The following is a 57671-nucleotide window of genomic DNA, read 5'->3' on the forward strand; positions in this document are numbered from 1 at the left end:
GGCCGCGGGCCCGGGCCCCGGCGGGACCCCGGCCGGGGGGGCCCGCCCCGGCCGGAGCACCGGTCCGCCGTTCAGGCACCTGCCGGTCCTCAGCGCCGGGCATATTCGCGGAAGCCGCGCCCCGTCTTGCGGCCGAGGCAGCCGGCCGCCACCAAGTGCTCCAGCAGCGGCGCCGGGGCCAGGCCCGGGTCGCGGAACTCGCTGTGCAGCACCTTTTCGATGGCGAGCGAGACATCGAGCCCGACGACGTCCAGGAGCTCGAACGGGCCCATCGGGTAGCCGCCGCCCAGCTTCATCGCGGCGTCGATGTCGTCGAGGGTCGCGTAGTGCTGCTCGACCATCTTGATCGCGTTGTTGAGGTACGGGAACAGCAGCGCGTTCACGATGAATCCGGCCCGGTCCCCGCAGTCCACCGGGTGCTTGCGGATCTTTCCGCACACCGCGCGGACGGTTGCGTGAACATCGTCCGAGGTCAGCACCGTACGGACCACCTCGACCAGCTTCATCGCGGGCGCCGGGTTGAAGAAATGCATCCCGATGACGTCCTGCGGACGCGAGGTCGCCCGCGCGCACGCCACCACCGGCAGCGACGAGGTGGTCGTGGCGAGCACCGCGCCCGGCTTGCAGATCTTGTCCAGCGTGCCGAACAGCTGCTGTTTGACCGCCAGATCCTCGGCGACCGCCTCGACCGCGAGGTCGACATCGGCGAACGAGTCCAGCGATCCGGCGGCGGTGATCCGGCCCAGGGTCTCGTCCCGCGCCTCCGCCGTCAGCCGCCCCTTGGTGACCGAACGCTCCAGCGACTTGGCGATCCTCCCCTTCGCGGTGTCCGCCTTCTCCTGGCTGCGCGCGGCGAGCACCACGTCGTAACCGGCCTTCGCGAAGACCTCCGCTATACCCGAGGCCATCGTCCCGGAGCCCGCGACGCCCACCGACCGGACCGTGCGCCCGGCCTCCGCTCCGGCGCTCTCCAGCGGCGTCTGCGCGTCCGGTACCACCGTTTGGCTGCCCGGCGCCACGTACGTGTAGAAGCCGCGGCCCGCCTTGCGGCCGGTCAGACCTGCCTCGCTGAGCTGCTTGAGGATCGGGGCGGGGGCGTGCAGCCGGTCGTGCGACGCGGAGTACATCGCCTCCAGGACGGTACGGGCGGTGTCGACGCCGATCAGGTCGAGCAGGGCGAGGGGGCCCATCGGCAGCCCGCAGCCCAGCTTCATGGCCGCGTCGATGTCCTCACGGGAGGCGTAGTTCGCCTCGTACATCGCGGCGGCCTGGTTGAGGTAGCCGAAAAGGAGCCCGTCGGCGACGAAACCCGGCCGGTCGCCCACCGCAACCGGTTCCTTGCCGAGCTCGCGGGCGAGCTCCGTGACCGCCTCGACGGCCGGCGGCGCGGTCAGCACCGAGGAGACCACCTCGACCAGCTTCATCGCGGGCGCCGGGTTGAAGAAGTGCAGGCCCAGCACGCGCTCGGGGTGCTGCGACTCGGCCGCGAGCCGGGTCACCGACAGGGCGTTCGTGCCGGTCGCCAGGATCGTGGTGGGGGAGACGATCGCGTCGAGTTCGCGGAAGAGCTGCTGCTTGAGCTCGTACGACTCGGGCACGACCTCGATGACGAGCTGGGCGTCTGCCACGGCTTGCAGGTCGGAGAAGGTACGGAACCGGGCGAGCGCGTCCAGGCGCTCCTCCTCGGTGATCCGCTCCTTCTGCACGGCGCGGGCGGTGGAGGCCTCCAGGGCAGCGACGGCCTGACGGGCGGCCGCGTCGCTGACGTCGATACCGATGACCTCGCGGCCGGCCCGGGTCAGGACCTCGGCGATGCCGATGCCCATGGTGCCGAGACCGACGACGGCGATGGTGGAGAGAGGGGTGTCCATCACGGGACTCCAGAGGATGAGTGACGACTGAGTGGGCGCACAGATCGGCTGGGGCCGCAAGGGTCCGAACCAGCGCATGGTGTGCGGGAATCGCGTGTCGAGGTACTCCTGGCCGGGGGTGCGGGAGGCACGCCCGGACGGGAGAGGGAGCGACGGACTCTGTCCCGGAGTCGCGTCTCACAAAGCTGCCGAACCGACAAGCACTCCGGGTGGCTGCGTCACCAGGCCACTGGAGTCGGCGGGGATGGTGTCCCGCTCACATGAGATTAACCGGCGAGTAACGAGCGCGCCAGCCCCGATTCGCTGTGCGACGGGTCACACTCACCGTGGCCGCCGATACCCTCGGAGTCATGGACGAGGAGTTCCGGTCGCTGACCGACCGGCTGGCGGACGAGGCGGGGGAGTCGGCTGCGTACCGCAGACTGCTCGCCACCGACGACGACGAGGAACTGGCCCGGGTCCTCGTCGAACGGGAGCGACCGCTCTGGGCGCGTGAGATCGCCGCGTTCCGGCTCGGCTGCGGCGGTGACCGGCGGGCCTTCGAGGCGCTGGTCCTGCTGCTCAACCACCGCGATCCGGAGCGGTGTGTCTCCGCGGCCCACGCCCTGGTGCGCCTGGGCGACCCCCGCACCCCGCGTGCCGCCGCCGCGCTCGCCACGAACACCCTGCGCACCGCGTACGCCCTGCACCCGGTCCGTCTGCTCACCGCCCTGCGGGCCCCCGAGTCCGTCCCGGCGCTGATCAGCACCCTGGAGCGGCTGCTGGGGCCGGACGAGCCGCACTGGCGCGTCGCGCTGGCCTGTGTGGAGGGTCTGGGGCAGCTCGGCGACGCGCGGGCCCGCCCGGTCCTGGAGGCGGCACTGCCGCACCCCAGGCTGGCCGGAGCGGCGGAGCGGGCGATCAGCCGGCTGCCGTCGCCGGGCGCGTCCGGCGATTGAGGACGGAACGGCGGACGGGCGGGGCCGGCTCCCTTCGCCGGACCCGCCCCCCTCAGCCGTGGAAGCCGAGCAGACCGTGCAACGTGCCGCCCTTGTTATTCGCGCGCGTCGCCGACCTCGCTGCCTCGGCGGTCAGCGGCTTCGGGTCGGGCGACGTCCCGCACACCGCGTCCACGTCGCCGAGGCGGCCGTTGCCGCGAGGGACGGTGCCCTTGGCGAGATAGTCCGTCAGGTATGTGTCCAGGCATGCGTTGCCGCTCAGCGTGACACCGTGGTTGCCGCCGCCCTGTTCGACGACCAGGCTGGAGCCGTGGAGCCGCCGGTGCAGGGTGACGCCGCCCGCGTACGGTGTGGCCGCGTCCTCCGTGGCCTGGAAGAGGAGCGCCGGCGGGATCGCGTGGTTCGAGACCCGCACCGGATTCAGCGGCGCCACCGGCCAGGAGGCGCACGGCGCGTTGTACCAGGTGTTGCTCCAGGTGTAGAAGGGCGCTTTGGCGTGCACCTTCCAGCTGTCGTTGCGCCAGGTCTTCCAGCTCAGCGGCCACCGGGAGTCGCGGCACTGCACGGCCAGGTACACCGAGTAGCCGTTGTCGCCCTTCGCGTCGACGGCACCGAGCTGGTCGTACGCGGTGACGAGCGCGGTCTGGTCCTTGTGGTTCACGTACGCGGCGAACGCGTCGGCCAGATAGGGCCAGTACCCGTTGTAGTAGCCGCCCGGCAGGAAGGTCTCCTCCAGCTCGCTCGGGCCGACCTTCTTGCCCGCGGGCTGTTTCCGCACCGCGTCGCGCATCCGGTACCAGGCTGCCTCGACCTTCGCCGGGTCGTTGCCGAGCCGGTACGTCGCGTGGTGCTTCGCCACCCATGCGGCGAACGCCTTCTGGCGGGCGTCGAACGCGTAGTTCTGGCCGATGTTGTCCTCGTACCAGACACCTTCCGGGTCGACGTTCGAGTCGAGCACCAGCCGCCGCACCCGCTGCGGGAACAGCTTCGCGTACACCGCGCCCAGGTACGTACCGTACGAGTACCCGAAGTAGTTGATTTTCGGGGCGCCGGTGGCCCGCCGGATCACATCGAGGTCCTTGGCGGCGCTGACCGTGTCCATGTACGGCAGCAGGTCGGGGTACTTCCTGCCGCACTCCGCGGCGAAGTTGCGCGCCCGGTCGCGGCGGGTCCGCTCCGCGGCGAGGGTCCGCGGCACCGAGTCGGGCCGCGGCGGCTTGAAGTACTTGGGTACGCAGTCCAGCGCCGGGGAGCTCTTCCCGACCCCGCGCGGGTCGAACCCGATCACGTCGTACTGCGCGGCGACATCCTTCGGGAGCGAGGAGGCCACGAACCCGGCCATGGTCAGCCCGCTGCCGCCAGGACCCCCGGGGTTGACGAAAAGCGGACCCTGCGAGGTCTTCGCGGTGTGCGGGATGCGGGACAGGGCGAGCGTGATCCGCCGACCCGACGGATTGTCATGATTGAGCGGTGTACTGACCTTTGAGCACTGCAGTTTCGGATACGCCTTGGTGCCACAGCGGGTCCAGCGGAGTTGCGCGGCATGAGGTGCGACATCGGTGGCGGCCGCCGGGGACGGCACGGCGGTCACCAGACCGGCGAACGTCGCACCGACGGCGATCAGAATTACTGAACGATTCGTCATATGGCCTCCCGTGGTGGGGGAATGCGGCTGCGTGTGGCACAGCCCCCGCCGCATGCTCCCCGCATTCGGACACGGAAGGACATGATCGGGTGAGAGTTGACCCGTTTGCCGAGCTGGTGACGGGGGTTCAGAACAGGCTCGACGCGCGGTGGACTCGGGGCCGTCCGGCGGCGGCCGCCGGGCGGGCCGTTGTCCAAGGTGCGCGTGGTCGCCGCGTCCGCGGCGAAGAACGTGCCCGTCCCGGAGAATGGAGCACCTGTTCCCGTGATCGTTTTTTTCCCTTCGTCCCGGCCCGGATTTTGACCGGCGTGCCGGAGGTGATTGGCTCAGCACACCCCCGAACAATCGAAGTGCTGGAGGAACAGGCATGGCGCAGGTCGAGGCCACGACAGAGCGGATCATCGCGGCGGACGCGGAGACGGTGTTCGACGCGCTTGCCGACTACCAGGAGGTCCGGGGCAAGGTCCTGCCCGGCCAGTTCAGCGAGTACGAGGTCCGCGAGGGCGGTGACGGCGAAGGTACCCTCGTCCACTGGAAGCTTCAGGCCACCAGCAAGCGGGTCCGCGACTGCCTGCTCGACGTGACCGAGCCGACCGACGGGCAGCTCGTCGAGAAGGACCGCAACTCGTCGATGGTCACCACGTGGACCGTCACCCCGGCCGGTGAGGGCCGGTCAAAGACCGTCGTCTCGACCGTCTGGAACGGCGCGGGCGGCATCGGTGGATTCTTCGAGAGGGCCTTCGCGCCCAAGGGTCTTGGGCGCATCTACGACGAGCTGTTGCAGAACCTCGCGTCGAAGGTCGAGAAGTAGCCTCACGTATCGCTGACCGGCCTCACCGGTTCGGGTGGTTTTCCCGGCCGGTCGGTAGTGCGCCGTAGTGGCTCCCACCGGGGGATAAGCCCCCCGAGTGCGCCGTCAGCGCCCCCCGTCGCGTTTGCCCTCTCTTGTCGCGCAATGCGAGAAATGGGCGGCGCAGATGCGACGAGGGGAGCGGCACGTGGCGGGTGGGATCACTCTGGTGAAGGACGAACCGGACGGTGCGGAGGGCGACGTCGAGACGGCGACCGCGGATCCGCACAGTGCTCGGACCGCCGCCCTGCCCGGTGCGGGGACTTTGCCCTCGCCGCCACCGGGTCCCGACGCCGCGGAGATCAGCCCCCGCCGGATCCGGCTGGTTTTCCTCGGGCTGATGCTCACCCTGCTGCTCGCGGCGCTCGACCAGATGATCGTCGCCACCGCACTGCCGAAGATCGTCGGTGAGCTGCACGGCCTGGAGAAGATGTCCTGGGCCGTCACCGCCTATCTCCTCGCCTCCACCATCGGGCTGCCGATCTACGGCAAGCTCGGCGATCTCTTCGGCCGCAAGAGCGTCTTCCAGTTCGCCATCGTCGTCTTCGTCGTCGGCTCCGCGCTGGCCGGCTGGTCCCGGACCATGGACGAGCTGATCGCCTTCCGTGCTGTCCAGGGCATCGGCGGCGGCGGGCTCATGATCGGGGTCCAGGCGATCATCGCGGACGTCGTACCACCCCGCGAGCGCGGCCGTTTCATGGGGCTGATCGGCGCCGCCTTCGGTCTCGCGTCCGTCGCCGGACCGCTGCTCGGCGGGTTCTTCACCGACCACGCTTCCTGGCGCTGGTGCTTCTACATCAACGTCCCGTTCGGACTGGTCACACTGGCCGTCATCACCGTCGTGCTGAAACTCCCCAAACCCGACGTCCGGCCCCGGCTCGATGTGCTCGGCGCACTGCTGCTGGCCGCCGCCTCCACCTGTTTGGTGCTGCTGACCAGTTGGGGCGGTACGGAGTACGCCTGGGGCTCGCGCACCATCCTCGGGCTGGGCGCCGGGGCCGTCGGAACGGCTCTGCTCTTCCTGGTCGTTGAGCGCCACGCGCCCGAACCGGTCATCCCGCTGAGGCTGTTCCGCGACTCGATCTTCAATGTGACCGCGCTCGTCGGCGCGGTCGTCGGCGTCGCACTGTTCGGCGCCGCCAGCTATCTGCCGACGTTCTTGCAGATGGTCGACGGCGCCACCGCCACCGAATCCGGGCTGCTGATGCTCCCGATGATGGGCGGTATCGTCGGCGCGTCCGTCGTCTCCGGCCAGCTGATCTCCCGTACCGGCCGCTACCGCGTCTACCCGATCGTCGGGAGTGCGATCTCGGTGGTCGGCATGTGGCTGCTCTCCCGCCTCGAAACCGACACCCCACGCCTCGAGTACAGCATCGCGCAGGCCGTCCTCGGCATCGGGATCGGCCTGATCATGCCGGTGCTCGTCCTTGCCGTGCAGAACTCCGTACCACCCGCCGACCTCGGCACCGCCACCAGCGCGAACAACTACTTCCGGCAGATCGGCGGCAGCGTCGGCGCCGCCGTCTTCGGAACGCTCTTCGCGGGCCGTCTCGCCGACGCCCTCGCCGTCCGCCTCCCCTCCGGCGCCGACCTCCCCGACCCCGAGTCGATCACCCCGCAGCTGGTCCACGCCATGGAGCCGGCCCTCCGCGACAGCTACATCCAGGCGTACGCCGACGCGATGCCGCGGATCTTCCTTTACCTCGTGCCGGTGCTCGCACTCGGCCTCGTCATCGCCTTCTTCCTCAAGGAGAAACCGCTGGTGTCCCACCACAGCCCCGAATCCGCAGCCGCCGAGCCCGCCACCCCCATCCCGGCCGCCCGCACCACCCAGGCCCCGCCACCGCCCGTCTACCTGTCGGGCGTCCCGGTGTGCGGCTGCGTCCAGCACCCCGACGGTACGAAGGTCCCACGCGCCGCCCTCACCCTGATCGACATTCAGGGGAAGCAGGTCGGCCGCGGCGCGAGCGGCGACGACGGGCGGTACGCGCTGAGCGTGCCCGGCTCCGGTTCGTACGTCCTCATCGCGGCGGCCGGAGGGCACCAGCCGCAGGCCGTCAGCGTCACCGTCGGCGAGCGGCCCGTCGAGCTCGACGTGGTGCTCGGCGGTGCGGGCCGGCTGGCCGGGACCGTCCTCACGGCCGACGGGATCCCGGTGCGGGACGCCGCCGTCACGCTCACCGATGTGCGCGGCGAAGTCGTCGCGTCCACCCGCAGCGGCCGTGAAGGCGGCTATGTGATCTCGGAGTTGGTGGCCGGCGAATACACCCTCGCCGCCAGCGCCCCCGCCTTCCGGCCCGCTGCGCTGCCGGTCAGTGTGCAAGCGGCCAGGGAGACCCGGCAGGACATCGAACTGGCCGGCGGAGCGGTGCTGCGCGGCGTCGTACGGGCGAGCGGAGGACGGCTCGTCGAGGACGCCCGGGTCACGCTCCTGGACGCGGCGGGCAATGTCGTCGACACCCTGACGACCGGGCCCGACGGGGCGTTCCGCTTCGTGGACCTGTCGACCGGCGAGTACACCGTCATCGCGGCGGGGTACCCGCCGGTGGCCACCGTGCTTCAGGTCGCGGGCGGCGGACGCACCGAGCGTGACCTGCAGCTCGGTCATGAGGACTGACGCCACGTCCGGCCCGGCGTTGTGCGCGGCGGCGCGCGCGGGGGCGCACCGGCCCAGTCACGGGATCCTGGCCCCCAGGGGCCGTTGAGGGGCCGGTCACCGGGATCCGTCGGGCCTGCCGCCGTCCGACTGATTCGGCAGAGGACTGGACCTCTGGAGCTGACAACACCTCTGGCCTGGGGCTCCGCCGCCGCGTACGGTGTTGCCGCATGAAGATCTCCCTTCGCGAACAGCCGCTTCGGGAGTCTGTCGGGCGTTCCTCCGGGGCCGAGGCCGGCAACCGCTGTCACGGCCGGGACGCATGCCTGCTCACTTGCGAGAGGACCGATACACCGTGAAGATCCTCATCAGCGCGGACATGGAAGGTGCCACGGGCGTGACCTGGCCGGCCGATGTGCTGCCCGGGACACCGCAGTGGGAGCGCTGCCGATCGATGTTCACCTCCGATGTGAACGCGGCGGCCCTCGGCTTCTACGACGGGGGCGCCGACGAGGTACTGATCAACGAGGCCCACTGGTCCATGCGGAACCTGCTGCTGGAGCGGCTCGACGAGCGGGTCCAGATGCTCACCGGGAGGCACAAGTCCCTCAGCATGATGGAGGGCATCCAGCACGGTGACGTCGAAGCGATCGCCTTCGTCGGCTACCACACGGGAGCCGGTTCGGAGGGCGTGCTCGCCCACACGTTCCTGGCCAACTCCATCACCGGCGTGTGGCTGAACGGGGTCCGCGCCAGCGAGGGACTGCTCAACGCACATGTCGCCGCGGAGTACGGCGTGCCCGTCGTCCTCGTCACCGGCGACGACCTGACCTGCGTGGACGCCGGCGGATACGCCCCCGCCGCCCGCAAGGTCGCGGTGAAGGACTATGTGTCGCGGTACGCCGCGGTGTGCCGGACCCCCGCTCGTACCGCGGCCGACATCCGCGCGGCCGCCAAGGAGGCCACCTCGCTCGCCGGGCGCGTCGAACCGGTGCGGGGCGGCCCGTTCACGGTGGAGCTGGAGTTCGATGCCGAGCATCTGGCCATGGCGGCCACCGTTGTTCCCGGCGTGGTCCCCAGTGGCGAGCGGCGCGTCGCCTACACCAGCGCGACGATGTACGAAGGTATTCGCACGTTCAAGGCGGTGACGACGATCGTGTCGTCCGCCGTGGAGGAGCAGTATGGCTGAGGCGACCACCCCCCAGGACTCCGTCGACGGCCTGGCACTCGACGAATCCGTGACGTTCACGTCCGAACTGATCCGGATCGACACGACCAACCGCGGCGGCGGCGATTGCCGGGAGCGCCCGGCCGCCGAGTACGTCGCCGAACGGCTGGCCGCCGCCGGACTTGCACCCCAGCTGCTCGAACGCACCCCGGGCCGCACCAACGTGGTCGCCAGGATCGAGGGCACCGACCCGTCCGCCGACGCGCTCCTCGTCCACGGGCACCTCGACGTCGTGCCCGCCGAGGCCGACGACTGGACCGTGCATCCCTTCTCCGGGGAGGTCCGCGACGGTGTCGTCTGGGGCCGCGGCGCCATCGACATGAAGAACATGGACGCGATGGTCCTCGCCGTCGTCCGGGCCTGGGCCCGGGCCGGTGTCCGGCCCCGCCGGGACATCGTGATCGCGTACACCGCCGACGAGGAGGCCAGCGCGGAGGACGGCTCCGGCTTCCTCGCCGACCGGCACCCCGAACTCTTCGAAGGGTGCACGGAGGGCATCAGTGAATCCGGCGCCTTCACCTTCCACGCCGGACCGGGGATGTCGCTCTACCCCATTGCCGCGGGCGAGCGCGGGACCGGATGGCTGAAGCTCACCGCCCACGGCAAGGCCGGGCACGGCTCAAAGGTCAACAGGGCCAACGCAGTCACCGCACTCGCCGCGGCCGTCGCCCGGATCGGCACGCACGAATGGCCGGTACGGCTCACCCCGACCGTACGCGCCGCCCTCACCGAGATCGCCGCCCTGCACGGCATCCGCGCCGATGTCGACGCCCCCGGGTTCGACGTGGACGAACTGCTCGGAAAGCTCGGATTGGCCGCGGCCCTCGTCGAGCCGACCGTCAGGAACAGCTCCAACCCGACGATGCTCGAGGCCGGGTACAAGGTCAACGTGATCCCCGGCCGTGCCCTCGCCTACATCGACGGCCGGACGGTGCCCGGTGGCGAGGACGAGTTCCACGCCACCCTGGACCGGCTGACCGGACCGGACGTCGACTGGGAGTTCCACCACCGCGAGGTCGCTCTGCAGGCGCCGGTCGACTCACCGACGTACGCGAAGCTGCGCGCCGCCGTCGAACGCTTCGACCCGGACGGCCATGTTGTGCCGTACTGCATGTCGGGCGGCACGGACGCCAAGCAGTTCTCCCGTCTCGGCATCACCGGCTACGGCTTCTCACCGCTGAAGCTCCCGGTCGGCTTCGACTACCAGGCGCTCTTCCACGGCGTCGACGAACGCGTGCCCGTCGAGGCACTGCACTTCGGCGTCCGCGTACTCGACCACTATCTGCGCACGGCCTGACCCGCACGGGGGGATTGAACATGGTGTCCACAGGGGCCTACGGAACATGGCCGTCGCCGATCGACGCACGGCTGGCCGCCTCGCACGACGGCCGCCCGGAGTACGTCGGCGCGGTCGGCGACGAGATGTGGTGGACGGAGCCGCGCCCGGCCGAGGCGGGCCGCCGCGCACTGGTCCGCCGCCGGGCGGACGGGACCACCGAATCCGTGCTGCCCGTTCCGTGGAACGTACGCAGCCGCGTCATCGAGTACGGCGGACTGCCCTGGGCCGGTGCCGGGCGCGCCGACGCCGGACCGCTGATCGTCTTCGTGAACTTCACCGACCAGCGGCTGTACGCGTACGCGCCCGACGGGCCCGACGAACCATGGCCGCTCACCCCGGTCTCGGCCGTCGGCGGCGGACTGCGCTGGGTCGATCCGCAGCTGCACCTCGACCGGGGCGAGCGGGGCGAAGTGTGGTGCGTCCTGGAGGAGTTCACCGGCGAGGCACCCACCGACCTGCGCCGGGTGATCGCCGCCGTACCGCTGGACGGATCCGCGGCCGACGACCGCGGCGCGGTACGCGAACTCTCCGACGACCGGCACCGCTTCGTGACCGGGCCGAAGCTGTCGCCCGACGGGCGGCGCGTCGCGTGGATCGCCTGGGACCATCCGCGGATGCCGTGGGACGGCACCGAGGTGATGCTCGCCGACGTCACCGACGACGGTACGTTCCGCAGCGCCGGGAGCTTCGGCGGCGGATCCGGGGAATCGGTGCCGCAGATCGAATGGACCACCGACGGACAGCTCCTCTTCGCGAGCGACCGCAGCGGCTGGTGGAACCTGTACCGCGCCGATCCGCACCGGGGCACGGTGGCGCTCTGCACACGGGAGCAGGAGTTCGCCGGGCCGCTCTGGAAGATCGGGCTCAGCTGGTTCCGCCCGCTGGAGAACGGGCTGATCGCCACCATCCACGGCAAGGGCACCACCACGCTCGGCATCCTCGACCCGGAGACCGGCGAACTCGCCGACACCGCCGGACCCTGGACCGAGTGGGCCGAGACGCTCGCCGTTCACGGCAGCCAGGTCATCGGCGTCGCGGCGAGTCCGCAGAGCGCGTACGAGGTGGTGGAGCTGGACACCGCGACGGGCCGCACCCGGATCATCGGCGCGCAGCACCGCGACGCGGTCGACCCCGCGTACTATCCCGCACCGCAGAACCGCACCTTCACCGGGCCCGAAGGCCGTGACATCCACGCCCACATCCATCCGCCCCGTAACCCCGAACGGGAGGGGCACGAAGACGAGTTGCCGCCCTACGTCGTGTGGGCGCACGGTGGTCCCACCGGGCGTGCCGCGCTCGTCCTCGACCTGGAGATCGCCTACTTCACCTCGCGCGGCATCGGTGTCGCCGAGGTCAACTACGGCGGCTCCACCGGTTACGGCAGGGCCTACCGCAACCGGCTGCGCGAACAGTGGGGCATCGTCGACGTGGAGGACTGCGCCGCCGTCGCCCGGGCGCTGGCAGCCGAGGGCATGGCCGACCCGGGCCGGCTCGCCATTCGCGGTGGCAGCGCCGGCGGCTGGACCACCGCCGCGTCGCTGACCAGCACCGACGTCTACGCCTGCGGCACCGTCAGCTATCCGATCCTCGACCTGACCGGCTGGGGCACCGACGAGACCCATGACTTCGAGTCGCAGTACCTGGAGTCCCTGATCGGCCCGCTCGCCGAGGTCCCGGATCGCTACCGCGCGCGGTCGCCGATCAACCGCTCCGACCGGCTGACCACACCGTTCCTGCTGCTCCAGGGGATGGACGACGTGATCTGCCCACCGGTCCAGTGCGAGCGGTTCCTGACCGCCATCGAAGGGCGCGGCATCCCGCACGCGTATCTGACGTTCGAGGGGGAGAGCCATGGATTCCGGCGTGCAGACACCCTGATCGCCGCACTGGAGGCCGAACTCTCCCTCTACGCCCAGACCTTCGGCATCGACCGTCCCGACATATCACAACTGGAGCTGAAGAAGTGACACTGACTCCCCTGACCCGCGCCGCCCGCCTGCGACCGGGCGCCAGGGTCGCTGTCGTGTCGCCCAGCGGACCAGTGCCGGGCGACCGCCTCGAGGCGGGTCTGGACGTGCTGCGCGGCTGGGGCCTGGAGCCCGTCGAGATGCCCCATGTCCGCGATGTACACCCGGAGTTGGGCTATCTCGCCGGTACGGACGAGGCGCGGGCCCGCGACGTTGAGCAGGCCTGGTGCGACCCGTCTTTCGACGCGGTGCTGTGCGCCCGCGGCGGATACGGGGCGCACCGCATGGTCGACCTGGTCGACTGGGCGGCGATGCGCGCGGCCGGGCCCAAGGTGTTCGTCGGCTACAGCGACATCACCGTGCTGCACGAGGCGTTCGCCCAGCGCATGGGGCTCTCGACGCTGCACGGACCGATGGTCGCCACGGAGACCTTCCTCAAGGACCCGGACACCCAGGAGTCGCTGCGGGCCACCCTGTTCGAGCCGGAGTCGGTACGGACCCTGGGCCTTCGCACGTCCGGGGTGCTGGTGCCCGGCCGGGGCAGCGGCATCACGTACGGCGGCTGCGTGAGCCTGCTCGCCGCCGACATCGGCACCCCGCAGGCCCGGACGTCCGCCCACGGCGGGCTGCTGATGATCGAGGACACGACGGAGGATCCGTACCGCCTCGACCGCATCTTCACCCAGCTGCTGCGGGCCGGGGCGCTGTCCGGGGTTTCCGGGGTCGCCTGCGGCTCCTGGCAGGGCTGCGAACCGTACGAGGAGGTGCGTGCGGTCCTGGCCGACCGGCTCGGCGGGCTGGGCGTGCCCGTCGTCGAGGAGCTGGGCTTCGGCCACGGTCCGACGGCGCTGACGATTCCGCTCGGTGTGCCCGCGGTGCTGGACGCGCCGGAGGACGGCGGTCCGGGCACGCTCACGGTCGAGGTGCCCGCGCTGATCTGAACACCGGGTCCGGCCGCTGCGGGTGCCCGACGTCACCCGGCCGTTCACCCTGCACTGCCGGGCATCGTGTACCGGTACGAGGAGGGGCGCCGGCTCGAATTCGTGAGCGGCCGGTGACGGCGCTTACTTCGGCAATGGTGGCAGCCAACCGGCCACCGTCGTCAGCAGCCCGCAGGACCCCGGCGTGCTGGAGCTGCCTGTGGTCGCAGGACGGATGAACTGCCCCGGAACGGACCGTCACCTGTACGGCCGCACGCCACCGCACCCCGGGCGCGGGCTGGGGGCATCCTGGAGTCGGGGGCGGTGGCGTATCAGGACCAGGGAAGGGGCGCAGCCATGAGCCCGAAGGACGTATCGAGCGGTGGCAGGGGCAGCGTCGGACCGTTCTCACCGTCCCGCATCGTTGTCCTCGTCATCGCGGTCCTGTCGGTCGTCTTCATCGCCGAGAACACCGGCGAGGTCACCATCCGTCTGCTGATCCCGCTGGTGACACTGCCCCTGTACGTGGTGCTGGTCGCGATGTTCGCGGCCGGAATGGTGTGCGGCGGCTATCTGTTCCGCCGCCGGCCCAGGTGAGCGGCCCTTACGCTGTCCGGATGTCTGACAACGTCTACCTGGCCGAGGGCTCGCGCGTGGGGATCCGCCCCTTCACCCCCGCGGACGCCGAGGAGTTCACCAGCCGGGTCAAGGAGAGCGGCGACCTGCACCGCCCCTGGCTGTTCCCGCCCGACGACGCGCGCGCGTACGCCGCTTACGCGGGCAGGCTGATCGAGGACCCCACAAAGGCGGGCTTCCTCGTCTGCGAGCGCACGGCCGTCGACGGGGCCGGGAGCGGTCCCCTCGCCGGCTTCATCAACATCAACAACATCTTCCGCGGTGCGTTCCGCTGCGGTGCCCTGGGATATGGGGCGTTCGCCCACGCCTCGGGGCGTGGCCTGATGAGCGAAGGGCTCGGTCTGGTGCTGCGGTACGCCTTCGGACCGCTCGGCCTGCACCGTCTGGAAGCGAACATCCAGCCCGGCAACAAGGGCTCGATCGCCCTCGTGCGCCGGGCCGGATTCCGGCTCGAAGGCTTGTCGCCGGATTTCCTCTTCATCGACGGGGCGTGGCGGGACCACGAACGCTGGGCGATCACGGCGGAGATGCTCGCCCCAGGCCTTTGATCCGAAAGAAAGGCCTGGGCCCTGTCGTCCCTGATCCGCCGGACACACCTCAGGCAGGCACGGTTCCTCCGATCGCAGCGGACACCAGGACGCCGGCCTCCGGCCCGGCCTGCACGACCACCGCTCCGTCCGGACCCATACCCCGGAACCCCCGGACGTCTCCGGATACGTACCGCTGGCCCTCGCCGAGGTGGCCGGCACCACCCACACCCCGTGAGCGAGCGCCCGCTCCCTCATGTGCCCGTCGCGCCGGGCCGCGGACTCGGGACCCGCACCGTAGAGCGTGCCGGCCACATACGCGTCGATGTCGAGCGCGGCGGTCTCGGCGGCGTGTTCCGGGACGGCCGCGTCGTAACACACCGCAAGGCCCAGCCGCACGCCGTCGATCACCAGGACCTCCGGCTTCTCGCCCGGGGTGAAACGTTCGCGCAGCACATTGAGCTTGAGCCAGGCCGGTTAGCGGATCTTCCCTTCCAGCCAGCCCGGTGTGAGGTGTGTGCGGCCGACGTCGACCATCGGGCCGCGCTGTGTGTACGTTGGCCAGTCGGTGATGCGGCCGCTCAGCTCGCCCTTTTGGCAAGCCGCCCGGCGGAGCCCGGCACCAGGACGATGCGGGTGGCGGGGCCCGGCCGCCAGCGCCCCGGCGCCGCCGCGACATCGCGTACGGCCGGGATCGTGAGTGGCGCGCATGTGTCCGCGGCGCCGGATGCGCACCCTGCGGCACGCTTCACCTCGGCTGCCGTCCGAGCGGCCCCCGACGCAGCTGAGCAGGGCCGACGCGGTGAGCGCGCCGCATGCCACGGCCGACCTGCGGTTGATCACAGAGCTCTCCCCTTCATCATGTTTGCCTTGGACTCCGTGGTTGGCTCCAGCGAAACGTAGCGACTCTAGTGGTCTAATCCAATAGGTCGGACCTGTTGACAGTGAACTGAGTTTCAGCAGTAACCTTTTGTGGTCGTCGCGGTCTAGACCAGCTTGGAGATCTTCATGGCAAGACGCAGGATCGCCGCAGGAATGTTCGCAATAGCAAGCGCCATGGTGCTCGGGGTGCTGCCGCACGCCGCCAGCGCCCAGCCGCTTCCGGACGCGGCCTCGGCCGACGCCGGCCCCCTGCCGCCGGTTTCCCCCACCCCGCAGTCCATCACCCGCGCCGGACGCGACGCGACCGTAACGGGACGGGTGCTCGTGGTCGCGGACGACCACACGGACGCGGCCGCCCGTGACCGGCTGATCCGCGAAGTGAAGAAGCACGGCGCCGCGCGCGTCGATGTCGTCGCCCCTGGCGAAGTCCCCTCGGGAGCAGCAGGTTTGCTCACCATCAGGCTTGGATCCGCCGAACGCCCGGACATCGCAAGCGCGCTGGGTGACACCGCCGTCGCCCACCACGCCGAGGGTTACGCCCTGCGTGTGTCGGGACAGGCCCCGCACCGGCAGGTCGCCCTCGGAGGCACGGACGCGACGGGCCAGTTCTACGCGGTGCAGACGCTGCGCCAGCTCTTCCAACGCCAGGGCGACGACTGGCAGGTGGCGGGCGCACAGATCAGTGACTTCCCGTCGATGCCGCTGCGCGGCACGATCGAGGGCTTCTACGGTCAGCCCTGGACGCACGCCGAGCGGCTGGACCAGATGGACTTCTACGGCGACGTCAAGGCCAACACCTACATCTATGCGCCCAAGGACGACCCCTACCACCGCGACAAGTGGCGCGAACCCTATCCCACCGACAAACTCGCCGAACTGGGCGAGCTGGTGAACCGGGCCACCGCGAACCACGTCCGCTTCACGTTCGCGGTCTCACCCGGCGGATCGATCTGCTACTCCAACTCCGACGACCGCAAGGCACTCAAGGCCAAGCTCCAGGCCCTCTACGATCTGGGCACCCGGTCCTTCTCCATCCCGCTGGACGACATCAGCTACACCAGATGGAACTGCGCGGCCGACCAGGCGGCGTACGGCCAGCCGGGACGCACCGCGGCCGCGAAGGCCCAGGTCGACCTGCTCAACGACCTCCAGCAGAATTTCATCGCCACTCACGAGGGCGCCCGCCCGCTGCAGATGGTGCCGACCGAGTACGGCGACCTGACCGACACCAGCTACAAGCAGACGATGCGGGCCACCCTGGACCCGGCCGTCGTCGTCATGTGGACCGGTACCGACGTCGTACCGCCCGCGATCACCAACGAGCAGGCCGACGGTGCCTCGAAGCTCTTCGGCCGCAAGGTCTTCGTCTGGGACAACTACCCGGTCAACGACTACGGCAACACCAGCGGCCGGCTGCTGCTCGCCCCGTACGACAAGCGCGAGGCGGGCCTGTCCAGCCACCTCTCCGGCATCGTTGCCAACCCGATGAACCAGCCGTACGCCAGCAAGGTCGCGGTCTTCGGCGCCGCGGACTTCACCTGGAACGACAAGGCGTACGACGCGAAGGCGAGCTGGGCGCGAGCCATGGCCTACCTCGCGGGCGGTGACCGCCGGGCCACCGACGCGCTGCTCGTCTTCGCCGACCTGGAACACCTGGCCCCGACCTTCGGCACCACCCCCTGGCAGTCCCAGGCACCCGAACTCGCCGGCCGGGTAGCCGAGTTCTGGAAGACATGGGACGCGGGCGACCGCACCAGTTCTGTCAAGGCGCTGCGGACCTACGCGAACGAAATCGAGGACGCCCCCGCCGCCATCCGCGCCGGATCGGTGGAGCAGGGCTTCGCCGCCGATGCCGAGCCCTGGCTTGACGCCACCCAGCTGTGGGGCATGTCGATGGTGAAGACACTGGACGCGCTCGCAGCCCGGCAGGCCGGTGACAAGGAGAAGGCCGAGGCGCTGCTCGCCGACTCCGAGGCCCTGCAGAAGCAGGCCCGGGCCGTACGGGTCGATCCGGCGCGCAACACCTGGGGCAAGGCCCAGCCCAAGGTCGGCGACGGGGTACTCGACTCCTTCCTCATCCAGGCGGACATCCGGCTTCAGCTGTGGGATGCCGCGGGCGGCTCGGAGAACCTCGCACTGAAGGGCACGGCGAGTGCATCCAGCGTCGAGCAGAACCTCGACCGGCTCTCGGCCCGGTACGTCAACGACGGTCAGCTCGGCACCCGTTGGGCATCCGGCTACAGCGACAACGAGTGGGTCCAGGTGAAGCTCGCCGCCCCCGCCAAGGTCGCAGCGGTAACCCTCGCCTGGGAGGGCGCCTGCGCGACGGAGTACCAGATCCAGACCTCTCTGGACGGGACGAACTGGAGCGAGGCAGCCACCCAGAACCCCGACAGCTGCGGCAATGACGTAATCAAGATCAACTCCAGCAGTGCGGTGCAGTATGTCCGAATGCAGGGCGTCAAGCGGAAGACGACCTGGGGCTACTCGGTCTACGAGATGGGCATCTACGGATCGCCCGCGGCGTGATCCGGCGGTAGCCGCCAAGGCGTAGTCAAGAGGCAGGAGGGCGGTCCGCCTGATACGGACCGCCCTCCTGTGCACCTCGTGATCCGCCGCCGGCGCCGCGGTGTGCGCGGCAGGGGCGGCGGCCGGTCCGGCCTTCACCCGGCTGTGCGGCGCGGAACTCCCGCGCTGACCCGGGCCCGTACGCCCCTGATGGCGACTCTCGCAAAACGGTTCTGTCATTCCCAAGCCGGGAGGCTCGGGGAAGGTCCGCAAGCCAGGGATTCCGACGATCGCGGACCGGGTCGTTCAGGCAGCACTGAAACGGGTGCTGGAACCGATCTTCGAGGCCGACTTCAAGCCGGTGCCCTATGGGTTCCGGCCCCGACGGCGGGCCCAGGATGTGATCGCCGAGATCCACTATTTCGGCACCCGGGGATACCGCTGGGGTCCGGAAAAGCGGACCGGGAGCAATCCCGGCACCGCGCTCCGGGCCTACTCAGCGAACCCGGGTCTGTCGGGGACTGCAGGATCGTTCCACCCGGAAGCACATGGGACCGCCCCGGCCGCATGTGCGGCCGGGGCGGAACGGTCACTGCGGGTTTCGCGGGGACCCGGGGCTGCCGTGGGCTAGCCCAGCGAAGCGATGGCCTCGTTGAACGTCGCCGACGGGCGCATGGCGGCCGAAGCCTTGGCGGCGTCCGGACGGTAGTAGCCGCCGATGTCGACGGGCGAGCCCTGCACCGCGATGAGCTCATCGACGATCGTCTGCTCCTGCTCGGTCAGCGTCTTGGCGAGACCGGCGAACGCCTCCGCGAGCTGCGGGTCGTCGGTCTGCTTCGCCAGCTCCTGGGCCCAGTACATCGCCAGGTAGAAGTGGCTGCCGCGGTTGTCGATGCCACCCAGCTTGCGGCTCGGCGACTTGTCCTCGTTGAGGAAGGTGCCGGTGGCGCGGTCGAGGGTGTCGGCGAGCACCTGGGCGCGCGCGTTGCCCGTCGTCTGCGCCAGGTGCTCGAAGCTGACCGCGAGCGCGAGGAACTCGCCCAGGCTGTCCCAGCGCAGGTAGTTCTCCTTGACCAGCTGCTGGACGTGCTTGGGAGCGGAGCCACCGGCGCCGGTCTCGAACAGGCCGCCGCCGTTCATCAGCGGGACGACCGAGAGCATCTTGGCGCTCGTGCCGAGTTCCAGGATCGGGAACAGGTCGGTCAGGTAGTCACGCAGCACGTTGCCGGTGACCGAGATGGTGTCCTCGCCCCGGCGGATGCGCTCCAGCGAGAACGCGGTCGCCTCGACCGGCGACAGGATCTTGATCTGCAGACCCTCGGTGTCGTGGTCGGCGAGGTACGTCCTGACCTTGGCGATGAGCGTCGCGTCGTGCGCGCGGCCCTCGTCCAGCCAGAACACGGCCGGGGTGCCGGTGGCGCGGGCGCGGGTGACGGCGAGCTTGACCCAGTCCTGGATCGGCAGGTCCTTGGTCTGGCACATGCGGAAGATGTCACCGGCGGCGACCGTCTGCTCCAGCACCACGTTGCCGGAACCGTCGACGACGCGGACCGTGCCCGGGGCGGCGATCTCGAAGGTCTTGTCGTGGCTGCCGTACTCTTCGGCCTTCTGCGCCATCAGACCGACGTTCGGCACCGAGCCCATCGTCGACGGGTCGAACGCACCGTGCGCCCGGCAGTCGTCGATGACGGCCTGGTAGACGCCCGAGTAGCTGCTGTCCGGCAGGACGGCCAGGGTGTCGGCCTCCTTGCCGTCCGGGCCCCACATGTGGCCGGAGGTGCGGATCATGGCCGGCATGGACGCGTCGACGATGACATCGCTCGGCACGTGCAGGTTGGTGATGCCGCGGTCGGAGTCGACCATCGCCAGGGCGGGGCCCTCGGCGAGCTCGGCCTCGAAGGCGGCCTTAATCTCGGCGCCCAGGTGGGGCACGCCGTCCAGGCCGTTCAGGATCGTGCCGAGGCCGTCGTTCGGCGACAGACCGGCGGCGATCAGTGCCTGGCCGTACTTCGCGAACGTCTTCGGGAAGAAGGCGCGCACCACGTGGCCGAAGACGATCGGGTCGGAGACCTTCATCATCGTGGCCTTCAGGTGCACGGAGAAGAGCACACCCTCGGCCTTGGCGCGGGCGATCTGCGCCTTGAGGAACTCGTGCAGGGCCGCCGCCCGCATCACGGACGCGTCGACGACCTCGCCCGCGAGCACGGGTACCGACTCGCGCAGGACAGTGGTGGTGCCGTCGTCACCGGCGAGCTCGATCCGCAGGGAGCCCGGCTCGGCGATGACGGCGGACTTCTCGGTGGAGCGGAAGTCGTCGGCGCTCATCGTCGCGACGTTCGTCTTCGAGTCGGCCGTCCAGGCGCCCATGCGGTGCGGGTGCGTCTTGGCGTAGTTCTTCACCGACGCGGGGGCACGGCGGTCGGAGTTGCCCTCGCGCAGGACCGGGTTGACCGCGCTGCCCTTGACCTTGTCGTAGCGTGCGCGGACGTCCTTCTCCTCGTCCGTCTGCGGGTCGTCCGGGTAGTCCGGCAGCGCGTAGCCCTGCTGCTGCAGCTCGGCGATGGCCGCCTTCATCTGCGGGATCGACGCCGAGACGTTCGGCAGCTTGATGATGTTGGCGCTGGGCGTCTTGGCCAGCTCGCCGAGCTCGGCGAGAGCGTCATCGATGCGCTGGTTCTCGTCGAGGTGCTCCGGGAAGCTGGCAATGATCCGCCCCGCCAGGGAGATGTCGCGGTTCTCGACGGTGACCCCGGCCGTCGAGGCGTACGCCTCGATCACAGGCAAGAACGAATACGTCGCCAGGGCCGGGGCCTCGTCGGTGTGCGTATAGATGATGGTCGAGTCAGTCACCGGGTGCTCCGCTCCACGTCTGCAACATTGCTTGATATCAAGATATCCCGTGGCCGTCGTCTGTTCGACAGGGCCCTGCCGACCCGGCAGCGGTCCATGAAGATCATCCGTGGGTCGATCCGGGCAGTGGCCCCGACCGTCAGAGCGCCCACACTCCCTTGGCGAGCGTGGTGATCCCACCGCCGAGTGCGAGCAGCAGGACGAGCAGCCGGGCCCGCTTTTCCGGCACCCGATCGGTGAGCGCCTTCCCGATCAGGGCGCCCGCCGCCAGGCCGACAGTGATCAGGAGCCAGAGACGAGTGCTGAGCTGCGGAACGCCATTGGCGGCGACGGAGAATGCGTTCACCACGACCCCGTAGAACTGGGCGTTCGGCACGAATTCCCGCACGGTCCAACCCGCATTCACGGCATACAGGGAGACCGCCGGGCCGCCGACGCCCGCCGACGAGTTCATGAACCCGCCACGGCACCCGCGGCCACCGCACCTCCCGCCCCGCGCAGAGCGGGCACCCGGACCCCCCGCATCACCAGCAGCACGGCCCCGCTCACCAGCGCCCCCATGCACGCCAGCAGCACCGGCTCGGCAACCGGGCCGCCACCCAGCTCCCGGCCGGCACGGTGCACGCGGCCGCCACGACCAGGGGCACCATCGCTGCCGGGCGCACCTGCCGTCGACCGCCCGCGAGCCCGACCAGGCTGATCGCACCGGCCGCGCAGTTCGCGAGCACCACACCCTCGGCCGGGCCGAGAGCCAGCACCAGAGCGGGCACGGCTATGAGCGCGAACCCCATCCCCGTGAGCCACTGGACCGAGGCGCCGATCAGCACGATGCCGCTCAGCAGCAGCTCGGCCGTCCCACCGCTCGTCACGGACCGGATCCTGCCAGGTGTGCCGCGCCGGCTCATAGAGTTCCGACGCGATGACGATCAGCGGCCAGGATCCGGGCGACCGACCCGGCGGTCGAGACCCCGCAGCCTTCGGCGCGGGCGCGCCGGGCCCGACCGGCGGTTCCGAGTGGCGGGCCGACGTCCTTCATCGGAGTTCCGCCGCCAGTGATCGCCGGGCGACAGGATCGGCGCCCTGCGGTCGGCCTGTGCCCGGATCTCGTGGTGCGCCTCGTGAGCAGTGACCCGGAACGCCTCGTCGTAGGAGGCCGGCGCTGCGGTGATCGCTGCGCCGGCGGTACCGCGCCGACGGACATGCCATGCCGGCCAGGTGATGAGGCCCATGGCCGCGGCGAGGCCGCCGACGACCGCGAGGAGCGGCAGGAATTCATCCATCGGTCCGAGCGATCCAGCCTTCCGCGGAAGGCTGGTGCCCCGGAGAGCGCCGGGACACCAGTGAATCGGGCGCGGGGCGGGGCGAGCGCCCGCCACGCGTCGTGTCAGTCGTCGATCGCCGCCCCGTACAGCGCGTCCAGGGACGGACCACCGAAAGCGCGCGCCCCGTAGTTCCACGAGCCGGAGGTCGTCACACCGCCGGTGCCCGCGGAGAAGACCCAGACGTAGCCGTCGTTCGTGTTCTCACCGGGCGCCGAGACGAGCAGACCGAAGCGTCCGTCGCCGTTGGGGTCGGTGAAGGAGACCTGGCCGCCGAACTTGTCGCCCTTCTCCACAGTGCCCGGGACCTTCGCGGTGCCCTGCGTCACCGACAGCGCGCCGGTGGCGGTCAGCCCCCGGGCCGAGCCGCGCAGCACGGTGAAGGCACCCGCGTCCGCGACACGGCCGACGTCCTCGCCGGAGATGCCGATCGCCAGGTCCGCGAATCCGTCCTTGTTCGTGTCGCCGATGGAGAGGTCGGTGCCGAAGCCGTCGCCCCGCTCGTTCGATCCCGGTACGCCGGGAGAGTTCTGGGTCCACCAGAGCGGCGGGGTGCCAGGGCCCTCCTGGCCCGCGGGGCCGGCCGCGCTGCCGTAGTAGACGCCGACCATGCCGCCGGTCATGCTCGCGCCGCCGTCGTCCGGGCTGTGCGGCTCGCCGGTGGCCAGGTCGTCGTATCCGTCGCCGTTGATGTCGCCGGAGGCGACGACCGGGCCGCCGCGTACCGCGGTGACCGGCAGCGGCTCGTCGTTGGAGGCGGTGCCGGGGAGGATGTACGACCAGCCGTGCCCCGGCTCGTCACCGACGCTGGTGCCGGAGACGACCAGGTCGGCGTAGCCGTTGTTGTCGTAGTCGCCGGTCGTCATCGACGCGGGCCGGATGCCCGGCGCCTCGGCGGCGGACCCGATGCGTGCCTTCTTCGACGGCGAGGAGAGCGTCGTACGCGACTTCTGTACGGGCTGCCGCGTCCGCGGGCCGGCGCTCTTCGTGCTGGGCTCGGTGGCCGGCTCGAACTGGTACGTGGTCAGTCCGACCGAGTCCATGACCGCCAGCAGATCGCCCGGGGTGGTGTCGGAGAACCGGGCCGCGGCGAGCGAGGCGCCGAACTTGCCGCCTGCGGTGGGCTCTTCGGCCTGAAGCCAGTTGCTCACCGACCCGCTGAGCCCCTTCGGCGTGCCCCACAGGACGACGACGCCACCCGCGTTGGAGACGGTGCCGATGTCCTCGCCGGGGATGCCGACGACCGCGTCGTCGTAGCCGTCGCCGTCCAGGTCGCCGGTGGCCAGGGTCTTGCCGAAGCCGTCGCCGCTCTCGGCGGCGCCTGCCACACCCGAGGTGTTCTGGCTGATGGCCCTGGCGTTGGAGGTGCCCATGCCCTTGGGTCCGCCGTACTGCACGGTGACCATGCCCGCGCCCTTGTGCCCGCCGACGGCCGCACCGGGAGCACCGACGAGCACGTCGTCGTAGCCGTCGCCGTTGAAGTCGGTGTTGCGGTCGTTGGCGTGGGTGCCGCCGGGAGTGCCGGCGTACGCGGACGGGGCGGCGGCGATGGCCGCCCCCGTCACGAGGAGAAACGATGCCGCGGCAACGGCGGTCGAGCGGTGCTTGCGCATGAGCGGCTCCTTGGCTCACGAAGGGCCGGGCTTGCTCGGGGGGCACGGGGGGTATCCGGAAAGGGCCCGTTCCTTGTCCGTCGTCGTGTTTGACAGCGCATGCGGCACAAGGGTTGTACGCGGAATGTGCCCGGATTTCCGAAGAAGATCCCGACGTCGCGGTCCGGGGGCCGACGGGGCGATGGCCCTCTGACCGGTGTGGTCCCGGGATGCGGGTGCGGGGTGTCAGCGTGAGGATCGGAGTACGGGTGGTGGCCCGGTAGCGTCCCGGCCCTGAGGCCGGTTCTCCCTTCCGGCGCTTCCTGGACCGCCCCCGGCCCGGCGACCAGGGGGCGTGGAGGCAGGTGCCGCGCCCCTGTGGACGGGAGCGATCTCGTTCGGTCTGGTCACTTCTCTGCACTACCTGACGCATCGGCCCCTGGTCGGCATCCAGGACCTCAACTGGGCCGTGTCGGTGGACTCCACTGTCGTGCGTGCGCATCAGCACGCAGCCGACGCCCGCAAAAAGGGGCCCAGTCGGCGAACCGGCCGACCATGCCATCGGCCGGTCCCGGGGCGGACTGACCACAAAGATCCACCTCTCTGGTCTTCCCGCTGGTCCGAACGAAACGGCCTAACGGCTGTCCCGTCATCCCTGGCGGATCAGCGCGCGGCGTCGGAGGCGGTGCATCGCAAGGCGGAGGGGTGTTCTCAAACTGGGCGTATTCGGTCGTTCCGACAATGCAGTGAGGTGCCGCAGCTGTCGTCGTGCGCCCGCCAGGGATGACGGGACAGCCCTGAGGGGATGCCAGCGGCGTGGCCGGACTCACGCACCCTGACCCGCCCGCCCATCCGCGCGACCTCTTACTATCGTGTGGCGTTTCGTTGTCGGACGCCGATGCCTGCCTGGCCGTGTCCGCAGCCCAACGCCCACGACGTCCGCCGCGCAGCGATGGAGTCGGGTATCGAGCAGTCGAGGAGAGGAACGTTCATGCGTGCTCGGAGCATCGGCGCGGCCGCCGCAACAGCATTGGCGCTGGTGGCTGCCCGCGACCTCGTCCAGAAGAAGCACGCACTGCTCAGAAACTTCCCCGTGATCGGGCACGCCCGGTACCTGTTGGAGACGATCGGGCCGGAGCTGCGGCAGTACGTCGTGACGTCCAACGAGGAAGAGCGCCCGTTCAGCCGTGACCAGCGCACCTGGATCTATGCGTCGGCGAAGGGAGAGAACAACTACTTCGGGTTCGGAACCGACGTGGACGTCGAGCACGTGCAAGGGCACGCATACGTGAAGCAGCGCACGTTCGCCGGCACGCTGCCCGACCTGCACGACCCGCAGGCCCCGCTGCCCTCGGCCAAGGTGCTGGGCGGCCCGCGCGGGCGCGCCAAGGCGTTCCGGCCGGCGAGTGTGGTGAACATCTCGGCGATGAGCTTCGGATCGCTGTCCGGCGCGGCCATCACGGCGCTCAACAAGGGCGCGGCGCTGGCCGGCACGATGCACAACACGGGTGAGGGCGGTCTCTCGCCGTACCACCGCAGCGGCGGCGACCTGATCCTCCAGATCGGGACGTCGTACTTCGGCTGCCGTAACGAGGACGGCACCTTCAACCTCGACAAGCTCAAGGACGTGGTGGCCGGCGCCCCGGTCAAGGCGATAGAGATCAAGCTCTCCCAGGGCGCCAAGCCGGGGCTCGGCGGGATGCTGCCGGGCGCGAAGGTCACCCCGGAGATCGCCAAGATCCGCGGCATCCCGGTCGGTGAGGACTGTGCCTCCCCGTCGCGGCACACCGCGTTCCACGATGTCGACTCGATGCTCGACTTCGTGGAGCTGCTCGCTGACGAGACCGGTCTGCCGGTCGGGATCAAGAGCGCTGTGGGGGAGATGAGCTTCTGGCGGGAGCTGGCCATGTTGATGGCGCGTGGTGATCGCGGGGTCGACTTCGTGACCATCGACGGAGGCGAGGGTGGCACCGGGGCGGCTCCCCTGATCTTCAGCGACTCGGTGTCGCTGCCCTTCCGGATGGGCTTCTCCCGCGTCTACAGCACGTTCGCCGAGCGGGGTCTGACCGACGACATCACCTTCATCGGCTCCGGCAAGCTCGGCCTGCCCGAGAACGCTGCCGTCGCCTTCGCTCTGGGTGTCGACATGATCAACGTCGGCCGCGAGGCAATGCTGTCCATCGGGTGCATCCAGGCGCAGAAATGCCACACCGACAAGTGCCCCACCGGCATCGCCACCCAGGATCCGTGGCTGGTGCGCGGCGTCGACGCGCCCTCGAAGGCCACTCGGGCCGCTGTCTACCTGCGCACCCTGCGCAAGGAGCTGCTGAAGGTCTCGGGAGCTGTCGGCGTCGCCCACCCGGCACTCATCACCACCACCGACATCGAGATCATGAACGGCGACTACGACGCCCGCACCCTGGCGAGCGTCTATGGCTACAAGGACGGCTGGGGCGAACTCGGCCCGGAGCTCGCCCAGGAGATCACCGCACTGCTCACCACCAAACCGGCCCCTCTCCAGAAGCCGGCCGGCTGACGCGTGACGAGTTGCCGGTGGATGGCCGGGTAGCCAGGGCGTGTTTCGAAAGTAGCGTCGTCCGCACGTAGGGCGGGCCGGGCGGCGTCCGGTGCGTGCGATCGCCGATGTACGCGGCCACCCCGAACAGCCTCTGGGGTCGCCCGAGCCGGTCCGACAGTGGCCCGGTGGCGACCTGCCCGAGGGGCGGACCGATCAGGCATGCGGTCACGGTCAGCTGCTCGGTCGACGACGCCGCACCGCCTCCATTCGTGGGCCGTCACGTTTGGTGGGCCATCGGTGCGTGGGATCACTGTGTGCGGTGGCCGGGCCTCCCCCTGGGCCGGTCGCCGCCAGACCCGGTGCCCTGCCTGCTGAGCTGCTCTTCGTTGAGTCCGCCGCGGCTGGGTCCGCACAGGGCACCCGGTCCGGCACACCCTGGCCGGGGCGCCGCAAGGTGACGGGACCGTCCGGGCAAGGTCTCGATTCTTCGTGCGAACGGAAGGGGCCTCCGGGTTCTGGTCCTCCGCAGCCGGCCGGGGCGGGGGAAGACTCAGCGGCTTGCTCCTTCCCGCGTGTAAGACCGACCGGCAAATGGGAGGCGGCGGCGCGGGGCTGGGCACGCACATCTGCCGCGTTGTCGTCAATCACCATGGCTCCGCCATGCCTCAATCCTCCGCCTTGCAGCTGCACGCACCCAGCCCCGCTCCTTCTCCCACCTCCCATTTGCCGGTCGGTCTAAGTCGGCCGAAGGAGGGGAGAGGGTGTCGTAAAAGTCGATCAGTGACTATTAGTGAGTGATCGACTACGTTGAGCTCGTGATCCCGGGGATGAGCAGCAAGGCGGTGGGGCACCCGCTGCGGGCGGCGTTGTTGTTCGCCCTGCTCCTGCTGGTCGGCTGTCATCTCGTCGGCGCTCTGCACGGGCCGGGGTTCGCCACTCTGTCCACGCACGCGGCCGTCGACGGCTGTTCGCACGCCGCGGCGAAGCACAGTGCGGACCGGGCGCCCGGTCACGGTGGCGGCCACGCGGAGGTGGTCGACCACGCCGTGGACCGGGTTCGTACCCCTGTGGACCGCGCCATCACCGATCCCGGTGAGATGGCGCCTCTCACGTACACGCCCCGCTCGGTGCCAGGCCCGTCCGATCGCGAGGGTCCGGAACCCTTGAGGGGCGGTACCGGCGGCCAGGCGACTCTGACCCGGCTCTGCGTCCTGCGGCGGTAGGCCGCGCCCGCACGCCTTCTCTTCCCCCACCCGTGTCCGCGTGGACACGGGTGGGGCCGGAGGCGTGCTCGCGTGCCCGTGACCCGTCTGCCCCGCACACCCCGCTTGTTCCGGTGTGCACCAAGGAGCGTTACCGACCATGCACGTCCCCCTGCTCGAAAACTTCTGCGCGAACTCACTCGCCCCCGCGCCGCCGGTCGCCCGCGGTGCCCACCAGTTGGTGGGCAACACTCCGGTCCTGTGGGTGGGCGAGCCTTTCGCGCCTGCCGGACGGGGCTTCTTCGCCAAACTGGAGGGAGCCAACCCCGGAGGCATCAAGGACCGGCCCGGCCTGCACATGGTCCGGGAAGCCCGTCGACGTGGCGCTCTCCGACCCGGAGCCCCGATCATCGAGTCCTCCAGCGGCACCCTCGCGCTCGGCCTGGCCCTGGCCGGTCTGACCCACGGCCACCCGGTCACCGTTGTCACCGACCCCGGCATGGAGCCGGCGATGCTGCGCCTTCTCACCACACTGGGCGCCGAGGTGAGGCAGGTGGCCGCCCCGCATCCGGCCGGCGGCTGGCAGCAGGCCCGCCGCGAACAGGTCACGGAGCTGCTCGGCGCGAACCCGGGAGCGTGGTGCCCGGACCACTACCACAACCCCGACAACGTCGCCGCGTACAGGCCTCTGGCCGCCGAACTCATCGCCCAGCTCGGCCGCATCGACGTACTCGTCGCCTCGGTCGGCACGGGCGGCCACTCAGCAGGGGTCAGCGCCGTGCTCCGGGAGAGCTTCCCCGATCTGGCGCTGATCGGAGTCGATGCGACCGGCTCGACGATCTTCGGCCAGCCTGCCGCCGCGCGCCTGATGCGGGGCCTGGGCTCCAGCATCCACCCGGGCAATGTCGACTACCACGCTTTCACCGAAGTCCACTGGGTCGCCCCCGCCGAGGCGGTCTGGGCCTGCCGTCAACTCGCCCGCCGGCACTACGCATCGGGCGGCTGGAGCGTCGGCGCGGTCGCCCGGGTCGCCGGATGGGCGGCCCGCACCTGTCCCTCCGGCACCCGCATCGCTGCGATCTTCCCCGACGGCCCCCACCGCTACCTGGAAACCATCTACAACGACGCCTGGTGTCAGGAGCACCAGCTGCTCGGCCACCTTCCGCCCGAGGAACCCGACACCATCGACGACCCGGCCGAACACACCGCGCGGCACTGGACGCGCTGCGCCCGCGTGACCGACCCGCTGGATCGCGCCGTCCCCGCGGGCATTCGCAACGTGGTGGGTGTCCGGTGAAGCAACTGTGCGCGCGCGTGCGCTCCTTCGACCCCGGTCTCCAGCTGCTGATGTGCAATCAGTTCGGCATCAATCTCGGCTTCTACATGCTGATGCCCTACCTCGCCGACCACCTTGCCCACGGCCTGGGCCTCGCAGCCTGGGCGGTCGGCCTGGTACTCGGCGTGCGCAACCTCTCCCAGCAAGGGATGTTCTGGCTCGGCGGCACCCTCGCCGACCGGATCGGCTACAAACCCCTCATCCTGACCGGCTGCGGCCTGCGCACCGGCGCATTCGCCCTGCTGGCCCTCGCCGACACCCTCCCGGCGCTGGTCATCGCGTCCGCCGCAACCGGTCTTGCCGGGGCCCTGTTCAACCCTGCCGTCCGCGCCTACCTCGCCGCCGGAGCGGGCGAGCGCCGAGTGGAGGCCTTCGCCGCCTTCAACGTCTTCTACCAGGCCGGCATCCTGCTCGGCCCGCTCGTAGGCCTTGCCCTGCTCGCCTGGGATTTCCGCCTCGTGTGTACGGTCGCGGCCGCGGTCTTCGCGCTGCTCGCCGTCGTTCAGGCCCGCGCCCTGCCCCCGTGCAGCCCGGCCGCCGACGCCGAGCGCGCCGGCGGGCTGCACGGTATCGCCGCGGACTGGCGGACCATCGCCACCAATCGGCCCTTCGTCCTGTTCTCCGCCGCGATGGCCGGCTCCTACCTCCTGGCCTTCCAGACCTACCTCGCCCTGCCGCTGCAGGCCCGCACCCTCTTCGGTGACAACAGCGGCACCGTCATGGGCGTGATTTTCGCCGTCTCCGCCCTGACCTCCGTCGTCGGACAACTGCGACTCACCGCCTGGGCCGGAAAACGCTTCGAAGCCCCCAAGGCCATCGCGATCGGCCTCGTTCTGATGGGTGCAGCCTTCCTGCCTCTGCTGCTCGGCCCCCATCATCGGGCCGACGGCCTGTCGGCCGGGGGTGGGACGACCGGTCTGGTGCTGTGCGCGTGCCTGCTGGCAGTCGGCTCGGCGCTGCTGTACCCGTTCGAGATGGACACCCTGGTCCGGCTTTCCGGCGAGCGGCTGGTCGCCACGTACTACGGCGCGTACAGCACCGTCTCCGGGATCGCGGTGGCCGCGGGGAACCTGGGCGTGGGAGCCCTGTTCGACCTCGCCGCCCGCCTGGGCACACCGTGGCTGCCCTGGGCGGCGCTGGCCGCCGTGGGCGGTGGTTGCGCGGCGGCCCTGATCGCACTGCGCCGCACCGGCCATCTCAACCCTGCCAACGCTGTCCCGGCTCCGGCGGTGGCCTGAGCCCCTGGCCGGGGGTGCGTCTCACGCGTGGGGCGCACGCCCGGTCAGCCGGTGATCGGCCAGCTCCAGGGCTTCGGCCACCACACGTCGCAGATGACCGTCGGGCAGCGTGTAGATCACCCGCCGGCCCTCCTTGCGGGTCGTCACCAGCCCGGACATGCGCAACCGGGCGAGATGCTGGCTGACCGCCGGCCGGGCCGCTCCTACGGCCTCCGCCAATGAGCTGACGTCCGCTTCATTCGCTGCCAGGACATGGAGCAGCGCCAGCCGGGTGCGGTCCGCCAGAAGGCCCAGGACCTCGGCCGCGACCAGGAAATGCTCAGTGCCCACGTCTCGCGGCTGCGAACCCTGCGCAGTTGATAGATGCATGCGTGCATTCATACGCACATAATAGGCAGGTGGGACCTCCGTCCACCCCGCCGCCCGACGAAAGCGAGCGCGTTGTGAGCCAGCAGCATCACCATGATCACGACGGCCCCGGTGCCGGGCACGGGCATGACCACGGTCACCACGGTCACGAGGACGCGCACGACCACGGACACCCGCGGAGCGCCGGCTCGCGCTGGTCGCGGGTGCGGCACCAGGTCACCCATGTGGTCGCGCCGCACAGTCACGAGGTCATGGACAAGGTCGACTCGGCGCTGGAGACCTCCCGGGAGGGGATGCGCACCCTGTGGCTGTCCCTGGGCATCCTGGGGGCGACCACGGTGATCCAGGCGGTCGTCGTCGTGCTGTCGGGGTCCGTCGCGCTGCTGGGCGACACCATCCACAACGCCGCCGACGCATTGACCGCCATCCCGCTGGGCATCGCGTTCGTCCTGGGCCGCCGTGCGGCGAACCGCCGCTACACCTACGGTTACGGACGCGCCGAGGACCTGGCCGGCGTCGTCATCGTGCTCACCATCGCCGCATCCTCCGCCCTGGCTGCGTACGAGGCGGTCGACCGGCTCCTCAGGCCACGCGACATCACCCACCTGTGGGCGGTCGCCGCCGCCGCGGTGGTCGGCTTCATCGGCAACGAATGGGTGGCCCGCTGTCGCATCCGCACCGGCCGCACGATCGGCTCCGCCGCCCTCGTCGCCGACGGACTGCACGCCCGCACCGACGGCTTCACCTCGCTCGCGGTTCTCCTCGGCGCCGGCGGCGCGGCACTCGGATGGCGGGCCGTCGACCCGATCGTCGGGCTGCTCATCACCGTCGCGATCCTCATGGTGCTGAGGCAAGCCGCCCGCGAGGTCTACCGGCGGTTGATGGACTCCGTCGACCCCGCGCTGGTCGACACTGCCGAAACCGCATTGCGTGCCGTGGACGGCGTCCGCGACATCGGACAGGTCCGCATGCGGTGGATCGGCCACGCGTTGCGTGCCGAGGCCGACATCGTCGTCGACCCGCAGCTCACCGTGGTCCAGGCCCACGCCCTGGCCGTCACGGCCGAGCACGCCCTCATCCATGCCGTCCCCCGCCTGGTCGCCGCCACCGTGCACACCGACCACACCGCCGACCACGGCGACCCCCACGCCGCCCTCGCCCACCACTGGGCCACCTGACCTCGGCATCACGTGGGGCGGGCCGGTCGGCGACGAACGGTACGCACTCATCGCCCGCGTCCGACGGACGGAGGGGCCTCAGGTACCCGGCCGGGGTATTGTCGAAGGGGTCGGCGACTACAGGCGCCCAGCAACGCGGAGGAAAGGAGCGGCAGTGGGCATCGGACAACCGAGCGAGCGGGGCAGCGCCCGGCTCATCGCGGTCTGTGCCGTCCTGCTCGGTCTGTTCCTCATGCACGGCGCGCCGGCCACCGCCGCCGAGGGCTGCCACGGTGCGATGCCCGCTGTCACCGTACCCACGCACGGCGGCCACGCCGCTCCGACGACGACCTCAGCGGCGCTGCCGGCCACCGCGCAGAGTGCTCAGGCCGCCCGGGCCGGGGACGGTTCGCAGATGCACGGGGTGCAGTGCGTCTCCACCCCCGCGCACATGCGGAACCCGCTGCCGACGGCCGGCCTGTACACCGCCGTCGCACTGCCGGCCGCATGGCTGCCGGCGGGATTGCCGGCGGCCGCCGGCTGGACGCGGCGGCGCGGCCCGCCGGCGGGCGGGCGGGATCTCCTCATCCAGGTGTGCGTCGCGCGGACGTGACAGGCACCGTGCCGAACCCGGTCAAGACCGGGCCGGCTCCGTGTCCTGCCCTTCCCGCGCGCCACCGGCGTGGTGCGCCCACCCGGAAAGACCCCTCTCATGTTCGCCTCTTCCCGATTCACCATGCGTCGCCGCGCCGTCGCGGCAGCCGGCACCGCAGCGGCCCTCGCGCTGACCCTGGCCGCGTGCGGCTCCTCCGGCGACTCCTCGGCCATGCCGGGGATGAACCACGGCGCGAAAGCCTCGGATTCCGCTTCGCACAGCGCGTCGCCATCGATGAGTGACATGCCCGGCATGGACCACATGGCCGCCGACAACGGCCTGTCCGACAACAAGGACGGCTACCGCCTCACCTCCCACGATGCGACCCTGCCCTCCGGCAAGCGGGCCGCGTACCGGTTCACGGTCAACGGCCCGGACGGCAAGCCGGTCACCGACTTCGCCGTCGACCAGACCAAGCGGATGCACTTCTACGCCATCCGCTCGGACCTGACCGGCTTCCAGCACATCCACCCGGTCATGGCTGCCGACGGCACCTGGACCGCCGACCTCACCTCCCTCGCCCCCGGCTCCTGGCGCATGTTCGCCTCCTTCACTCCGGACACCGGCGCAGGGAAGGGCAAGGAATTCGTGCTGAGCCGCAGCGTCACCGTTCCCGGGACCCCCTCGAAGACCCCGCTGCCCGCAGGGGCCGGCAGTGTCGAGGTCGACGGGTACACCGTCACCGTCAAGGGCGAGCCGATGGCCGGCATGGCGCACCCGCTGACCGTCACCGTGTCCAAGGACGGCGAGCCGGTCACCGATCTGCAGCCCTACCTGGACACCTACGCCCACTTGACCGCCTTCCACGAGGGTGACGCCGCATTCGCCCACCTTCACCCGACCACCAAGGTGAACGGTGACCACGGTGGCCCCGACCTGGCTTTCCACGCCGAACTGCCCACCTCGGGCAACTGGCGGCTGTTCCTGCAGTTCCGGACCGGCGGCAAGCTCCACACCGCTGCCCTGACTCTGCCCGTGGGCTGACCCCGGAGAGGCACCGCCGCCCGTGCGGATGCTGTTGGCACAGTCGCCGGCAGCATCCCGGGCGGCGGCGCCCCTCGTCAGGAATCCGGCCGGTCAGAGGCCGCGCAGTGGGATGAATGGGCCGGCCGACTCAGGGGACGGAATCCGGCGAATCTCCAGGGATTCCCCGTGCCGGACCGACGATCAGTCAGTCCGCCCTGCCCCCGTGTCCGATCTCCGCCGACTCACCGTTGTCCCGGCCGCATGCGCGCGGCGTGGGACGATCCGGCGCACGAGCGGGAAAGCCTCTGACAGAGCCGGAGGACGTGCAATTCCGGATCAGAGCCCGTCCGGCGGCTCCCGATGCGGCGTCACGCCGAGCCCGACGCGCGCCGCCCCTTGTAATTGATCTTCATGGTGTCCATGTCCGTGGCGGTGGAGCGCAGTTCACGGAAGCCGTAGCCGTACTCCTTCAGCGCCGTCTCCGCCCGGTCCTCGGCGATCGCCGACGCCATCTCCTCGCCGTCCTCGGCGTCCGACACGACCACGTACCGGAAGCTGAAGTGCTTGAGCACCGCGTCGTAGGTGAGTGAACCCACCTCGGTGAACTGCATCGCCGCCAGGCCGTGCTGCTCGACCTCGGCCAGCAGTCGGGCGCGTGCCTTGTCCGTGAGGCCGTCAAAGGTGCCGCGCACGATCACTCGGTAGGTGTGCTGGGTGCCCATCCTGTCCTGCCGCCTTCATCGCATGAGTCGTTGGGGATCAAGGCTATGACGGCGAGGGTGAACGGCACGCGGAATATTGCCGTCGCCGACGCCCCGTCCGACCCGCTCGCCGACCTGCTGGTGGCGGCTTTTGCCGAAGTCTGACGGCTGCGCCCCTGGTCGGGGCGGCTTCCAGCGTGTTCCATGGTCATCGGGGGGCGCCCGGACCTGCGGCGGCCCGCGCGAGGGAGTGAGGTTGCCTTGGCCACGACCGTACGACGTGCCGTACTGACTCTGCCCGCCGCACCGCTGGGCCCGGAGAACCCGCTGCCGGCGCTGCGGCCGCTCGACGAGATGCATGTCGTCGACGACCGGGCCCGCGCAGGACTGCCGCGTGACATGGCACGGCAGATCGGTTACGAGCCGCTGGGCACCGTCCTGCCGGTCCGCATCCTCGACGGGTACGGGCGCGAGCGCACGCCCACCGGCCTGGACGCGATCATCATCGAGAACGACCGGCTGCGGGCCACCGTCCTGCCCGGGCTCGGCGGCCGGATCCATTCCCTCCACCACAAGCCGACCGGCCGCGAACTGCTCTACACCAACCCTGTCCTGCAGCCCGCCGACTTCGCGCTCAACGGCGCCTGGTTCTCCGGCGGCATCGAGTGGAACATCGGCGCCACGGGTCACACCACGCTGTCCTGCGCCCCGGTGCATGCCGCCCGTGTCGCTGCCCCCGACGGCGGCGAGATGGTCCGGCTCTGGGAGTGGGAGCGACTGCGCGACCTCCCGTTCCAGGTGGATCTGTGGTTGCCGGAGGACTCCGACTTCCTTCATGTCGGCGTACGGATACGCAACCCGCACGAGCACACCGCGCCCGTCTACTGGTGGTCCAACATCGCCGTCCCGGAAGGCGAACGCACCCGGATCGTGGCCCCTGCCGACGAGGCCTGGCACTTCGGTTACGAACGGACACTGACCCGGGTTCCCGTCCCGGAGACCGGTTCCGTCGACCGCACGTACCCGCTGCGCAGCGACTTCCCCGCGGACTACTTCTACGAAGTGCCCGACGGCGCCCGCCGCTGGATCGCCTCCCTCGACACCGAGGGCCACGGCCTCGCCCAGACCTCCACCGACCTGCTGCGCGGCCGCAAGCTCTTCGTCTGGGGCAACGGGCCCGGCGGACGCCGCTGGCAGCAGTGGCTCACCGAACCCGGCACCGTCGGCTATGCGGAGATCCAGGCCGGACTGGCCCGGACCCAGCTGGAGCACATCCCGCTCGACCCCGGCGCCGAGTTCAGCTGGCTGGAGTCCTACGGCCCGCTGTCCGCGGACCCCCGGGTCGTGCACGGCGACGACTGGACCGCGGCCCGCGCCGAGACCGAACAACGGCTGGCCGAGGCGCTGCCGCGAGCCGACGTCGATGCCGCGTACGCGGCCTGGCGCCCGTACGCCGACACCGAGCCCGGCGAGTCCCTCGCCACCGGCTCCGGCTGGGGCGCTCTCGAAGTCCGGCGCGCCGGATTCAAGCTCCCCGGCACGCCGTTCACCGAGTCCACCCTGGGCGAGCAGCAGGCACCCTGGCTGCACCTCCTCGACCGGGGCGGCTTCCCCGAACCGCGCCGCGTGGCGCCGCCGGGACCGTCGCTGGTCTCCGCGCACTGGCGCGACATGCTGGAGACGGCAGCCGCCGAACCCCTCACCGAGTACCACCTCGGCGTCGCCCAGTGGCACGCCGGCGACCGCGCCCAGGCGGTCCGCAGCTGGGAACGCGGTCTCGCCCTCGCTCCGTCCCGCTGGCCGCTGCTGCGCTGCCTGGCCGTCGCCGCCCAGGAGGGCGGCCAGCGCGACCGGGCAGCCGACCTCTACACCGAGGCGTTCGGTGACCTGTGCGCGGAGGCCCGGGACGACGGCGATGACTGGACGGCAGCCATCACGGCTCTCGGCCGCGAGGCGATCGAGGCGCTGCTGGCGGCCGGGCGGACCGAGGACGCCCGGACGGTCTGGACCGGCCTGCGCCCGGCGATCCAGCAGCGAGGCCGGTTCCGCCTGCTGGAGGCCCGACTTCTGCTGGCCGAGGGAGACCGCGCTGCCGCCCGTGCCGTCTTCGACGAGGGCTTCGAGGTCGCGGACCTGCGGGAGGGAGCGGAGATCCTGGACGAGGTGTGGTCGGCGCTCACCGACCAGCCACTGCCTGATGTGTACAACTACCGGATGCGTCCCAAGAGTTGACCGGACGCAGCGAGGAGAGGAGCGGCGCGTGATCATCTGGGTGAACGGGGCGTTCGGCAGCGGCAAGACCACACTCGTGGCCGAACTGCACCGGAGGTGGCCCGAGGCCCTCGTCTACGACCCCGAGCAGATCGGTTACGTCCTGCGGGGCATCGTGGAGGTGCCGAAGGGCAACTTCCAGCACCTGCCGCTGTGGCGAAGGCAGGTCGCCTCGATGGCCATCGGGCTGGTCGAGGAGTACGGGCGGCCCGTCCTGGCCCCGATGACCGTCGTCGATCCGCAGTACGCGGACGAGATCTTCGGAGCCCTGGAAGCAGCAGGAGTGAGAGTCCATCACTTCTTCCTCGAGGTGTCCGCCGATGTCCTGGAGCAACGGCTCGATGCCCGGGTCGTCGCGCCGGACGACCCCGTACGCGACGAGGCCGCCCGGCGGTGGGGCAAGGCGCAGATCGCGCAGTGCGTGGCCGCGGTCGACACGCTGCGGGCCGGGACGGTGCTCCTGGACGGTGAGCGGCCCACGCGCCAACTGGCGGATGCGGTGCTGACGCATGTGGGCATGGAGGCGCAGTAGGGGCGCCGCGACCGGAACCCGCCGGGTCAGACGGGCAGGTTCCGGTCGACGTACTCGAAGACCGAGCCGTCCGGATGGACGGCGATCAGGTTCCGGCCGACCGGAGTCGGCACCGGGCCCGCGACGATCCGGGCGCCGACCCGGACGAGGGCCTGATGGGCGTCGTCGACATTCTTCACCGCGATCGTCGCTGTCACCTTGCGCAGGATCTCAAGCTCCGACTCGGGGCCGCTCATCAGGAGAAAGCAGCTGATCGCGGCGACCGAGACCCCGCCGCGCTCGAAGCGCAGCGCCGAACTGGCCGTGAGGTCCTCGTAGAAGGCGACCGCGGCCTCCAGGTCATCGACGCAGATACGCAGCGTGGTTCCCAGGATTTCCATGTGGAACAGGGTAGTTGGCGGTTCGGGCCCATGTGATCGATTCCACCTGCCGGTGTGGACGCCCTGCATCGCACCGGACCTCAGCGACGAGGTTGGCGGAGATGTCGTCGCGGATCGCGGTGTGCGGGCAGGCGCCGGTCTCGACAGCGGCAATCCGCTCGGGCGGGAGCACGGCTTCGCGGCGCAGGAACTCGGCGTCCTCGCGGGTGTAGATGTCGTTGGTGACCACAGCGATGGACAGCTGGTCCCGCAGGACCCGGCACAGTGCGGCCACGGTCGCGGTCTTGCCGGAGCCGACGGGGCCGCCGAGGCCGATGCGCAGCGCGCGGCGGCTGCCGTCGGGCCGCAGCGGCTCGGCGCTGTGGGTGTGGCGGTGCGGCATGATCACGGGCTGGTCGAGGTGCACGTCAACTCCAGGGGGATGAAAGGGCGGTTCAGGAGGCGAAGAGGCGGACGGTCCAGGTGGCGTGCTGTTCGCCGGTGAGGTCCAGCAGTGGCGCGGAAGCAGCCGGGAGGGCTTCGACGCCCGCCTCGGCGACCCTGTTTCCCGCGGCCGCGGCGGCGTCGGCCACGTCGTCGAGTTCGGGAGCCAGTCGCGCCAGCAGTGCGGTCGCGTCGAAGGGGTCGAGGCCGAGCAGCCGTACGGCGGCGGTCGCGGGGCCGCCGATGCTCTCGTAGGCGGCTGCTTGTGCGGCGTCCAGCGGGCTCAGCCCGGCCGCACGGGCGGTGGCTCCGAGGACGACGGGCTGGTGCACGCCCTGCGGCCGGGCGCGGGCGAGCCGGTCCAGGTCGGCCGAGGTCCAGGTGGCGCGGGCTGCGCGGAGCATCTGTCGGCCGAGCCGTCGGGCGACTTTACGCAGAGCGGGCATGGGCGTCCGGGCGTCGGCTGCCTCGTCCAGGAGCAGGGCGTCACAGCCAGTGGCCGCGGCGGCCGCGAGTCCGGCGGCGGTCAACCCGGCGGTGTGCAGCCGCCCCCTGCAGAACGCCTCCAGGCTTGCGGCATCGTGTACGCCGCCGGAGGCCACCGCGGCCTCCACGCCGCCGGAGTGGGCGTGTCCCCCGGCGGGGAAACGGCCGTCGGCCAGGACGAGCAGGGTTGCACGGCCCATGGGAACGTGGTCCGCCTTTCGAGAACGGAGAGGGGGGTTCGGGTTCGGGACAGCACCGGCAGGGGCGCCGGCCGGACCCCGGGGGTTCCGGCCGGCGCCGTCCGCACCGCCTCGTCGATGCGGACGCCGGGCGGGATCAGAACAGGAAGTACCGCTGTGTCATGGGCAGTTCCGTCGCGTAGGTCCGGCTCACTGTTTGGCCGTCCACCTTGGTCCGCACGTCGGTGGTGCGGGCGCCGCCGATGGTGACGTCGAAGGTGTCGGGGTCGATCTCGATCTCCGGGAGCCCGCTGTTGAGCTTCATGTCGGCCTTTGTCACGTCACGGGTGCTGTCGATCCGGGCCGGCGGCTTGAGCAGGCCCAACTCGCCCAGTTCGCTGCCGAGGGCAAGCTCGGGGACGAAGTTGACGGAGTTTGCCCTCGGGGAGCTGCCGCACGAGCCCCACACCGGACGCGGCAGGAACGGCTGCGGCGTGGGGATCGACGCGTTGGCGTCGCCGATCTGCGCGTACGCGATCTGGCCGCCCTTGATGATCATGTGCGGCTTCACGCCGAAGAACTTGGGCTCCCACAGCACCAGGTCCGCGAGCTTGCCCTGCTCCACGGAGCCGACGCGGCCGGCGATTCGCCTCCACCTGGACGTTGTGGATCATCTCCGGAACGCCGTCCATGACTTCGCTGCGCTTGAGGACGTGCCGCCCCGACTCCATGACGGAGTCGACAGTGGCGCCGGCCCGCGCCTCCTCGTACACGTGCGCCGTCAACAGCGCCATGACCTCGGGATAGTTCAGAAGCAGCCCGCGCTCACGGCGCCTCCGGGCGACGTCCGCCGCCACATGGACCAGCAGCCGTTCCCGCTCGTGCGGAGTCAGGTGCATGCCGTCCCCTTTCCTGCTCGTCGCGTTGACCCGGTGCGGCGAGGCTCACGAGGACAACGGGATCAGTGGGCCACAAGCCGCAACATGATCACCGGTCATGAGGAGAAAGGGACACGGCGAGAAGGCCTTCCAGCCCCCCCAGTGGGGTAATGCCGGCGCAGGCCCCGCGGAGCGAGAGCACCACAGCGCCCCGGAACCGCGGTCCTGCGTGTGATCCCTGGTTGCCGCTCCACGCCGCCTGGCAGGCGGGACTTTCGAAACACGCCCCAGCCGGTGTCAGGCGCGGCAGATTACCTCGCCGTGCGGGACCATGAACCATGCGTCGTCCTGCTCGCCCCAGGTGCGCCAGGCCGCCGCGATGTCGGTCAGCTGTTCGGCGGTCGCGTGGCCGCCGTCCACGGCCAGCTTCGCGTACACCGAGCCGACCGTGCGGTCCGCCCACAGGCCGCTCCACCAGGCGCGGTTCTCCGGCGTGGCGTAACACCAGGTGGCGGCTGACGGGGTGATGTCGGTGAAGCCGACCTGCCGGGCCCAGGAGAGCAGTCGCCGGCCCGCGTCCGGCTCGCCGCCGTTGGCGCGGGCGACTCGTCCGTACAGCTCCTGCCACGCGTCCATGGCGGGCATGTCCGGGTACCAGGTCATCGCCGCGTAGTCGCTGTCGCGGGCCGCGACGATGCCGCCGGGACGGCAGACCCGCCTCATCTCGCGCAGTGCCTGGACCGGGTCGCCCACGTGCTGCAGCACCTGGTGGGCGTGCACCACATCGAAGGAGTCGTCGGGGAAGTCCAGGGAGTGCACGTCGGCGGTGGTGAACTCGACGTTTTCCAGGCCGCGTTCGCCGGCGACCTCGGCGGCCTGGTCCAGGATCTCGCGGGTGATGTCGACCGCGGTCACCCTGCCGGGGGCGACCAGTGCCGCCAGATCCGCGGTGATCGTGCCGGGACCGCAGCCGACGTCCAGCACCGCCATACCGGGCCGGAGTTCGCCGATCAGATAGGCCGCCGAGTTGGCGGCAGTGCGCCAGCGGTGCGAGCGCAGAACGGATTCGTGGTGGCCGTGGGTGTAGACGGCGGTCTCCTTCGGCATGGCTGTGCGTCCTCTCCCGGAGCGTGGTGCGAAGCGCTGAGCGATGCGCCAACCGTACGCCGGAATGTCGGATGGTGAGATTGGTGTCTTGATATCTGGAACCAGGGGCGAAGGTTCACGCAGACTTCAACAAGATTGAGGCAATCGAGGAGAAGGCATTCCAGCGCGCATCGGGCAGTAGGCGGTCAGTTCCTGACCGGCGGCTTGTCATTCATCAACTCCCCCTTGCTGTGCGCAACTTCGCCTTGCTGTGCGCAACTTCGCCGTCGTATGCGTAAGGGGCTCCCGGGGTCAGGCCGGTGATCCCTGCCTGGCGACGCCGTACCGCCGCATGAACCGATGGCCAGGTCACGGGCGACATGGTTGAGAGTCCCGCCGGGGAACACCGCGTGCGGCACATCGTGCGCGGCGGCGACATGGGAGTGCGGGTACCCCTTTCGGCCGGGTCGAAGCAGCAGGCGCGCTCGCGCGCGGCTCTCCGGACGGAGACAGTGGTTCCATGTCATCTCACTCCAATTCGGACCGCGACCTGCTCGACCGCCACTCCGAGGCGCTCCAGCTCTTCACGGACCGGGTGCACGCCGTGAGCGACGACCAGTGGTCCGCGCCGACGCCGTGCACCGCATGGTCCGTCCGTGATCTGGTCGCCCATCTCACGTCCGAGCAGCTGTGGGTCCCGCCGCTGGTCACGGAAGGGCGTACGGTCGCCGAAGTCGGTGACGCCTACGACGGCGATGTGCTGGGCGACGACCCCGTTGCCGCCTGGGACCGTGCGGCGGCAGGGGCGCGCGAGGCGTTCGCTGCACCGGGCGTGTTCAGGCGGACCGTGAACCTGTCGTACGGGGACACCGCCGCCGACGCGTACTGTGCGCAGATGGTGAGCGACGCGGTGGTGCACTCCTGGGACCTGGCCCGGGCGATCGGTGCCGACGAGCGGCTGCCGGAAGACCTGGTCGCGTTCACGCGGCGCGAGGTCGGACCGTATGCGAAGGGGCTTTCGCAGACCGGTCTGTTCGCCCCGGCCGTCACGACCGGGAAGGACGCCGACCCGCAGACCCGGCTGCTCGCACTCCTCGGCCGGCGGGTCTGACGACGAGGCCGTGAACGGGTCCCATCGGCGTATCGGCAGGGTGTCGGGCCGGGGCCGGGTTCGGTTCCCCGCCGAGGTCGAACCCCTGCTCGGACGGTCCGGCCGTGCCATCGGGGCGGCGCACCGGCGACGCCGCCGGGCGGGCGGTGTCGCTCAAACCTCCGTATAAAGGGCCCTGGGGGCGAGACGGCACAAGGCAGGGCGAGCCGGAGCCGGACAGGGTGACGGAGCGGCAGTGAAGGAGACCCGGGATGGCGCGGGAGCGGACCGAGCGGGCCGGGCCGGGAGGGGATGCCGCGCGTGCCCCGTGGACCCCTCGGGAGGATCGGGGGCCCGTACGCTACGGGCCGCCCGCCCCCGATCCGGGGCTGCCCGTGCTGCCCGAGCTGGCCGGTGTGGTCGCCGCGGCAGCCGGGCGCAGCGAGCCCGAACCGACCGGTGGCAGCAAACCCCTGCGCGAGGCGGCCGCCGCCTACTGGACCCGGCGCGGGCTGCGCGGCGGACCGGAGTGCGTCGCCGCCGCCCCCGGCGCCTCGCCGCTGCTGCTCGCCCTGATTGCCGCGCACGGAGGCGATGTCCTCATGCCGCGCCCCTGTCCCGCCACCTGGATCCCGCAGGCCCGATTGCTCGGCCGGCCCGCCTATCATGTGCCGACCCCGGCCGAGTGCGGCGGCGTGCCCGACCCGTACGCACTGCTGGAGACCGTACGAAGGGTGCGTGCCGAAGGCGGCCGGCCCCGGCTGCTGCTGATCTCCGTCGTCGACGACCCGACCGCCACCGTCGCCCCACCGGAACTCGTCCGTGAGGCGTGCGAGGCAGCCGTCGCCGAGGGGATGCACATCGTCAGCGACGAGACCTGGCGCGACACCCTCCACCGCCCCCACGACACGGTCCTGCTCAGCCCGGCCGAGATGTGCCCCGACGACGTCACCGTCGTCTGCGATCTGGCCGGGGCGCTGACCCCGTCCGCCTGGCCGGTCGCGGTCGCCAGATTCCCGGACACCGAACGGGCGGCGGCGCGGCACGCCCGTACCCTCGACATCCTCACCGCCCTGGGCGCCCTCGTCGCGGGCCCGGTCGCCGCCGCGGCCGCCCACGCGCTGGGCGAACCGGAGGCTGTCACAGCCCGGGTCCGCCGGGCCGCCGCGCTGCAGGCGCAGGTCGCCGCCGCGGCCCACCGGGCGGTGCTCGCCGCGGGCGCGCTGGCCCGGCCCCCGCAGGCGGGCCGCCATCTCTACGCCGACCTGGGGCCGCTCCGGGCCCGGCTGGCCACCCGCGGCGTCACGGACTCGCTGGAACTGGAGGAGTACCTCACCGAACGCCTCGGCGCGCCTACCCCCGGCGGCCACCGCTTCGGGGACGAACTGGGCGCGCTGCGGGTGCGGCTGGGCACCGGACCGCTGCTCGGAACAACCCCGGAGCAACAGATGGAGTCCCTCACTGCGGTGGAGCCCCTGAAATTGCCGCATGTCGCCCGAGCGCTGAGCATTTTCGGAACAGCCCTCGACGAACTCCGATGACGAACCGAACTTCGATGACATGCGCGCCGATGTGCCGACGACGCACTGGCATACGTGAGCGCTGACGTACCGACGACGCCTTCCGGGACGGGAGTACTTCGATGACGGAACAGACCGGGCGCTCCGATGCAGGGGCCGCGCCTGCGGCCCTCCGCGGCGAGATAGTCCCGCCGCGCCCCCTCGGTGAGGTGCGGGTCTGGCCCGCCGGCTTCGCCGACCGGCTCACCTCCCCGCTCCCGGGCGTCAGGGGCATGTCCAGGCTGGCCCGTGAGCGCGCCGTGCGGCCCAACGCGGAGGGGCTGCGAGGCATCCACCGGCTGCCGTACGCCCCCGAGCCGCTGCCCGCCACCGATGCGGGCACGACCTGCGTCACCTGGGCAGGGCATGCCAGCTGGATCATCCGCACCGGCGGGCTGACCATACTCACCGACCCCGTCTGGTCCCGCCGCATCCTCGGCACACCCGCCAGGATCACGCCCGTCGGTGTCCGCTGGGAGGACCTGCCGCCCGTCGACGCGGTCGTCATCAGCCACAACCACTACGACCATCTCGACGCCCCCACCCTGCGCAGGCTGCCGCGCGACACTCCGCTGTTCGTCCCCGCCGGGCTCGGCCGGTGGTGCCGTCGCCGCGGCTTCTCCTGCGTCACCGAGCTCGACTGGTGGGAGTCGGCGGTTCTGCGCGGCGTCCGCTTCGACTTCGTGCCCTCCCACCACTGGTCCAAGCGGACCCTCACCGACACCTGCCGCTCCCTGTGGGGCGGCTGGGTCGTCCACGCCTTCGACGGCGTGGACGGGCCGCGGGTCTACTTCGCCGGGGACAGCGGCTACGGGCACTGGTTCACGGAGATCGGCCGCCGCCACCCCGGGATCGATCTGGCCCTGCTGCCGATCGGGGCCTACGAACCGCGCTGGTGGCTCGGCGATGTGCACACCGACCCGGAAGAGGCCGTGCAGGCGTACGAGGATCTCGGCGCCCGCGCGATGGCGCCGATGCACTGGGCGACGTTCCTGCTCTCCGCGGAGCCCGTACTCGAGCCGCTCGCCCGGCTCCGTACCGCCTGGCAGCGCGCCGGACATCCGCGCGAACACCTGTGGGACCTGCCGATCGGTGGCTCCCGCCTGCTGGACGGGACCCATGCCCCGCAGACACCCCGTACCCCGCAGAACCACCGCACCCCGCACACCCCCTGGGCGCCCCGGGGCATCAGTGGCTGAATCGGGCCCGCATCCTGCGCCACACTGCGGGAGAAGCACTGATCAGCAGCGTCAGACCGACCGCCGCGACCACGCCCTGCCACGGCTTCGGGAACAGCGAACCGCCCAGAATGCCGATCAGCTGATATGTCGCCGCCCAGGCCAGACAGGCCGGTATGTCCCCACGCGCGAACCTCCGCAGCGGCATGCGCCCCAGCAGACACGCCAGCATCACTGGAATTCGCCCGGCCGGCACCAGCCGTGACAGCACCAGCACCACCGCGCCGTGCTCGTCCAGCTTCTGCTGCGCCTGCGCAAGCTGCTCCGGCGCCGCCCGGTCCCTGATCGCCCGCAGCCACTTCGAGCCGTTCCTCGACCGCACCCCGCGCTGCCCCAGCCAGTACAGACAGATGTCCCCGAGGAACGCCGCAGCCGACGCCACTACGAACACCACCAGCAGCGCGAACGGATCCGCCTGGTGGAACGCCACCACGGCCGCCGAACTCACCAGCGCTCCCGTCGGCACCACCGGCACCAGTGCACCCAGCGCCACCAGCAGGAACAGGGACGGATAGCCGACGGCCTGCTGCGTCGACTCAGTGGGCAGCTGCCCCACGACCTCCGGGATCACCTGGCGGCCTCCGGCCGCACATGCTCGCCGTGAGTCAGCCGGTGCACCGCCACGTCCGGCGCCAGCAGCGCCGCCTTCCGGACGAACTCGTCACCCGGTGAGTGGAACTCGTGCGGCCGGACCCCGTCCATTCCGATCGGCCAGTACGTGCCGTAGTGCACCGGCACGGCCGAGCGCGGCGCCAGCCGGGCCAGCGCCTGCGCGGCCCGGCCCGCGTCCAGGTGAGTGCGGCCGAGATACGGGCCCCAGCCACCGACCGGCAGCAGCGCCACATCCACCGGGCCGACCGCCTCCGCCATTTCGTCGAACAGCCCGGTGTCCCCGGCGAAGTAGGTGCGGGCCTCGCCCTCGACGACATAGCCCAGGGCGGGGGAGCGGTGCGGGCCCACCGGGAGCCGCCGGCCGTCGTGCTGTGCGGGGACGGCCCGTACCAGAAGCTCACCGACGCGCACCTCGTCCCCCGCCGCCACCTCGGTGATCCGCAGCCCGCGCGCGCTGCGCAGCATCCGCAGCCCCGGTACGGAACGGACGGCGCCCACGGGCACAATCAGCCGGGTGCCGGGGGCGAGACGGGCCAGCGACGGCAGATGCAGGTGGTCGGAGTGCAGATGGGAGACGAGTACGACATCCGCGACGGTGGCCTCGGGGCCCGGCAGCGCACCCCGGCGACGGCGCAGATGCGCGAAGCGGCGTACGAAGAGGGGGTCGGTCAGGACGCGGACTCCGGAGTCCTCGATGGTGCAGGTGGCATGACCCCACCAGGTGACTTCCACCGGCACCGTCTGTCTCCCGTCCGTCGTGGCTCGCTGTTCCGGTCCCTTGAGCGTAGTGCCGGAGCGGGTGGGGGCGGATGCGTCCGGCCGCTGAACCGAAGAGGCGACCTCGGAGGAGCTCACACAAGGGAGCGCGAGCCGGGCGCCCATTGTGTGAGCTCCTCTCAGTCCGTCAGGCCCAGCGCCCCCGCTGCCTGGATCGCCAGCCAGACCTCCGCCAGCGCCCCCGTAGACGCCAGATCGCGATCGGCCAGCGCACCGAATCGCCGCAGCCGGTACGTCAGGGTGTTCGGATGGATGTGGAGCGCGGCCGCCGCCGCATCCGTGCGGCGGTCGCGCTCCATCCAGGTGCGGGCGGAGACCAGCAGCTGCGAATCGTGCGCCTCGTCGTAGCGCAGAACCTCACCGAGGACGTGCTCGACCAGCGCCGTCAGGACCGCCGGGTCGTCGGGCAGCCAGCGACCCATGGAATCGTCCCCGTAACGGATCACCGGGCGGCCCGACTCGACGGCCTTCGAGACCGCCCAGAGCGCCTCGCGCTGCGCGACCCGCAGCGCAGCACCCGGGAGGAACGGGCGACTCATCCCGGCCGCCACGCCCGGCAGCCCGCCGATCTCCACGGCCAGCTGCGGCGCCCCGAGGACATAGCGGTCCTCGCCCCGGGTGAGCAGCAGATGCGGATGGTCCTGGAGGCAGCGCAGCAGCGCCTCGTCCGTGGTCTGCCGGACCACGAGCAGCACGGTGTCGCCCTCGATCGCATGCCGGGCGAGCCTGCGCCGTGCCGCTTCCGGGTCGAGGACCTCCTGCAGGAGCTCGGCGAGCGTCTCCGCGCCCTCACGGCGCAGCGTCTCGCGCTCGTTGCGCACCATCGCGACCCGCAGCGCCGCCACCGTGGCGATGTGCTGCACGACGGCGAGCCCGGCGGGCTGGGCGCCCTCCCGTTCGTACGCGACAAGGAACCCGGCCGGACCGGCGGGCGCCGGCACGGGCAGCACGAATCCACCGGGGACGGTCGGCGGGGCGTCGACCGAGTCGGGCAGGACGCCCGGATCGGGCGCCGGTACGCCCGGCAGGAGGGGGCGCCCCTGCGGCGTGCAGAGGTACACGTCGTATCCCGAGAGGCGTTCGAGGCGGCGCAGCAGCGTGGGCGTGTCGAGGTCCTCGGCGACCAGCCAGCGCAGCGAACCGAAGACCTGCAGCTGGGCGCCGAGCCGGTGCCGGGCATCCTCCTGGACCGATGCGGCGACCTCCTGGGCCACCGCGATGAAGGGGACGGCGAGCGGGACCTCGAGGACCGGGAAGCCCCGCTCCTCGGCCGCCCGGAAGAACGCGTCGTGCAGCGGGGGCATGTGCAGCTGCGCCGAGAGGGCCAGCGCGGAAACCCCGGCGTCGTCCAGCCGCTCCAGATACGCGCGCTGTCCGGCGGCGGTCCTGGGGACCGCCAGGCCCGTCGTCATGATGACCTCGGCGCCGAGCAACCAGGGTGTCGGATCGGCCAGTTCGCTCGCGTGCGCCCAGGAGACCGAGCGGCCCAGACCGCTGCTGCCCGCCTTCACAGTGAGCTGGAGTGCGGGGTAGGAGAGAAGATCCTCAACGGTGAGTTTGTCGCTGGCCACAGACAACAGGCTAACCCTTTGTGATTTTCACAATTGCTGCTCGCGGTTCGGGACCACAGACTGAGGGACCACTCCCCGCGCATGAACAGCAGGTGAAGCGTCCGTGACTTCCTCGATCACCGAAGTCGAGACCAACGGGGTCGAGCGGATACCCGAAGCGGACCGCACCGCCCGCCCGCTCGACCTCTTCCGGCTCGCCTTCGGCGGCGCGAACACCTTTGCCACCTGTGTGCTCGGTGCGTTCCCGATCCTCTTCGGGCTCTCCTTCTGGCAGGGACTGGCGGCGACCGTGCTGGGGCTGCTCGTCGGCGCGCTGCTGCTCGCCCCGATGGCGTTGTTCGGCCCGACCAACGGCACCAACAACGCCGTTTCCTCCTCCGCCCACCTGGGCGTGCACGGCAGGATCGTCGGCTCCTTCCTCTCGCTGCTCACTGCGGTCGCGTTCTTCTCGATCTCCGTGTGGTCCTCCGGTGACGCACTTGTCGGCGGAGCCCACCGGCTCGCCGGCCTCCCCGAGTCCGACGTGAGCTACGGCGTCGCCTACGCGATCTTCGCCGGACTGGTGCTCGTCGTCTGTGTCTACGGCTTCCGGTTCATGCTGCTGGTCAACAAGATCGCGGTCATCGCGGCCTCGGCGCTCTTCGTCCTCGGCGCCTTCGCCTTCGCCGGAGACTTCGACCCGGGGTACGCGGGAGCCTTCGCCTCGACCGCCGATCCGCTCTTCTGGCCGGCCTTCATCGGCTCCGCGCTGATCGTCCTGTCCAACCCGGTCTCGTTCGGCGCCTTCCTCGGCGACTGGTCCCGCTACATCCCGACCGCTACGCCGCGCCGCCGGGTCATGGGCGCCGCGTTCCTCGCCCAGGTCGCCACCCTGCTGCCGTTCCTCTTCGGCCTGGCCACCGCCTCGATCATCGCCGCCAAGGCCGCGAAATACGTCGACCCGGCTGCCCCCAACTACGTCGGCGGACTGCTCGCCATCTCGCCCGGCTGGTACTTCCTGCCGCTCTGCCTGATCGCCCTGATCGGTGGCCTCTCCACCGGCACGACCGCGCTGTACGGCACCGGGCTCGACGTCTCCAGCGTGTTCACGCGCTTCAGCCGGGTCCAGTCGACGTTCTTCATCGGGGCCCTGTCGATCGCCTTCATCTTCGTCGGCCGGTTCGCGCTCAACCTCGCGCAGTCCATCTCCACCTTCGCCACTCTGATCATCACCTGCACGGCCCCGTGGATGATCGTCATGGCTCTCGGCTACTTCACCCGGCGCGGCTGGTACGACGCGGACGCCCTCCAGGTCTTCAACCGCCGCCAGACCGGTGGACGCTACTGGTTCAACCACGGCTGGAACTGGCGCGGCATGTCCACCTGGGTCATCTCGGCCGTCGTGGCGCTCCTCTTCACCAACTTGCCCGGACAGTTCGTCGGCCCGCTCGGCAACCTCGCGAACGGCGTGGACATCTCCCTGCCGGTCGGCCTCGCCCTGGCGGCCGTGCTCTACCTCACCCTGCTCACCGTGTTCCCGGAGCCGCGCGGGGTGTACGGGCCGGACGGACCCCGGATCGTCCGGGCGTCGGACACCGAGGTACCGCCGATTACCGGCGGTACGGAGGAGCCCCTCGCCGCCGAACCCGCCGCCGCTCACTGAGCGCTCACCCCGCCCGTCACCAGGAGCCACCCATGAGCACGACCGAGAACACCCCCGTCCAGGAGATCCAGGCCGCCGCCGACGCGCTCGTCGCCGCCTTCGCCGAGGGACGCCTCGACGACTACTTCGGTGCCTTCGCGCCGGACGCCACCTTCGTCTTCCACTCCACCCCGCAGCGGCTCGCCTCCACGGCCGAGTACCGAGCGCTGTGGCAGCAGTGGGTGGCCGAGGACGACTTCCGGATCCTGGCCTGCACCTCCACCGGACAGCTGATCCAGCACCTTGGCTCCACCGCCGTCTTCAGCCACGACGTCGAGACCAGGATCGCCACCCGGGCCGGCGAGGAGACTGTCCACGAGCGGGAGACGATCATCTTCGCGCGTGCCGAGGACGGCAGCTGGCCCGCCGTCCACGAGCACCTGTCCGCCCGCACCACCGGCTGACGGCACCCCCGCGCCGAACGTCCGCCCGCACCACCGGGTGACCACGAGCACCACCCGTACCGCCACCCGACCACGAGAAAGACCGGTTCCATGAGCATCACGTTCCGCAACTACATCGACGGCGCCTTCGCGGACGCCTCGGACGGCCGCACGCTCGATGTCGTGGACCCCAGCACCGGCGAGGTCTACGCCACCTCCCCTCTCTCCGGTGCCGCGGACGTCGACGCCGCGATGGCGGCCGCCGCCGCCGCGTTCCCCGTCTGGCGCGACACCACCCCGTCCGTGCGCCAGCTGGCCCTGCTGAAGATCGCCGACGCGATGGAGGCGCGCGCCGACGAACTCGTCACCGCCGAGAGCCGTGACACCGGCAAGCCGCTCCACCTCACCCGCAGCGAGGAACTGGCCCCTGCCATCGACCAGGTCCGCTTCTTCGCGGGTGCGGCGCGGATGCTCGAAGGCCGCTCGGCCGGCGAGTACATGGAGGGGATGACCTCCATGATCCGCCGCGAGCCGGTCGGCGTCTGCGCCCAGGTAGCACCCTGGAACTACCCGCTCCTCATGGCGGTCTGGAAGTTCGCGCCCGCGCTCGCCGCGGGCAATGCCGTGGTCCTCAAGCCCTCGGACACCACCCCGGCCTCCACCGTGCTCATCGCCGAGATCATCGGCGGCGTCCTGGAGGAGCTGGAGCTGCCCCGCGGCATCTTCAACGTGATCTGCGGCGACCGTGAGACCGGCCGGATGATGGTCGAGCACCCCACCCCGGCGATGGCGTCCATCACCGGTTCGGTCCGGGCCGGCATCCAGGTCGCGCAGAGCGCCGCCAAGGACGTCAAGCGCGTCCACCTGGAGCTCGGTGGCAAGGCCCCGGCCGTCGTCTTCGAGGACGCCGACCTGGAGAAGGCGGTCGAGGACCTGATCGTCGGCGGCTTCTTCAACGCCGGCCAGGACTGCACCGCCGCGACCCGCGTCCTGGTCCAGGAGTCCGTCCACGACGCGTTCGTCACCGCCCTCGCCAAGGCCGCGGCCGACACCAGGACCGGGCAGCCGGACGACGAGGACGTGCTCTACGGTCCGCTCAACAACGCGGGTCAGCTCGCCCAGGTCAGCGGCTTCATCGAGCGCCTCCCCGCCCACGCCAGGGTCGAGGCGGGCGGCCACCGCGTCGGCGACAAGGGCTACTTCTACGCCCCGACCGTCGTCTCCGGTCTGCGGCAGGAGGACGAGATCGTCCAGAACGAGGTCTTCGGACCCGTCATGACCGTCCAGTCGTTCACGGACGAGGCCCAGGCCGTGGAGTACGCGAACGGCGTCGACTACGCCCTCGCCTCCTCGGTGTGGACCAAGGACCACGCACGGGCGATGCGGATGTCGAAGAACCTCGACTTCGGCTGCGTCTGGATCAACACGCACATGGCGCTCGTCGCCGAGATGCCGCACGGCGGCTACAAGCAGTCGGGCTACGGCAAGGACCTCTCGGCGTACGGCTTCGAGGACTACACGCGCATCAAGCACGTCATGACCTCGCTCTGACACCTGCCCCTCCATGCGCCCCCGCCCCGGGTCCCACCCCGGCGCCGGGGGCGCATGTGCGTGCCGGCACGTACTCCTCCCGGCCTGACATACGCCTTTTTGTACGGGAGTCGGAGAGGTAGGGTCGCCCGTACGCCTAGCACGGGGGGAACACCCATGGAGGACGTACGGGTGGCGGCCATCGCCAGTCTCACGCCGCTGGAGGAGCTCGACAGCGACCCGTTCCTCGTGGACACGCGCAGCCAGCACGCCATGTGCGCCCGCTGGGCCGCGGACAAGGGCTATGTCGTCACGCGGCAGTTGCGGTTCTACGGACTGCGCCCCGACCACCACGCTCTGTGGGCGGATGTCGACGACGGCGACGTCGAACTCTTCGTGACGCCCAACGACCGGGTGCTCGCCCGGGCGCTCACCTCGGTGCCGGAGTTCGCGGCGGAGTGCCAGCGGCGAGGCGTACGGCTGGAGTTCGCCGGTTTCGACGAGCCGTCGTACAGCTCCCGCACGAAGGCGAGCGTGCACCGCAGGCTCTCCATGCCGACCGCCGGATACGACGGCTGCTGACCGTCGGCCGCCCCGGGCTCCGCGCCGTGCGAACCTGCTGTGAAAGGCTGGGGTCGGGTCGGGAACGGCAGGGCCCGGACGTGTGAGGTGGGAACGGCGTGAGTGACGGGCGATGGCGTACGGCCGGCAGCGCCCTGATGCGAGTGTTGGTGGTGTGGGGCGTCTCGACCCTCACCATGCTGATACTCGCGGGGATTCTGCCCGACTTCCAGCTCCAGTCGGACAACGGCGACAGCTTCACCAAGATCGCGTTCACCGCTGCCTGGGGCGCCGGCGCGTTCGGTCTGCTCTCCGCGCTGGTCTGGCCGGTCGTCGTGCGGGCGCTGCTCATCGTGCCCGCCTTCGTCCTCGGGATGCTGGTCTTCTTTCTCAACGGCTCGCTGCTGCTCGTCGCCCTGCGGCTCGTCCCGGACGGGCGCGGCGCAGTCAACCCGGAGACCGCGGTCGTCGTCGCCGCCGTGATGTCCGCCGTCGCCTCCGCTACCTCCACCGCACTCGCCGTCCGTGACGACAACGCCTACCGCCGCAGGCTGTCCCGCCTCGCCGACCGGCGCCGCCGTCGCAGCGGCGGGGACGGCGGCCGCAGCGGACCGCCGGGCACGGTCTTCATCCAGCTCGACGGCGTCGGCCACGACGTCCTCGCGCGGGCCGCCGCGGGCGGTCTGATGCCGACCGTCGCGCACTGGCTCGCCGACGGGTCGGGCCACCGCCTCACCCCGTGGCGCACCGACTGGTCCAGCCAGACCGGCGCCAGCCAGCTGGGCATCCTGCACGGCAGCAACTTCGACATCCCCGCCTTCCGCTGGTACGAGAAGGAGACTGGCGACGTCATGGTCTCCAGCAGACCCGCGAGCGCCCTCGAACTGCAGCGCCGCGCCATCGTGCGTACCCGTGACGGCGGGCTGCTCACCCTCGACGGCGCCAGCCGCGGAAACCTCTTCAGCGGCGGCGCCGACCAGCTCGCCCTCGTCCTGTCGATGGCTGCCCGGCGTGGCAAGGGGCGCCGCTCCCGGGCCGGTTACTTCGCGTATTTCTCCGACCCGGCCAATGCCGTCCGTACCGCCCTGTCGTTCGTCGCCGAGGTCGGCCGGGAGATCGGCCAGTCGACCCGGGCGCGGATCCGGAAGGACGCACCCCGGATCAAGCGCGGCGGGCTCTACCCCTTCATCCGTGCCTTCGCGACCGTCGTCGAGCGTGACGTGGTGGTCGCGGCGCTCATCGGGGACATGTTCGCCGGACGCACCGCCGTCTACGCCGACCTCGTCGCGTACGACGAAGTGGCGCACCACTCCGGGCCCCACAGCCGCGACGCGGACAAGGTCCTCGCGCGCCTGGACCGTTCCCTCGCTCTGATCGTCAAGGTCGCCGAACACACCCCTCGCTGCTACCGGATCGTGTTGCTCTCCGACCACGGACAGAGCCCGGGGGAGACCTTCGCCGGGGCGTACGGGCTGACGCTCAAGGACCTCGTGCGTGCGGGCTGCGGGCTGCCCGTGCCCCGGCGGGCGCAGCGTACGAAGAGCGGCTCGGAGGCGCGGGACGCGGTACGGATCGCCCTGCACCGGCCCGTCGAGGAAGGCGGGGCGGAACTCCCCGCGACCCCGTCCGACCCGGTCGTCCTCGCCTCCGGCAACCTCGGCCTGATCTCCTTCCCCGACATCGACGGGCGCGCGACCCGCGAACAGCTCGACCGCCGCCATCCCGCGCTGCTGAGGACCCTCGCCAACCACCCCGGCATCGGCTTCCTGCTGGTCCGCAGCGAGCTGCACGGATCGGTGGTACTGGGGCGTGGCGGCGCACAGACACCGGTGTCGGAACTGGCGGACGGGGAAGGCCTGCTGGAGCCGTTCGGCCCGGGCGCGGCGGACGCGGTGCGGCGCACCGACACCTTCCCGCATGTCGCCGATGTGATGGTCAACTCGATGTACGACCCCACCACGGGCTGTGTGCACGCCTTCGAGGAACAGATCGGCTCCCACGGCGGGCTGGGAGGGGAGCAGTCCCGGCCGTTCCTGCTCCACCCGCGCACCATGTCGGAGCCGGTGACCTCCCGCATATCGGCGGGGCCGGGTGCGGACGGTGCGGAGCTGGTGGGGGCCGAGCAGGTGCACGAGGTGCTGCGGCGCTGGCTGCGGGAGTGTTCCGGACCGCAGATACCGCTGACCTCGGACGACGCCGATGATTCCGGCAGGGCGGACGGGACGGCGGCGGAGGCCGGCTGAGGGGCATTGTCAGTGGTGGACGGCAGGATGGTTCCCATGACGAACTCAGCTGTTGTGCTCGCCGATGCCGCCTCCTACGCCGCCGCGGTCGAAGAAGCGTCGGCGGCCGCCGCCGCGTACTACGCCGCAGGCGAGAGCACACTCGACGACGACGCGTACGACCGGCTGGTGCGCGGGATCGCCGCGTATGAGGAGGAGCACCCGCAGGACGTGCTGGCCGCCTCGCCGACCGGCAAGGTGGCCGGCGGCGCCGCGGGCGGGGACGTACCGCACACGGTGCCCATGCTCTCCCTGGACAACGTGTTCTCCGCCGAGCAGTTCGCCACCTGGACGGCGTCCCTGGAGCGCCGGATCGGCAGACCGGTCGCCGCGTGGAGCGTGGAGCCCAAGCTCGACGGGCTCGCGGTCGCAGCCCGCTACCGGTCGGGCCGCCTGGAGCGCCTGATCACCCGGGGCGACGGCACGGCGGGCGAGGACGTGTCGCATGCAGCCGGCACCGTCGTCGGGCTCCCGGAGCAGCTCGGAGAGCCGGTGACGATAGAGGTCCGCGGCGAGATCCTGATGACGAACGAGCAGTTCGAACAGGCCAACACGGCCCGCACCGAGCACGGCGGCGCCCCCTTCGCCAACCCGAGGAACGGTGCGGCGGGAACCCTCCGTGCCAAGGACCGCCCCTACACGGTCGAGATGACGTTCTTCGCGTACGGCGCCCTGCCGCTGCCCGAGTCCGGCGAGCTGACCGACACGCTGGCCGGACTCCCGCACAGCGAAGTCCTCAGGTACGTCGCCGGGCTCGGCGTGCACACCGCGGCCGACACGGACGTGGCGCCGCGCACCGTCACCACGGTGGAGGAGGTCCAGGTCCGGGTCGAGGAAATCGCCGCGCTGCGCGCCTCGTTGCCGTTCGGTATCGACGGCATCGTGATCAAGGCCGATCTCGCGGCCGACCAGCGCGAGGCCGGTTCGGGCACCCGGGCGCCGCGCTGGGCCATCGCGTACAAGCTCCCGGCCGTCGAGAAGGTCACCCGGCTCCTCGGCGTCGAGTGGAACGTCGGCAGGACCGGCATCATCGCCCCGCGCGCGGTGCTGGAACCCGTCGAGATCGACGGGTCGACGGTGAGCTACGCCACGCTTCACAACCCCGCCGACATCACCCGCCGCGATCTGCGCCTGGGTGACCGGGTGATGGTCTACAAGGCCGGCGACATCATCCCCCGCATCGAGGCGCCGGTCGCCCATCTGCGGACCGGCGACGAGCAGCCCGTCGTCTTCCCCGAGACATGTCCGCAGTGCGGTTCCGAGATCGACACGAGCGAGCAGCGCTGGCGCTGTGTCCGGGGCCGCGACTGCCGCCTCGTCGCCTCCATCTCGTATGCGGCGGGCCGCGACCAGCTGGACATCGAGGGCCTCGGCGCGACCCGCGTCGTCCAGCTCGTCGATGCCGGTCTGGTCACCGACTTCGCCGATCTCTTCACCCTCGAACGCGAGCAACTGCTCGGCCTGGAGCGGATGGGCGAGACGAGCACCGACAACCTCCTGGCCGCCATCGAGACGGCGCGTACCCGCCCGCTCTCCCGGGTCTTCTGCGCCTTGGGCGTACGGGGCACGGGGCGTTCGATGTCGCGGCGTATCGCCCGCTACTTCGCCAGCATGGACCGGATCCGCGCCGCTGACGTCGACACGCTCCAGCAGGTCGACGGCATCGGCAAGGAGAAGGCCGCCGGGGTGGTCGCGGAACTGGTCGAGCTCGCCCCGCTGATCGAGAAGCTGGTCGCCGCCGGAGTCACCATGGTGGAGCCCGGCGCGACGCCGCCGCCGGAGCCGGGCGAGGAGCGCACGGACGCGGCTGCCGCCATCGCGGACGGTGGGACGGCGGCCGAACGGCCACTGGACGGAATGACCGTGGTCGTCACCGGGGCCATGACCGGGGCGCTGGAGAAGCTCTCCCGGAACCAGATGAACGAGCTGATCGAGCGGGCCGGCGGGAGGTCCTCGTCCAGCGTCTCCAAGCGCACCACGCTGCTCGTCGCCGGCGAGAAGGCCGGGTCCAAGCGCACCAAGGCGGAGGACCTCGGTGTGCGGATCGCCGCGCCGGAGGAGTTCGCCGAACTGATCGCCGGGTTCCTGCCGTCGGAGGTGTGAGGGGCTCACCCGCGGGCGCCCGTCCGCGAGGGCGGACGGGCGGGCGCGCCGAGCCCTTGGATTTTGCCTGAGAGTGGCTTTCTTTGCCTTCTTATTGCATAGTGAGGGCTCGGTCATGCCTCGCTATCGGCGAGCCGACGAGTGTGTGAACGGCTGCTGCAGGCCGGGGAATGAGGGACGATGCATTCTCCGCACGACGGACTGCGACACGGCCGGTCCGTCCGCAACGGATACCGCGGTGTCACCCGCGGACTCGCCCTCGACCTCGGCAGTTCCCGCACGCGCGCCTGGGTCCCCGGACTCGGCATCGTTACCGACGCCGAGTCCAGCGACCGTCCCGAGGGTGGGCGCGGCCACGGCCGTCCGGTCCGGCGCGGGCGCATCGTCGACCCCGAGTCCTGCGGCCGGATACTCAGCCGCATCGCCGACACGGCACTGGGCGCCGACCGCAGCGAGACCCTGATCGTCCTCAGCCACCCGGTCCTCGCCGGGCCCGAACACCGCGCCGAGGCGCGGGAGCTCCTCGCCGCACTCGGGCCGACGAGCGTCATCGTGCTGAACAGTGCTCGGGCCGCCGCCGCATACGGAGGGCCGCAGGACGGCGGCCCGCTGCTCGTCGTCGACATCGGCGCCGAGCTGACCGAGGTCACCCTGCTGGTCGACGGAATGGTCCGGGACGCCCGCGAGGCCGAGACCGGACTCAGCGACCTCGGACCCGCCGAGCCGCCCACCGACGTCGTCCGCACCGCACTGGACATGATCATGGAGATGTGGCAGCAGGACCGGCACGGCGCGGTCCTCGGAGCCCTGCGCAAGGGACCGTTGCTCGCCGGAGGCGGTGCCCTGCGCCCCGACATCACCAACCGGATCGCGGTCCGTCTCGGGGTTCCGGTGCGGCTCGCCGACGACCCGGCCACCACGGTGGTCCGCGGCGCCGGGATGATCCTCAGCTCCGCGCTCCGGCACGCCGCGGCACCGGCCCTGCCCGGCCCGGCGAGGTGACCCCCTTCCCGGGGCTGCCCCCGGGGAAAACACCCGCGAGAGGGCGACCGGACAGCCCGACACACGCCCTGGGGCACGCGACAGCGGCCCGTCAGGCCCTGGTCATGTTCCTCCTCGTCGTGCTCGCCGTCGTCGGCGGCGCGTCCGCGGCCGTCGCGGCCACCGGAGCTGTAACCCCGCCACGCTCCCTGTCCGGTCCGTCGCCCGCAGCCGCGCACACGGCCGTCGTTCCGCTGTCAGCCCAGCACACCGACCGGACCGCCCGCCCCGGCCTCCCGCACGACACCGGGCAGACCCCCAGGGCCACGGCAGGCCACGACCGCACAGCTCTCCCGGCCGTTCCTCACCCCTGGGTCGCCACCGACCACATCCGCATCCAGCACCAACTGCCGCCGCCCGGCCCCGGCGGCGCCCTGCTGCCGGGGACGCCCGGCATCCTCGTACCCCTGCCGGCTCGGCAACGGGCCCCGGACACCCCCTCCTTCGCAGCCGATCCCCTCCGCGTGGCGCTCCCCGGCGTACGCGGCCCTCCGAGGACGGACCGTTTCCCCGGCCACCGTTCTGCTCGACAGACCTGACGCCGAGTCCTCGCCGAGGCGAGTGCGGCCGGCGTCCCTCTCGGAGGATTTCCATGACTCGCGCCACCACGGTGCGAGCGGTTCTGGCTGCGGCCGTGCTGCTCGTCTCCGTGCTCATCACGCTGACCATGTCACCCAGATTCGGCCTCGATCTTCAGGGCGGCACCAGGATGGTGCTGCAGGCCAAGGACTCCGCCACCACGAAGGCGGACCGGGAGAGCACCGACCGAACCCTTGAGGTGCTCCGCCAGCGCATCGACTCGCTCGGCGTCGCCGAACCGACCCTGACGCGGTCCGGAGAGGACCGGATCATCGTCGAACTGCCCGACGTCCAGGACCCGCGCAAGGCCGCCGAAGTCATCGGCAAGACCGCCCAGCTCAGCTTCCACGCCGTCCAGGGCCCCGGCACGGAACAGGAGAAGGGAAAGGCCGCCGGGCTGACGCTGCCCGACGAGGAGGGCCGCCCTCTCGCCCTCGGCCCGGCCCGGCTCACCGGCGCGGGCGTCAAGGACGCCGGGGCCTCCTTCGACGCCCAGCAGGGCGCCGGCTGGACCGTTGCCCTCGACTTCCACAAGGCCGCGGGCCGGGACTGGACCCGGCTGACCGGCGAAGCCGCCTGTCATCCCGTTCAGGATGATCGGCGGAGGGTCGCGATCGTC

General features: G+C 71.0%; 44 protein-coding genes and 8 pseudogenes (1 of these 52 running past the window's edge). 34 read left to right on the forward strand and 18 right to left on the reverse strand.

Features of this window, described 5'->3' with window-relative positions:
* Positions 1 to 89: 89 nt before the first annotated feature.
* Positions 90 to 1871 (reverse strand): 3-hydroxyacyl-CoA dehydrogenase family protein, encoded by a 1782-nt coding sequence (locus ACNPQM_RS25395; RefSeq protein WP_418085840.1) that lies wholly within the window; start codon positions 1869 to 1871, stop codon positions 90 to 92.
* A gap of 350 nt (positions 1872 to 2221) precedes the next feature.
* On the opposite strand from ACNPQM_RS25395, the gene ACNPQM_RS25400 reads away from it, so the two are divergent.
* Entirely contained in the window at positions 2222 to 2809 is a 588-nt protein-coding gene (locus tag ACNPQM_RS25400) for an adenylosuccinate lyase (protein ID WP_418085841.1), read from the forward strand.
* Positions 2810 to 2861: 52 nt separating this feature from the next.
* On the opposite strand, the gene ACNPQM_RS25405 is transcribed toward ACNPQM_RS25400, so the two are convergent.
* On the reverse strand, positions 2862 to 4454 hold the full coding sequence (locus tag ACNPQM_RS25405; protein WP_418085842.1) for an alpha/beta hydrolase: 1593 nt from the start codon (positions 4452 to 4454) through the stop codon (positions 2862 to 2864).
* A 367-nt stretch (positions 4455 to 4821) separates the two neighbouring features.
* Here ACNPQM_RS25405 and ACNPQM_RS25410 point away from each other — a divergent pair, with 367 nt between their 5' ends.
* The 9 genes and pseudogenes from ACNPQM_RS25410 to ACNPQM_RS25450 all read left to right on the forward strand — a co-directional run bounded on the left by ACNPQM_RS25410 (position 4822) and on the right by ACNPQM_RS25450 (position 14538).
* Positions 4822 to 5265: an SRPBCC family protein gene (locus tag ACNPQM_RS25410; protein WP_418085843.1), complete on the forward strand. Its 444-nt coding sequence runs from the start codon at positions 4822 to 4824 to the stop codon at positions 5263 to 5265.
* A 187-nt stretch (positions 5266 to 5452) separates the two neighbouring features.
* Positions 5453 to 7921, forward strand: coding sequence for an MFS transporter (locus ACNPQM_RS25415; RefSeq protein WP_418085844.1), 2469 nt, complete (start codon positions 5453 to 5455; stop codon positions 7919 to 7921).
* A gap of 334 nt (positions 7922 to 8255) precedes the next feature.
* Positions 8256 to 9089, forward strand: a complete 834-nt coding sequence (locus tag ACNPQM_RS25420; protein ID WP_358858596.1) for a M55 family metallopeptidase — start codon at positions 8256 to 8258, stop codon at positions 9087 to 9089.
* On the forward strand, positions 9082 to 10425 hold the full coding sequence (locus ACNPQM_RS25425) for a M20/M25/M40 family metallo-hydrolase (protein WP_418085845.1): 1344 nt from the start codon (positions 9082 to 9084) through the stop codon (positions 10423 to 10425). The genes ACNPQM_RS25420 and ACNPQM_RS25425 overlap by 8 nt, the downstream gene beginning before the upstream one ends.
* 20 nt (positions 10426 to 10445) lie before the next feature.
* Positions 10446 to 12434: a prolyl oligopeptidase family serine peptidase gene (locus tag ACNPQM_RS25430; protein ID WP_418085846.1), complete on the forward strand. Its 1989-nt coding sequence runs from the start codon at positions 10446 to 10448 to the stop codon at positions 12432 to 12434.
* Positions 12431 to 13375, forward strand: a complete 945-nt coding sequence (locus ACNPQM_RS25435) for a S66 peptidase family protein (protein WP_418085847.1) — start codon at positions 12431 to 12433, stop codon at positions 13373 to 13375. The genes ACNPQM_RS25430 and ACNPQM_RS25435 overlap by 4 nt, the downstream gene beginning before the upstream one ends.
* A 7-nt stretch (positions 13376 to 13382) precedes the next feature.
* Positions 13383 to 13580, forward strand: a pseudogene (locus tag ACNPQM_RS25440) (peptidase S15); the annotation flags it as partial.
* 131 nt (positions 13581 to 13711) lie between these two features.
* Entirely contained in the window at positions 13712 to 13951 is a 240-nt protein-coding gene (locus ACNPQM_RS25445; protein ID WP_418085848.1) for a lipopolysaccharide assembly protein LapA domain-containing protein, read from the forward strand.
* A 20-nt stretch (positions 13952 to 13971) separates the two neighbouring features.
* Positions 13972 to 14538: a GNAT family N-acetyltransferase gene (locus ACNPQM_RS25450; protein WP_358858591.1), complete on the forward strand. Its 567-nt coding sequence runs from the start codon at positions 13972 to 13974 to the stop codon at positions 14536 to 14538.
* Positions 14539 to 14727: 189 nt separating this feature from the next.
* Here ACNPQM_RS25450 and ACNPQM_RS25455 read toward each other — a convergent pair.
* Positions 14728 to 14973, reverse strand: a pseudogene (locus tag ACNPQM_RS25455) (nitrilase-related carbon-nitrogen hydrolase); the annotation flags it as partial.
* 552 nt (positions 14974 to 15525) lie between these two features.
* Between ACNPQM_RS25455 and ACNPQM_RS25460 the strand changes: the two are divergent.
* Complete coding sequence (locus tag ACNPQM_RS25460) at positions 15526 to 17928, forward strand: beta-N-acetylglucosaminidase domain-containing protein (protein WP_418085849.1); 2403 nt, start codon at positions 15526 to 15528, stop codon at positions 17926 to 17928.
* A 217-nt stretch (positions 17929 to 18145) separates the two neighbouring features.
* Positions 18146 to 18352 (forward strand): annotated as a pseudogene (locus ACNPQM_RS25465) (group II intron reverse transcriptase/maturase); the annotation flags it as partial.
* Between the two features lie 182 nt (positions 18353 to 18534).
* Here ACNPQM_RS25465 and ACNPQM_RS25470 read toward each other — a convergent pair.
* The 4 genes and pseudogenes from ACNPQM_RS25470 to ACNPQM_RS25485 form a co-directional block, all read right to left on the reverse strand.
* Positions 18535 to 20757: an NADP-dependent isocitrate dehydrogenase gene (locus tag ACNPQM_RS25470; RefSeq protein WP_418085850.1), complete on the reverse strand. Its 2223-nt coding sequence runs from the start codon at positions 20755 to 20757 to the stop codon at positions 18535 to 18537.
* Positions 20758 to 20896: 139 nt separating this feature from the next.
* A pseudogene (locus tag ACNPQM_RS25475) lies at positions 20897 to 21662 on the reverse strand (TSUP family transporter).
* A 21-nt stretch (positions 21663 to 21683) separates the two neighbouring features.
* A complete protein-coding gene (locus ACNPQM_RS25480; protein WP_418085851.1) occupies positions 21684 to 22037 on the reverse strand; it encodes a hypothetical protein in 354 nt (117 codons plus the stop codon).
* 104 nt (positions 22038 to 22141) lie between these two features.
* Entirely contained in the window at positions 22142 to 23689 is a 1548-nt protein-coding gene (locus ACNPQM_RS25485) for an esterase (RefSeq protein WP_418085852.1), read from the reverse strand.
* A gap of 436 nt (positions 23690 to 24125) precedes the next feature.
* Between ACNPQM_RS25485 and ACNPQM_RS25490 the strand changes: the two are divergent.
* The 5 genes and pseudogenes from ACNPQM_RS25490 to ACNPQM_RS25510 form a co-directional block, all read left to right on the forward strand.
* Positions 24126 to 24270, forward strand: a pseudogene (locus tag ACNPQM_RS25490) (IS5/IS1182 family transposase); the annotation flags it as partial.
* Between the two features lie 389 nt (positions 24271 to 24659).
* Positions 24660 to 26204 carry an FMN-binding glutamate synthase family protein gene (locus tag ACNPQM_RS25495; RefSeq protein WP_418085853.1) on the forward strand — a complete coding sequence of 515 codons (1545 nt, stop codon included), beginning with the start codon at positions 24660 to 24662 and terminating at the stop codon, positions 26202 to 26204.
* Between the two features lie 776 nt (positions 26205 to 26980).
* Complete coding sequence (locus ACNPQM_RS25500) at positions 26981 to 27409, forward strand: hypothetical protein (protein ID WP_418085854.1); 429 nt, start codon at positions 26981 to 26983, stop codon at positions 27407 to 27409.
* A gap of 139 nt (positions 27410 to 27548) precedes the next feature.
* Positions 27549 to 28685 carry a PLP-dependent cysteine synthase family protein gene (locus ACNPQM_RS25505; RefSeq protein ID WP_418085855.1) on the forward strand — a complete coding sequence of 379 codons (1137 nt, stop codon included), beginning with the start codon at positions 27549 to 27551 and terminating at the stop codon, positions 28683 to 28685.
* Positions 28682 to 29962, forward strand: a complete 1281-nt coding sequence (locus ACNPQM_RS25510) for an MDR family MFS transporter (protein ID WP_418085856.1) — start codon at positions 28682 to 28684, stop codon at positions 29960 to 29962. Before ACNPQM_RS25505 ends, ACNPQM_RS25510 begins: the two co-directional genes overlap by 4 nt.
* 21 nt (positions 29963 to 29983) lie before the next feature.
* Here ACNPQM_RS25510 and ACNPQM_RS25515 read toward each other — a convergent pair whose 3' ends face one another.
* Positions 29984 to 30343: an ArsR/SmtB family transcription factor gene (locus ACNPQM_RS25515; protein ID WP_418085857.1), complete on the reverse strand. Its 360-nt coding sequence runs from the start codon at positions 30341 to 30343 to the stop codon at positions 29984 to 29986.
* A 62-nt stretch (positions 30344 to 30405) separates the two neighbouring features.
* On the opposite strand from ACNPQM_RS25515, the gene ACNPQM_RS25520 reads away from it, so the two are divergent.
* The 3 genes from ACNPQM_RS25520 (at position 30406) to ACNPQM_RS25530 (ending at position 33127) form a co-directional block, all read left to right on the forward strand.
* Entirely contained in the window at positions 30406 to 31509 is a 1104-nt protein-coding gene (locus ACNPQM_RS25520; protein WP_418085858.1) for a cation diffusion facilitator family transporter, read from the forward strand.
* Between the two features lie 154 nt (positions 31510 to 31663).
* Complete coding sequence (locus tag ACNPQM_RS25525; protein ID WP_418085859.1) at positions 31664 to 32101, forward strand: hypothetical protein; 438 nt, start codon at positions 31664 to 31666, stop codon at positions 32099 to 32101.
* Positions 32102 to 32200: 99 nt separating this feature from the next.
* Positions 32201 to 33127 carry a hypothetical protein gene (locus tag ACNPQM_RS25530; protein ID WP_418085860.1) on the forward strand — a complete coding sequence of 309 codons (927 nt, stop codon included), beginning with the start codon at positions 32201 to 32203 and terminating at the stop codon, positions 33125 to 33127.
* Positions 33128 to 33477: 350 nt separating this feature from the next.
* Here the strand turns inward: ACNPQM_RS25530 and ACNPQM_RS25535 are convergent, their stop codons facing one another.
* Positions 33478 to 33831 (reverse strand): DUF6204 family protein, encoded by a 354-nt coding sequence (locus ACNPQM_RS25535; RefSeq protein ID WP_418085861.1) that lies wholly within the window; start codon positions 33829 to 33831, stop codon positions 33478 to 33480.
* A 240-nt stretch (positions 33832 to 34071) separates the two neighbouring features.
* Here ACNPQM_RS25535 and ACNPQM_RS25540 point away from each other — a divergent pair, with 240 nt between their 5' ends.
* Together ACNPQM_RS25540 and ACNPQM_RS25545 are read left to right on the forward strand one after the other, a co-directional pair.
* Positions 34072 to 36042 (forward strand): DUF5107 domain-containing protein, encoded by a 1971-nt coding sequence (locus tag ACNPQM_RS25540; RefSeq protein ID WP_418085862.1) that lies wholly within the window; start codon positions 34072 to 34074, stop codon positions 36040 to 36042.
* 28 nt (positions 36043 to 36070) lie between these two features.
* Positions 36071 to 36613, forward strand: a complete 543-nt coding sequence (locus ACNPQM_RS25545) for an AAA family ATPase (protein ID WP_358858576.1) — start codon at positions 36071 to 36073, stop codon at positions 36611 to 36613.
* Between the two features lie 26 nt (positions 36614 to 36639).
* Here the strand turns inward: ACNPQM_RS25545 and ACNPQM_RS25550 are convergent, their stop codons facing one another.
* The 6 genes and pseudogenes from ACNPQM_RS25550 to ACNPQM_RS25575 all read right to left on the reverse strand — a co-directional run bounded on the left by ACNPQM_RS25550 (position 36640) and on the right by ACNPQM_RS25575 (position 40066).
* Positions 36640 to 36993 (reverse strand): VOC family protein, encoded by a 354-nt coding sequence (locus tag ACNPQM_RS25550; protein ID WP_418085863.1) that lies wholly within the window; start codon positions 36991 to 36993, stop codon positions 36640 to 36642.
* Between the two features lie 82 nt (positions 36994 to 37075).
* Positions 37076 to 37399: pseudogene (locus ACNPQM_RS25555) on the reverse strand (GTP-binding protein); the annotation flags it as partial.
* A gap of 28 nt (positions 37400 to 37427) precedes the next feature.
* The gene (locus ACNPQM_RS25560) at positions 37428 to 38102 is read right to left on the reverse strand and encodes an urease accessory protein UreF (protein WP_418085864.1); all 675 of its coding nucleotides are present in this window, start codon (positions 38100 to 38102) and stop codon (positions 37428 to 37430) included.
* A 136-nt stretch (positions 38103 to 38238) separates the two neighbouring features.
* A pseudogene (locus tag ACNPQM_RS25565) lies at positions 38239 to 38727 on the reverse strand (urease subunit alpha); the annotation flags it as partial.
* Between the two features lies 1 nt (position 38728).
* Positions 38729 to 38980: pseudogene (gene ureA, locus ACNPQM_RS25570) on the reverse strand (urease subunit gamma); the annotation flags it as partial.
* A gap of 276 nt (positions 38981 to 39256) precedes the next feature.
* The gene (locus ACNPQM_RS25575; protein ID WP_418085865.1) at positions 39257 to 40066 is read right to left on the reverse strand and encodes a class I SAM-dependent methyltransferase; all 810 of its coding nucleotides are present in this window, start codon (positions 40064 to 40066) and stop codon (positions 39257 to 39259) included.
* A gap of 499 nt (positions 40067 to 40565) precedes the next feature.
* On the opposite strand from ACNPQM_RS25575, the gene ACNPQM_RS25580 reads away from it, so the two are divergent.
* From ACNPQM_RS25580 to ACNPQM_RS25590, 3 genes are all read left to right on the forward strand, one after another.
* Positions 40566 to 41156 carry a TIGR03086 family metal-binding protein gene (locus ACNPQM_RS25580; protein ID WP_418085866.1) on the forward strand — a complete coding sequence of 197 codons (591 nt, stop codon included), beginning with the start codon at positions 40566 to 40568 and terminating at the stop codon, positions 41154 to 41156.
* 251 nt (positions 41157 to 41407) lie between these two features.
* Positions 41408 to 42676 carry an aminotransferase class I/II-fold pyridoxal phosphate-dependent enzyme gene (locus ACNPQM_RS25585; protein ID WP_418085867.1) on the forward strand — a complete coding sequence of 423 codons (1269 nt, stop codon included), beginning with the start codon at positions 41408 to 41410 and terminating at the stop codon, positions 42674 to 42676.
* Between the two features lie 101 nt (positions 42677 to 42777).
* A complete protein-coding gene (locus ACNPQM_RS25590; RefSeq protein ID WP_418085868.1) occupies positions 42778 to 43893 on the forward strand; it encodes an MBL fold metallo-hydrolase in 1116 nt (371 codons plus the stop codon).
* On the opposite strand, the gene ACNPQM_RS25595 is transcribed toward ACNPQM_RS25590, so the two are convergent.
* The 3 genes from ACNPQM_RS25595 to ACNPQM_RS25605 all read right to left on the reverse strand — a co-directional run bounded on the left by ACNPQM_RS25595 (position 43883) and on the right by ACNPQM_RS25605 (position 46892).
* Positions 43883 to 44503, reverse strand: coding sequence for a DedA family protein (locus tag ACNPQM_RS25595; RefSeq protein ID WP_358858570.1), 621 nt, complete (start codon positions 44501 to 44503; stop codon positions 43883 to 43885). The genes ACNPQM_RS25590 and ACNPQM_RS25595 overlap by 11 nt on opposite strands.
* Positions 44500 to 45282 carry an MBL fold metallo-hydrolase gene (locus ACNPQM_RS25600; protein ID WP_418085869.1) on the reverse strand — a complete coding sequence of 261 codons (783 nt, stop codon included), beginning with the start codon at positions 45280 to 45282 and terminating at the stop codon, positions 44500 to 44502. The genes ACNPQM_RS25595 and ACNPQM_RS25600 overlap by 4 nt, the downstream gene beginning before the upstream one ends.
* 158 nt (positions 45283 to 45440) lie before the next feature.
* On the reverse strand, positions 45441 to 46892 hold the full coding sequence (locus tag ACNPQM_RS25605) for a PucR family transcriptional regulator (protein WP_358858568.1): 1452 nt from the start codon (positions 46890 to 46892) through the stop codon (positions 45441 to 45443).
* Between the two features lie 103 nt (positions 46893 to 46995).
* Here ACNPQM_RS25605 and ACNPQM_RS25610 point away from each other — a divergent pair, with 103 nt between their 5' ends.
* From ACNPQM_RS25610 to secD, 9 genes are all read left to right on the forward strand, one after another.
* Positions 46996 to 48534 (forward strand): purine-cytosine permease family protein, encoded by a 1539-nt coding sequence (locus tag ACNPQM_RS25610; RefSeq protein ID WP_418085870.1) that lies wholly within the window; start codon positions 46996 to 46998, stop codon positions 48532 to 48534.
* Between the two features lie 32 nt (positions 48535 to 48566).
* The gene (locus tag ACNPQM_RS25615) at positions 48567 to 48977 is read left to right on the forward strand and encodes a YybH family protein (RefSeq protein WP_418085871.1); all 411 of its coding nucleotides are present in this window, start codon (positions 48567 to 48569) and stop codon (positions 48975 to 48977) included.
* Positions 48978 to 49067: 90 nt separating this feature from the next.
* Entirely contained in the window at positions 49068 to 50507 is a 1440-nt protein-coding gene (locus tag ACNPQM_RS25620; RefSeq protein WP_418085872.1) for a gamma-aminobutyraldehyde dehydrogenase, read from the forward strand.
* 156 nt (positions 50508 to 50663) lie between these two features.
* Positions 50664 to 51068: a hypothetical protein gene (locus ACNPQM_RS25625; RefSeq protein ID WP_358858565.1), complete on the forward strand. Its 405-nt coding sequence runs from the start codon at positions 50664 to 50666 to the stop codon at positions 51066 to 51068.
* 98 nt (positions 51069 to 51166) lie between these two features.
* Positions 51167 to 53290: an alkaline phosphatase family protein gene (locus tag ACNPQM_RS25630; protein ID WP_418085873.1), complete on the forward strand. Its 2124-nt coding sequence runs from the start codon at positions 51167 to 51169 to the stop codon at positions 53288 to 53290.
* Positions 53291 to 53317: 27 nt separating this feature from the next.
* Positions 53318 to 55432, forward strand: coding sequence for an NAD-dependent DNA ligase LigA (gene ligA / locus ACNPQM_RS25635; RefSeq protein ID WP_418085874.1), 2115 nt, complete (start codon positions 53318 to 53320; stop codon positions 55430 to 55432).
* A 180-nt stretch (positions 55433 to 55612) separates the two neighbouring features.
* Positions 55613 to 56434: a rod shape-determining protein gene (locus tag ACNPQM_RS25640; protein ID WP_358858562.1), complete on the forward strand. Its 822-nt coding sequence runs from the start codon at positions 55613 to 55615 to the stop codon at positions 56432 to 56434.
* Positions 56435 to 56538: 104 nt separating this feature from the next.
* Positions 56539 to 57012 carry a hypothetical protein gene (locus ACNPQM_RS25645; RefSeq protein WP_418085875.1) on the forward strand — a complete coding sequence of 158 codons (474 nt, stop codon included), beginning with the start codon at positions 56539 to 56541 and terminating at the stop codon, positions 57010 to 57012.
* Between the two features lie 53 nt (positions 57013 to 57065).
* Positions 57066 to 57671 carry the 5' portion of a protein translocase subunit SecD gene (gene secD, locus ACNPQM_RS25650; RefSeq protein WP_418085876.1) on the forward strand. The gene runs 1698 nt beyond the window's last position, so 606 of the gene's 2304 nt are visible here — the first part of the coding sequence; its start codon is at positions 57066 to 57068; the stop codon falls past the right edge of the window.

It is taken from the genome of Streptomyces sp. NPDC056231 (genome assembly GCF_048270745.1).
Taxonomy (GTDB): domain Bacteria; phylum Actinomycetota; class Actinomycetes; order Streptomycetales; family Streptomycetaceae; genus Streptomyces.

Coding starts and splice junctions, on each gene's coding strand:
- ACNPQM_RS25395 (WP_418085840.1), bottom strand. CDS start 1,871: ATGGACACCCCTCTCTCCACCATCGCCGTCGTCGGTCTCGGCACCATG.
- ACNPQM_RS25400 (WP_418085841.1), top strand. CDS start 2,222: ATGGACGAGGAGTTCCGGTCGCTGACCGACCGGCTGGCGGACGAGGCG.
- ACNPQM_RS25405 (WP_418085842.1), bottom strand. CDS start 4,454: ATGACGAATCGTTCAGTAATTCTGATCGCCGTCGGTGCGACGTTCGCC.
- ACNPQM_RS25410 (WP_418085843.1), top strand. CDS start 4,822: ATGGCGCAGGTCGAGGCCACGACAGAGCGGATCATCGCGGCGGACGCG.
- ACNPQM_RS25425 (WP_418085845.1), top strand. CDS start 9,082: ATGGCTGAGGCGACCACCCCCCAGGACTCCGTCGACGGCCTGGCACTC.
- ACNPQM_RS25430 (WP_418085846.1), top strand. CDS start 10,446: ATGGTGTCCACAGGGGCCTACGGAACATGGCCGTCGCCGATCGACGCA.
- ACNPQM_RS25445 (WP_418085848.1), top strand. CDS start 13,712: ATGAGCCCGAAGGACGTATCGAGCGGTGGCAGGGGCAGCGTCGGACCG.
- ACNPQM_RS25450 (WP_358858591.1), top strand. CDS start 13,972: ATGTCTGACAACGTCTACCTGGCCGAGGGCTCGCGCGTGGGGATCCGC.
- ACNPQM_RS25460 (WP_418085849.1), top strand. CDS start 15,526: ATGGCAAGACGCAGGATCGCCGCAGGAATGTTCGCAATAGCAAGCGCC.
- ACNPQM_RS25480 (WP_418085851.1), bottom strand. CDS start 22,037: ATGGATGAATTCCTGCCGCTCCTCGCGGTCGTCGGCGGCCTCGCCGCG.
- ACNPQM_RS25485 (WP_418085852.1), bottom strand. CDS start 23,689: ATGCGCAAGCACCGCTCGACCGCCGTTGCCGCGGCATCGTTTCTCCTC.
- ACNPQM_RS25495 (WP_418085853.1), top strand. CDS start 24,660: ATGCGTGCTCGGAGCATCGGCGCGGCCGCCGCAACAGCATTGGCGCTG.
- ACNPQM_RS25505 (WP_418085855.1), top strand. CDS start 27,549: ATGCACGTCCCCCTGCTCGAAAACTTCTGCGCGAACTCACTCGCCCCC.
- ACNPQM_RS25515 (WP_418085857.1), bottom strand. CDS start 30,343: ATGAATGCACGCATGCATCTATCAACTGCGCAGGGTTCGCAGCCGCGA.
- ACNPQM_RS25530 (WP_418085860.1), top strand. CDS start 32,201: ATGTTCGCCTCTTCCCGATTCACCATGCGTCGCCGCGCCGTCGCGGCA.
- ACNPQM_RS25535 (WP_418085861.1), bottom strand. CDS start 33,831: ATGGGCACCCAGCACACCTACCGAGTGATCGTGCGCGGCACCTTTGAC.
- ACNPQM_RS25550 (WP_418085863.1), bottom strand. CDS start 36,993: ATGGAAATCCTGGGAACCACGCTGCGTATCTGCGTCGATGACCTGGAG.
- ACNPQM_RS25560 (WP_418085864.1), bottom strand. CDS start 38,102: ATGGGCCGTGCAACCCTGCTCGTCCTGGCCGACGGCCGTTTCCCCGCC.
- ACNPQM_RS25575 (WP_418085865.1), bottom strand. CDS start 40,066: ATGCCGAAGGAGACCGCCGTCTACACCCACGGCCACCACGAATCCGTT.
- ACNPQM_RS25580 (WP_418085866.1), top strand. CDS start 40,566: ATGTCATCTCACTCCAATTCGGACCGCGACCTGCTCGACCGCCACTCC.
- ACNPQM_RS25585 (WP_418085867.1), top strand. CDS start 41,408: ATGGCGCGGGAGCGGACCGAGCGGGCCGGGCCGGGAGGGGATGCCGCG.
- ACNPQM_RS25590 (WP_418085868.1), top strand. CDS start 42,778: ATGACGGAACAGACCGGGCGCTCCGATGCAGGGGCCGCGCCTGCGGCC.
- ACNPQM_RS25615 (WP_418085871.1), top strand. CDS start 48,567: ATGAGCACGACCGAGAACACCCCCGTCCAGGAGATCCAGGCCGCCGCC.
- ACNPQM_RS25620 (WP_418085872.1), top strand. CDS start 49,068: ATGAGCATCACGTTCCGCAACTACATCGACGGCGCCTTCGCGGACGCC.
- ACNPQM_RS25625 (WP_358858565.1), top strand. CDS start 50,664: ATGGAGGACGTACGGGTGGCGGCCATCGCCAGTCTCACGCCGCTGGAG.
- ligA (WP_418085874.1), top strand. CDS start 53,318: ATGGTTCCCATGACGAACTCAGCTGTTGTGCTCGCCGATGCCGCCTCC.
- ACNPQM_RS25640 (WP_358858562.1), top strand. CDS start 55,613: ATGCATTCTCCGCACGACGGACTGCGACACGGCCGGTCCGTCCGCAAC.
- ACNPQM_RS25645 (WP_418085875.1), top strand. CDS start 56,539: ATGTTCCTCCTCGTCGTGCTCGCCGTCGTCGGCGGCGCGTCCGCGGCC.